Annotated in this window: 50 protein-coding genes (1 of these 50 running past the window's edge); 21 read left to right on the forward strand and 29 right to left on the reverse strand. The window is 36.9% G+C overall.

The features are described 5' to 3' along the window. A partial coding sequence (locus tag AWW78_RS03830; protein WP_047133218.1) for an ROK family protein occupies window positions 1-489 on the forward strand: 489 nt, incomplete at its 5' end. Window positions 490-813: 324 nt separating this feature from the next. Here AWW78_RS03830 and AWW78_RS03835 read toward each other — a convergent pair. The 8 genes from AWW78_RS03835 to AWW78_RS03865 all read right to left on the reverse strand — a co-directional run bounded on the left by AWW78_RS03835 (window position 814) and on the right by AWW78_RS03865 (window position 16,912). Then, window positions 814-1,371, reverse strand: coding sequence for a hypothetical protein (locus AWW78_RS03835; protein WP_047133219.1), 558 nt, complete (start codon window positions 1,369-1,371; stop codon window positions 814-816). A 300-nt stretch (window positions 1,372-1,671) separates the two neighbouring features. Further along, on the reverse strand, window positions 1,672-1,878 hold the full coding sequence (locus tag AWW78_RS10990; protein ID WP_082349272.1) for a two-component regulator propeller domain-containing protein: 207 nt from the start codon (window positions 1,876-1,878) through the stop codon (window positions 1,672-1,674). Between the two features lie 12 nt (window positions 1,879-1,890). Beyond that, entirely contained in the window at window positions 1,891-2,367 is a 477-nt protein-coding gene (locus AWW78_RS03840) for a two-component regulator propeller domain-containing protein (RefSeq protein ID WP_047133220.1), read from the reverse strand. A 143-nt stretch (window positions 2,368-2,510) separates the two neighbouring features. After that, complete coding sequence (locus AWW78_RS03845) at window positions 2,511-4,652, reverse strand: two-component regulator propeller domain-containing protein (protein ID WP_075426085.1); 2,142 nt, start codon at window positions 4,650-4,652, stop codon at window positions 2,511-2,513. An 87-nt stretch (window positions 4,653-4,739) separates the two neighbouring features. Further along, window positions 4,740-6,722, reverse strand: a complete 1,983-nt coding sequence (locus AWW78_RS03850) for a hypothetical protein (protein ID WP_047133221.1) — start codon at window positions 6,720-6,722, stop codon at window positions 4,740-4,742. 17 nt (window positions 6,723-6,739) lie between these two features. After that, a complete protein-coding gene (locus AWW78_RS03855) occupies window positions 6,740-8,839 on the reverse strand; it encodes a fibronectin type III domain-containing protein (protein ID WP_047133222.1) in 2,100 nt (699 codons plus the stop codon). A gap of 4 nt (window positions 8,840-8,843) precedes the next feature. After that, window positions 8,844-15,542, reverse strand: a complete 6,699-nt coding sequence (locus AWW78_RS03860) for a hypothetical protein (RefSeq protein WP_075435503.1) — start codon at window positions 15,540-15,542, stop codon at window positions 8,844-8,846. Between the two features lie 92 nt (window positions 15,543-15,634). Further along, the gene (locus AWW78_RS03865) at window positions 15,635-16,912 is read right to left on the reverse strand and encodes a two-component regulator propeller domain-containing protein (RefSeq protein WP_075426086.1); all 1,278 of its coding nucleotides are present in this window, start codon (window positions 16,910-16,912) and stop codon (window positions 15,635-15,637) included. Window positions 16,913-17,675: 763 nt separating this feature from the next. On the opposite strand from AWW78_RS03865, the gene AWW78_RS03870 reads away from it, so the two are divergent. Further along, complete coding sequence (locus AWW78_RS03870; RefSeq protein WP_075435506.1) at window positions 17,676-17,882, forward strand: ROK family protein; 207 nt, start codon at window positions 17,676-17,678, stop codon at window positions 17,880-17,882. Window positions 17,883-17,921: 39 nt separating this feature from the next. Here the strand turns inward: AWW78_RS03870 and AWW78_RS03875 are convergent, their stop codons facing one another. From AWW78_RS03875 to AWW78_RS03895, 5 genes are all read right to left on the reverse strand, one after another. Beyond that, window positions 17,922-18,167 (reverse strand): thioredoxin family protein, encoded by a 246-nt coding sequence (locus AWW78_RS03875; RefSeq protein WP_047133225.1) that lies wholly within the window; start codon window positions 18,165-18,167, stop codon window positions 17,922-17,924. Between the two features lie 23 nt (window positions 18,168-18,190). Beyond that, a complete protein-coding gene (locus AWW78_RS03880) occupies window positions 18,191-19,237 on the reverse strand; it encodes a permease (protein ID WP_176693880.1) in 1,047 nt (348 codons plus the stop codon). A 20-nt stretch (window positions 19,238-19,257) separates the two neighbouring features. Continuing rightward, on the reverse strand, window positions 19,258-19,665 hold the full coding sequence (locus AWW78_RS03885; RefSeq protein WP_047133226.1) for an ArsR/SmtB family transcription factor: 408 nt from the start codon (window positions 19,663-19,665) through the stop codon (window positions 19,258-19,260). 126 nt (window positions 19,666-19,791) lie between these two features. Continuing rightward, the gene (locus AWW78_RS03890) at window positions 19,792-20,289 is read right to left on the reverse strand and encodes a DUF2934 domain-containing protein (protein WP_047133227.1); all 498 of its coding nucleotides are present in this window, start codon (window positions 20,287-20,289) and stop codon (window positions 19,792-19,794) included. Between the two features lie 9 nt (window positions 20,290-20,298). Next, window positions 20,299-21,345, reverse strand: a complete 1,047-nt coding sequence (locus AWW78_RS03895; RefSeq protein ID WP_075426087.1) for a redoxin domain-containing protein — start codon at window positions 21,343-21,345, stop codon at window positions 20,299-20,301. A 136-nt stretch (window positions 21,346-21,481) separates the two neighbouring features. On the opposite strand from AWW78_RS03895, the gene AWW78_RS03900 reads away from it, so the two are divergent. The 8 genes from AWW78_RS03900 (at window position 21,482) to AWW78_RS03935 (ending at window position 26,390) form a co-directional block, all read left to right on the forward strand. After that, the gene (locus AWW78_RS03900) at window positions 21,482-21,826 is read left to right on the forward strand and encodes a YbaB/EbfC family nucleoid-associated protein (RefSeq protein WP_047133228.1); all 345 of its coding nucleotides are present in this window, start codon (window positions 21,482-21,484) and stop codon (window positions 21,824-21,826) included. A 20-nt stretch (window positions 21,827-21,846) separates the two neighbouring features. Further along, entirely contained in the window at window positions 21,847-22,446 is a 600-nt protein-coding gene (gene recR, locus AWW78_RS03905; protein ID WP_047133229.1) for a recombination mediator RecR, read from the forward strand. Then, window positions 22,447-23,013, forward strand: coding sequence for an NTPase (locus tag AWW78_RS03910; protein ID WP_047133230.1), 567 nt, complete (start codon window positions 22,447-22,449; stop codon window positions 23,011-23,013). A 166-nt stretch (window positions 23,014-23,179) separates the two neighbouring features. After that, the gene (gene rpmH, locus AWW78_RS03915) at window positions 23,180-23,326 is read left to right on the forward strand and encodes a 50S ribosomal protein L34 (RefSeq protein WP_047133231.1); all 147 of its coding nucleotides are present in this window, start codon (window positions 23,180-23,182) and stop codon (window positions 23,324-23,326) included. Beyond that, complete coding sequence (rnpA, locus tag AWW78_RS03920; protein WP_047133232.1) at window positions 23,316-23,717, forward strand: ribonuclease P protein component; 402 nt, start codon at window positions 23,316-23,318, stop codon at window positions 23,715-23,717. The genes rpmH and rnpA overlap by 11 nt, the downstream gene beginning before the upstream one ends. Then, window positions 23,707-23,931: a membrane protein insertion efficiency factor YidD gene (gene yidD, locus AWW78_RS03925; protein ID WP_047133233.1), complete on the forward strand. Its 225-nt coding sequence runs from the start codon at window positions 23,707-23,709 to the stop codon at window positions 23,929-23,931. The genes rnpA and yidD overlap by 11 nt, the downstream gene beginning before the upstream one ends. A gap of 24 nt (window positions 23,932-23,955) precedes the next feature. Continuing rightward, on the forward strand, window positions 23,956-25,758 hold the full coding sequence (gene yidC / locus AWW78_RS03930; protein ID WP_047133234.1) for a membrane protein insertase YidC: 1,803 nt from the start codon (window positions 23,956-23,958) through the stop codon (window positions 25,756-25,758). Further along, window positions 25,755-26,390, forward strand: a complete 636-nt coding sequence (locus AWW78_RS03935; protein ID WP_047133235.1) for a M15 family metallopeptidase — start codon at window positions 25,755-25,757, stop codon at window positions 26,388-26,390. The genes yidC and AWW78_RS03935 overlap by 4 nt, the downstream gene beginning before the upstream one ends. A 29-nt stretch (window positions 26,391-26,419) precedes the next feature. Here AWW78_RS03935 and ahcY read toward each other — a convergent pair whose 3' ends face one another. The 7 genes from ahcY to upp all read right to left on the reverse strand — a co-directional run bounded on the left by ahcY (window position 26,420) and on the right by upp (window position 32,175). Then, window positions 26,420-27,697 carry an adenosylhomocysteinase gene (gene ahcY / locus AWW78_RS03940; RefSeq protein ID WP_047133236.1) on the reverse strand — a complete coding sequence of 426 codons (1,278 nt, stop codon included), beginning with the start codon at window positions 27,695-27,697 and terminating at the stop codon, window positions 26,420-26,422. A gap of 35 nt (window positions 27,698-27,732) precedes the next feature. Beyond that, window positions 27,733-28,902: a methionine adenosyltransferase gene (gene metK, locus AWW78_RS03945; RefSeq protein ID WP_047133237.1), complete on the reverse strand. Its 1,170-nt coding sequence runs from the start codon at window positions 28,900-28,902 to the stop codon at window positions 27,733-27,735. 30 nt (window positions 28,903-28,932) lie between these two features. Then, entirely contained in the window at window positions 28,933-29,616 is a 684-nt protein-coding gene (locus AWW78_RS03950) for a sugar phosphate nucleotidyltransferase (protein WP_320410027.1), read from the reverse strand. After that, window positions 29,597-29,929 carry a nucleotidyltransferase family protein gene (locus AWW78_RS10900; protein ID WP_320410028.1) on the reverse strand — a complete coding sequence of 111 codons (333 nt, stop codon included), beginning with the start codon at window positions 29,927-29,929 and terminating at the stop codon, window positions 29,597-29,599. Before AWW78_RS10900 ends, AWW78_RS03950 begins: the two co-directional genes overlap by 20 nt. Window positions 29,930-29,991: 62 nt before the next feature. Continuing rightward, window positions 29,992-30,525: an LOG family protein gene (locus tag AWW78_RS03955; RefSeq protein WP_047133238.1), complete on the reverse strand. Its 534-nt coding sequence runs from the start codon at window positions 30,523-30,525 to the stop codon at window positions 29,992-29,994. Between the two features lie 3 nt (window positions 30,526-30,528). After that, window positions 30,529-31,530 (reverse strand): FecCD family ABC transporter permease, encoded by a 1,002-nt coding sequence (locus AWW78_RS03960; protein ID WP_047133239.1) that lies wholly within the window; start codon window positions 31,528-31,530, stop codon window positions 30,529-30,531. 15 nt (window positions 31,531-31,545) lie between these two features. Further along, complete coding sequence (gene upp / locus AWW78_RS03965; RefSeq protein WP_047133240.1) at window positions 31,546-32,175, reverse strand: uracil phosphoribosyltransferase; 630 nt, start codon at window positions 32,173-32,175, stop codon at window positions 31,546-31,548. A 174-nt stretch (window positions 32,176-32,349) separates the two neighbouring features. Between upp and AWW78_RS03970 the strand changes: the two genes are divergently transcribed. From AWW78_RS03970 to AWW78_RS04020, 11 genes are all read left to right on the forward strand, one after another. Then, a complete protein-coding gene (locus AWW78_RS03970; protein WP_047133241.1) occupies window positions 32,350-33,528 on the forward strand; it encodes an acetyl-CoA C-acetyltransferase in 1,179 nt (392 codons plus the stop codon). A 40-nt stretch (window positions 33,529-33,568) separates the two neighbouring features. Further along, on the forward strand, window positions 33,569-34,450 hold the full coding sequence (locus tag AWW78_RS03975) for a 3-hydroxybutyryl-CoA dehydrogenase (RefSeq protein WP_047133242.1): 882 nt from the start codon (window positions 33,569-33,571) through the stop codon (window positions 34,448-34,450). After that, window positions 34,447-35,595 carry an acyl-CoA dehydrogenase gene (locus AWW78_RS03980; protein ID WP_047133243.1) on the forward strand — a complete coding sequence of 383 codons (1,149 nt, stop codon included), beginning with the start codon at window positions 34,447-34,449 and terminating at the stop codon, window positions 35,593-35,595. Before AWW78_RS03975 ends, AWW78_RS03980 begins: the two co-directional genes overlap by 4 nt. Before the next feature lie 100 nt (window positions 35,596-35,695). Then, window positions 35,696-37,138, forward strand: a complete 1,443-nt coding sequence (gene gltX / locus AWW78_RS03985) for a glutamate--tRNA ligase (RefSeq protein ID WP_047133244.1) — start codon at window positions 35,696-35,698, stop codon at window positions 37,136-37,138. After that, a complete protein-coding gene (locus AWW78_RS03990; RefSeq protein WP_047133245.1) occupies window positions 37,135-38,277 on the forward strand; it encodes a heparan-alpha-glucosaminide N-acetyltransferase domain-containing protein in 1,143 nt (380 codons plus the stop codon). The genes gltX and AWW78_RS03990 overlap by 4 nt, the downstream gene beginning before the upstream one ends. A 14-nt stretch (window positions 38,278-38,291) precedes the next feature. Continuing rightward, entirely contained in the window at window positions 38,292-39,314 is a 1,023-nt protein-coding gene (locus AWW78_RS03995) for a zinc-binding dehydrogenase (protein ID WP_047133278.1), read from the forward strand. A gap of 188 nt (window positions 39,315-39,502) precedes the next feature. Further along, window positions 39,503-40,081: a TetR/AcrR family transcriptional regulator gene (locus AWW78_RS04000; protein WP_047133246.1), complete on the forward strand. Its 579-nt coding sequence runs from the start codon at window positions 39,503-39,505 to the stop codon at window positions 40,079-40,081. Between the two features lie 13 nt (window positions 40,082-40,094). Continuing rightward, the gene (locus tag AWW78_RS04005) at window positions 40,095-42,371 is read left to right on the forward strand and encodes an efflux RND transporter permease subunit (RefSeq protein ID WP_047133247.1); all 2,277 of its coding nucleotides are present in this window, start codon (window positions 40,095-40,097) and stop codon (window positions 42,369-42,371) included. 13 nt (window positions 42,372-42,384) lie between these two features. Then, window positions 42,385-43,116 (forward strand): outer membrane lipoprotein-sorting protein, encoded by a 732-nt coding sequence (locus tag AWW78_RS04010; RefSeq protein WP_159421245.1) that lies wholly within the window; start codon window positions 42,385-42,387, stop codon window positions 43,114-43,116. A gap of 3 nt (window positions 43,117-43,119) precedes the next feature. Further along, window positions 43,120-43,923, forward strand: coding sequence for a DUF3108 domain-containing protein (locus AWW78_RS04015; protein WP_047133249.1), 804 nt, complete (start codon window positions 43,120-43,122; stop codon window positions 43,921-43,923). Between the two features lie 13 nt (window positions 43,924-43,936). Beyond that, window positions 43,937-45,259, forward strand: a complete 1,323-nt coding sequence (locus tag AWW78_RS04020; RefSeq protein ID WP_047133250.1) for a DUF1302 family protein — start codon at window positions 43,937-43,939, stop codon at window positions 45,257-45,259. A gap of 36 nt (window positions 45,260-45,295) precedes the next feature. Here AWW78_RS04020 and AWW78_RS04025 read toward each other — a convergent pair whose 3' ends face one another. The 9 genes from AWW78_RS04025 to AWW78_RS04065 all read right to left on the reverse strand — a co-directional run. Further along, window positions 45,296-47,692 carry a S9 family peptidase gene (locus AWW78_RS04025; RefSeq protein WP_047133251.1) on the reverse strand — a complete coding sequence of 799 codons (2,397 nt, stop codon included), beginning with the start codon at window positions 47,690-47,692 and terminating at the stop codon, window positions 45,296-45,298. 17 nt (window positions 47,693-47,709) lie between these two features. Further along, entirely contained in the window at window positions 47,710-50,196 is a 2,487-nt protein-coding gene (locus AWW78_RS04030) for a DUF5916 domain-containing protein (protein WP_047133252.1), read from the reverse strand. Beyond that, entirely contained in the window at window positions 50,168-51,625 is a 1,458-nt protein-coding gene (locus AWW78_RS04035) for a CCA tRNA nucleotidyltransferase (protein ID WP_047133253.1), read from the reverse strand. The genes AWW78_RS04030 and AWW78_RS04035 overlap by 29 nt, the downstream gene beginning before the upstream one ends. 36 nt (window positions 51,626-51,661) lie before the next feature. Next, the gene (locus AWW78_RS04040) at window positions 51,662-52,687 is read right to left on the reverse strand and encodes a Gfo/Idh/MocA family protein (protein ID WP_047133254.1); all 1,026 of its coding nucleotides are present in this window, start codon (window positions 52,685-52,687) and stop codon (window positions 51,662-51,664) included. A 4-nt stretch (window positions 52,688-52,691) separates the two neighbouring features. After that, entirely contained in the window at window positions 52,692-53,951 is a 1,260-nt protein-coding gene (locus tag AWW78_RS04045; protein ID WP_047133255.1) for a type IX secretion system plug protein, read from the reverse strand. A gap of 17 nt (window positions 53,952-53,968) precedes the next feature. Further along, window positions 53,969-54,670, reverse strand: a complete 702-nt coding sequence (locus tag AWW78_RS04050; protein WP_047133256.1) for an HAD family hydrolase — start codon at window positions 54,668-54,670, stop codon at window positions 53,969-53,971. Between the two features lie 20 nt (window positions 54,671-54,690). Next, window positions 54,691-55,827 (reverse strand): baeRF10 domain-containing protein, encoded by a 1,137-nt coding sequence (locus tag AWW78_RS04055; RefSeq protein WP_047133257.1) that lies wholly within the window; start codon window positions 55,825-55,827, stop codon window positions 54,691-54,693. A gap of 17 nt (window positions 55,828-55,844) precedes the next feature. Then, complete coding sequence (locus AWW78_RS04060; protein ID WP_047133258.1) at window positions 55,845-56,525, reverse strand: rhomboid family intramembrane serine protease; 681 nt, start codon at window positions 56,523-56,525, stop codon at window positions 55,845-55,847. Between the two features lie 65 nt (window positions 56,526-56,590). Beyond that, a protein-coding gene (locus AWW78_RS04065; RefSeq protein WP_075458793.1) for a (Fe-S)-binding protein crosses the window boundary here: on the reverse strand, window positions 56,591-57,671 show its 3' portion. Its footprint extends 230 nt past the window's final position; 1,081 of the gene's 1,311 nt are visible here — the last part of the coding sequence; its start codon lies off the right edge, out of view; the stop codon is at window positions 56,591-56,593.

A 57,671-nucleotide genomic window follows, 5' to 3' on the forward strand; every position in this document is an offset into this window, starting at 1 on the left:
ATAGGACACGTCACGATTAACTTTAATGGTCCAAAATGTAACTGTGGAAATTATGGCTGTGCTGAAGCTTATGTTGGCCAAAAATACCTATCATCATGGGTTGCCGAAGAACTCAAGGCGAATTCAAACTCAAAAATAATCGAGCTTATAAGTGGTGACCTTTCAAAAATTGAACCCTATATAATTTCACTTGCAGCAGAACAAGGCGATGAATTTGCAATTAATGTTTGGAAAAAGACTGGATTTTATGTCGGAGTAATGCTTGCTTCCGTTATGAATCTATTTGATATAACTGTTGCAATCATAGGAGGTGGAGTCGCAAAAGCCGGAAAAATTTTATTTGACTCAATCAATGAAACTGTTAAATCAAGAGCATTGAAACCAATTGCAGAAAAAGCCATTGTAATCCCCGCTATGCTTGGAAACAAAGCTGGAATTCTTGGCGCAGGTGCGCTCGCGTTTGAAGAGTTAACTTACACTAGCGTGTAAAGCATATATGCGCTTTCAAAAAGGAATTAGAAAGGGAATTGAATTTGAGATTGAGGAGGTTGGGTTATTTTTCCCGCATTCTTAATAAAGTCTGTGCTAAACACATCCTAAAAAGATTTTGTTATTTGGGACAACCACAGAGGTTACTATTGTATTTTCAGTTTGTAATTTAGCAAGTAAGATAGACGAATTATGGCGAGCCCGCAAGGATGCGGACTCACCACTTATCTATTCAAATATGTGTAATAGATATTGTGTACTCACTTTGCCTATTGGTTGCAGGCTAAAAGGAGGTCAACAATTAGTCTTAAGATAAAATTATTTTTACCATGCATAACCGATGCTTAATGGTGTGCTATATCCTATGCCCGTATAAGGCATTTTCACACCTAAAATCTCTATACTTCCAAAGTAATACATTACTTCTATACCTACACTAATTGAAAAATTCTTTTTACTTCCTAAAAGCCATCTGTAACCTACCCCACCCCTAGGACCAAAAGTGAAAGAAGAGGCCCTTTCCGATGCATATGTAGCTGATAAAAATAACGCATCTACTCCAACGCTCCAATAACCACCTTCTGGTGCCGTGGGGTTTTCTCCTTTGAAACTGAAGAACCACTTTCTATAACTTCCTCCTGCACCAACAGCGCTCCAGCTCCAATCTACAATCTTGTGACCCCAATATAGAGCTTCCACAGCCCATGCAGAACTTTTATCAATATTCTGTTGGTATTCTACATCAGCAATTCCAAAAATAAGACCCACAGGATTAACAGATACAACCCTTTGTGGGTTTTGGCCAGATGCTGGAGTTACCACAGTTAAAATACCTGCCATTAAAACTACTACCACTACTAAAAATGAAAATTGATTCCTCATTTTATCCTCTTCGTTTAGTTTTTGGTTAATAATGTTTTGATGAATTTCGCTAAACTAAAGACGCACATCTTCAGTAAAATGTGGATCTTCCTTGAATCATCCACTCGATTTTATGTTTTCTGACGTGATGCATTGCAACTAATTTGTTCATATTTGAACTCTTGTTTTTATCAATTTTTTACACAAAAATATGAGCCGATGTCAGGAATAAGGAAGGTTCCTCAATTATTTAACCAATATCATCTGAAACCTTAGGTATATCAAACTTAATAACAATACCTAAATTAAATTGATTCGGTATTATCTTCCCTTCTTTCTATAAACATCAAGTATCACTCCGCCCTCCCTATACACTGCAAGACCTCCATCTGTCCCAATCCATTTGTTTCCTTGTGAATCTATTGCGATTGCATAAACATTATTATTTGGTAAACCTGAATTTGAAGTATTAACAACACTCCACTTTACTCCGTCAAACTTTGATAATCCTCCTCTCCATGTTCCAATCCATTTGTTGCCTTACCCATCCATTGCAATTGCATAAACATAATTACTTGGCAGACCTGAATTCGAAGTGTTATAAACTGTCCAATTTACCCTATCAAACTTTGCAAGTCCTCTACTTGTCCCAATCCATCTGCTTCCCTTGGAATCTATTGCTATTGCAAAAATAGTGTCACTTGGCAGACTTGAATTTGAAGTATTGTAAACAGTCCAATTTAGGCCATCAAACTTCACTAACCCTCCCCAATCTGTCCCAATCCATTTATTACCTTGACCATCTATCGCAATCGCAAGAACCCAATTACTTGGCAGACCTGAATTTGCCTTATTATAGTGAACCTTTTCACCAGTAACCATGTTTAACTTAACTAAACCACCACCTTCTGTCCCAACCCAAATGTAATCACCCTCAAACGCAAGCGCTTGAATATAATTTCCAGCAGTGAAATTAACCCACTCGGGACTTTGAGCAAATGAAAAATTGAAAACCAAAAAATGAAAAAAAGCGAAGATAAAATTCCTTTCTTCATGGTTTCCCTCTATTTAGTTTAACTTGCTAAAATTTTAAAAATAACTCCACTTTTTGTTAAGACCACCAAACCCTACTATCATAAGCTAATTCACATACAAGTGAGTCACTTCACCAACACCATCTTCTTTACACTTGAAAATTTATCCGTGATCAACCTGTAAAAATACACCCCACTCACCAAATCCCCACCATCAAACCTGACACGATACCTCCCAACCTCCAACCTCTCATCAAGAATTGTCTTAACCTTCCTACCCAAAACATCATATACCTCAAGCCTAACATCCGTAACCTCGGCTATATCAAACTCAATCACAGTCGCAGGATTAAATGGATTCGGATAATTTTGATAAAGCGAAAACTCCCTCGGTATTATCTCTCCTTTCTCATAAACATCAAGTATTACCCCACCCTCTTTATACACTGATAATCCTCCAGCTGTCCCAATCCATTTGTTCCCTTGTCTATCTATTGCTATCGCACAAACATAATTATATGGTAGGCCTGAATTTGATGAACTATAAACAGTCCAATTTACACTATCAAACTTCACTAACCCTCCTCCAGCTGTCCCAACCCATTTGTTCCCTTGTCCATCTATCACTACTGCATGAACATAATCATTTGGCAGACCTGAATTTGATCTGTTATAAACTGTCCAATTTACTCCATCAAACTTCACTAACCCTCCCCACCATGTCCCAATCCATTTATTCCCTTGTCCATCTATCACTATTGCATTAATCCAATTATCTGGAAGACCTGAGTTTAAAGTATTATAAACAGCCCAATTTACTCCATCAAACTTTGCTAAACCTCCTCCTTCTGACCCAATCCATTTGTTCCCTTGTGAATCTATTGCTATTGCAGTAACATAATTAAATGGTGTATTATAAACAGTCCAATTTACACCATCAAACTTCGCTAACCCCCCTCCAGCTGTTCCAACCCATTTGTTGCCTTGGGAATCTATTGCTATTGCACGAACATAATCACCCGGCAGACCTGAATTTGAAAAATTATAAACAGTCCAATTTGTTCCATCAAACTTCGCTAATCCACCCCACCATGTCCCAATCCATTTATTTCCTTGGGAATCTATAGCTATTGCATTAATCCAATCATCTGGAAGACCTGAATTTGATGTGTTATAAACAGTCCACTTTGCCCCATCAAACCTCGCTAATCCTTCCCCATACGTCCCAATCCATTTGTTTCCCTGTCCATCTATCGCTACCGCAGAAACCCAATCACCCGGAAGACCTGAGTTCGAAATTTTATAAACAGTCCAATTTACTCCATCAAACTTAGCTAATCCTCTTCCATCTGTCCCAATCCACTTGTTTCCTTGTGAATCTATGGCTATAGCAGTAACATGATCATCCGGCAGACCTGAGTTTGATGTGTCATAGACAACCCAATTTGTTCCATCAAACTTCGCTAACCCCCCTCCATATGTCCCAATCCATTTATTACCCTGCCCATCTATCGCTATAGCCCAAACATCATTACTTGGCAGACCTGAATTTGAAGTATTATAAACAGTCCAACTTAATCCATCAAACTTCACTAACCCTCTACCTGTTCCAACCCATTTGTTTCCTTGGTCATCTATCACTATTGTATGAATCAAATTATCTGGCAGTTTTGAATTTGATGAGTTATAAATATTCCAACTTAATCCATCAAACTTCACTAATCCCCCTCCCCAAGTCCCAATCCATTTGTTTCCTTGAGCATCTATCACTATCGTAAAAATCCAATTAACCGGCAGATTTGAATTTGAAGTGTTATAAACAGTCCAATTTACTCCATCAAACTTCGCTAATCCTCCAGCTGTCCCAATCCATTTGTTTCCTTGACCATCTATCACTATTGCATGAACATAATTATCTGGCAAACCTGAATTTAATGTGTCATAAACAGTCCAATTTACCCCATCAAACTTTGCTAATCCACCTCTATCTGTCCCAATCCATTTGTTACCCTCCCCATCTATCGCTATCGCATGAACATAATTATCTGGCAAACCTGAATTTGCACTGTTATAGTTAACTTTCTCACCCGTGAGCATATTTAACCTAACTAACCCTCCTTTAGTCCCAACCCAAATGTAATTTCCCTCAACGGTAAGCGAAAGAATATTTTTATTTGCAGTAAAATTAACCCACTCTGGACTTTGTGAAAATAAAAAATTGAAAGCCCAAAAAATGAAGAAAAGTGACGATAGAATTTTTCTAATCATAGTTTCTTTCTCCTTATTTTAATTTTACTCAATTTAACTCACACCTATTACTTCAACTCCTCCTCTCTCACCCTCCACCCTTAAACTTCAAAATCGATGATTATAAGTTAAATAAGTTAACAACTCATTAAAACTTCCACCTCTGAAAGTCTTACCATCAAACCTCAAAAATGAAATAGATAATGTAATATTATCCGAATCAGCTATGTTATAACCACTGCTGACGCTTGCACGATATGACTTGTTTGCATTGTTAAATGCTGAAGATAAACTCAACGATGAATTGAGCTTGTTTGAAAATGCTTTATGCTGAAAACTCAATGTATAGTTATGTGTGAATGATTTTACTGTATCAAAAATACTCGAACTCACAAAACCAGCACTGAAACTGGAACTTAACTCATTGCTTATTACAAAACTCAACCCTAAATTGACAGAGTGCACCAAAGTGGTGTTATTCTTTAGTAAGTAAGATCTATTATCTGAACTCTGTAGTGAATAATTCAAATTTATAGATCTAATAAGTCCTTTAGTAAATCCTTTAGGGTCAAAAACAAAATTGTTATTAAGATTCAGAACATAACTCCTAAAATTAATCCTCGTTGAATCCTTTTTTGAATTATTGGTCATCAAAAGAACATTCCCTGAAATAGTTGTTGTCCAGCCTTTTAAAATTCTGGCATTGATCCCTGCTGTGATAATGTTTCGAGCAGTGGTAAATGATTTTTGTTTAAGCAAATTATCAGTTTGTCTAATATAGGACAAATTCAAATTAACATTTAATATTGTGATATTGTTCATTACAGAAATTTCCTGTATGTCATTATGAAGATAAGACGTCCCTAAAGAATTATATCCTGGTTGAATTCTTCGATAACCAACTTTTGTACTGAATGAACTAAATCTGAGACCCAGTGCAGTATTAAATGCAAAATCATAATTAGTGCTTATGCGCGGTTTATAAATCTTTAAAACGAATGAAGGAATTTTTGATGAATCAATATTAATTTCTTGAGCTCTTAAATCTCTTGTGTAAACACTTCCAGCTGCATCAAAATCAAAACTAATTGCACTCCTCAGAAAAGATATTCTCCCCTTTGCTCCCAAAACTAAATTTTCCTGAGGTACAACTGCATTCTGATTTACGATATTATTTGTGTTGGGAACAATTGTGGTCTGTACCCCAGAACCAATTGAAAAGAAGTTATCGCTTAAATCAAATACCGTTGAATCCTCAACACTTGATATCTTGATCAACGCTTCAAAAGTTGCAGGCCCTGTTACAGTCCAATTATAAAAACCAACATTTGGCTGTTTATCTGCTATTAGCTCAAACGTTGCTCCCCCATCCCTAGATATTTCAATTTTAACTGCACCACCAACATTATATGAATTCCAAGTGATTGTTACAACCGAACCGATATTAAGTACATCCCTCCCATTTGGTGATAGAACTGTTATACTTTTATGGCTTTGATCTAATGAAGATATCTCATCCTTCGCCCTTACAAAGATTAAATCAAGATAACTTACAGACTCATTCCCATACCCTATTTTTGACGCAAAAAGAAATCTCTTAAAACTACCATCCTGAGCACCTCCGGGAACTGCCCGTTTTGTGAAACCAGCAGCAGTTGAAAAGCGAAAATTTCCCGGATTTATATCAATGCCACCTCCACGAATTAGAATACCACTCAATGTATATTTTGAGTATTCAGTGCTGAAATCTCCCAGATGTAATGAACCCCACGACCACCTCGGATTTATTCCAAATTGATTAATATCCTGCCTTGCGGAACTTCCTTCAGTGGAAATTAAAAATTCAAATGGAATTTGAATCAAATTAAATAAACTAATTGTCGGTCTGAAAAATAGTCTTCCTGTATTGTTAGGTCTTCTGGCATATTCACTGGTCGTTGTATAATATTCTCCGTACCCTCCTATCTCACCACTAATTTTGAAATTCCTTTTAATGAAATTATAACCCTCACCCCAAATGCCTTGTTGTGCAAACAGAGAAATACTAAACATCAAAATAAAAACTGAAATAAATATGATATATAACCTCATAGATCCCTCTGATTTTTTTAATATTTGACTAAAACAATTGGACTGAAAGATATCGGAGACTCATTATTCTTGAATACCGCCTTAATTCCATATTGATACTCACCCTGATATATTAACTCAGTATCTGTGAAATTGACTTTATCTGGACCGACTGAAGCAAAATTCTCAAATTTCCCACCGTTAACCCTTTTGTAAATTACATAATATTCCACCTCACTCTTCGGCTTCATCCAGGTAAGTATGATAGCCTTTTTCTGACTATCGTAACTGGCATTTAATCCTTCAATTTGAAAAACTTTAATACTTTGATTTACCTTAACACCGACTGATGGAGATAATTCTGACTTATTTCCTGAACTATCTACTGCTTGAAGTGCATATGAATAAAAATTAGGACCAGTTACAGTGTTATCGATAATTTTCTTTTTATTTAGTGATTCTCTGCTTAGAACAAGAATTTGAGTCCAATCTTTTTCTTTACCTCCTTTTCTGAATATAATATATTTAGCTACATCATCACTTAAACTCGGAATAATATCTAAAACAACAGACGAATCCGTTACAAGATAATCTGAAATGAGTGGTGGTACAGGGGGAACTATATCAGGCTTTACTAATTTTAAAATGTCCGAGCGAGCACTGTGGTTAAAGTTTCTGTCAACCGCAACGATCTGATAATATATTTCCTTCGTAAGGGTATTAAGATTTAGCGTATCAACAAACACAGTATCTTGAATGGGATATGGAGTTAAATTGCTAAATTCGTGATCAATAGCATTAGCAAAATATACTCTGTAGCCTGTGATATCAGGATCTTTTCCTAAGGGCCAGTGAAGCCTAACTATACCAAGAGTATCAATACTTCCAGTTAATCCAACCGGTTTAGCTGGTGGGATGGAATCAATAAGAAATCCATACGCTGGCATTGAAACACTTGCATTATTTGCTGTGTCCAAAGCAAAAACTACATAATAATTTTCATTTATAGGATCAGGACTATTATCTGTAAATTTTCTAACAGAAGGTTCAAGTATTTGTGTCGTAAGTGGTTTATACTCTCCTCCAATTGAATTGCTTCTACCAATTATAAAACCTTTCAAATCAGAAGGTGGGTTTTCTATTTTCCACTCAAGCTCTATTTTACCTTTAACATCTTTTATAGAAGTAATTACAGGTGGCTGTGGAGCTGTTCTGTCTCTTCCCATTGCCTCAATTACTTCTGACGGTTCGCTTAACTCAGCAAAAGGAGTGATACCTATCAAACGATATTTGTATGGCAAATAATTTCTTGAGATGGTAGTATCTGTGTAATAAATATATTTATCCTGCTGATTTGGATTCTGAGTCGCCTGAATGTAAGGAGTTTTATTTAGCCGTACCCAGTTTTTGCCATCTTCACTTCTCTCAATCCAGAAAGCAGTAAAAACATTCTGCATATTTTCAACGCTCCATCGCAATTCAATCTGATTTTCCATTTCGTTCTTTTCAAGATTTGGAGCTTTTGGAACTGGAGTTAAAAGCCTCGTATCGACAAAAACGTAACCTGTATCCATTTGGCTTACATCGTAAGGTATAATTACATATAAATATTGCTCATCCTTTTCAAAATTTTTATCAACCACTCTTAAACCTAAACCTTCAGCCACCTGTGCATCCATATCTGCTGTAAATAAAGCAAATGAATAACGAAGTTCCTGTTCCTGTGATAAGGTTCTAATATTTGCAATGTCAAAATTCTGTTCACTAATCCTGAACTGCTTCCCATAAAGCGCCTGCACCGCGATTGGTGCATAAGGATGATCCTGTGGAAATTTTGATTTCCATTCCTCTAATGAGAATGGTTTAATTGTGTCATTGCCGATCTGTTTTGCTTCAACTGGTTTTCTCCCTTCAAGATTCACCCTGTATCTTATAACTTTATAACCCGAAACATTCCCTCTTGTCCATGCTATATGATTTGGCGGAGCCCAACGAATTATAATTTGATCACTTTTAACATTTGCAATTGCATATATATTCCTGACTGAATCAATTGACCGATTACCTTGTTGGGCGACTACATTAAATGTCACTGAAAGAATGAGTGAAAAGATGAATTTTAAAGTATTTTTCACCATTTTATCACCTATAAATATTTATAGTTGGATAATCATAGTTGTAGTCTTTATAATAAGTTGGCACACGATCAGAATTTATGCAGTTTATCGCATTAAATTTAAAACCTACCCTATATGAACCTCTATCTAAATGTCGCCAACTCGATCTCAAAAATCCTATCATCCGTGACCGCAATCGCTCAGGGTAAGCGCTTTGATTGCGTCGTTGACTATTTGGATGACCATTTTGAAGAATGTAATTTGATGTCATAGCCCATAATCTTCTATAATCTGCACTCGCAATTGCGTCGGTTATCATTTCTAATTCCACTTGTTGACTGGTAGATCTTACAGCAGTACCAGCAGTACCATCACCAATTCTACCACCGACAATGAGGTCCCGACTTCCACCAATCCTACCACCGGAACCACTACTTCTTCTACCACCACTGAAAGAACTACTCCAGAGATTAACTCCAATTGAACTCATTATCGATGCATATTGAGCTGAAGAAGATTGACTCTGTGGTAAATACTCACTTTCATCCAAAGGAGGGTCCGCAAAAGTTATTGTAACAGTATAAAATGGTGGAATTCCATATGGTTCTTGAGCTCTTAAGCTTTGTGTTGTACGATATCTAAATTCATTATAGTATTCGTAAATAACTGGATACGCAAAAGTATTGTACCAATTATTTTGGTGACCATCAAGTGTTCTCACTAAAGGTGGAATTCTGTAAGTAGTTAAACCCAACCGATAAGTATGTCCTTCCACATCAAAAATATCAAACAATTCTTGTGTATTAAATGTTGGGTAAAGTACTAATGCTGAGTTGCCTTGGTAAGAATCACCACCCCTAGATTCCCATCTAGTTGAAACAAATGTTAACTGATTAATTTTGCTCTGAAGATTTCTATATCGACTGGTTCTGAAGAAGAATACATAATAAATTTTTTCATTGGGATCAGTTGTGATTCTTCCATCTATTCTCGTTTGTCGAACCTCTACTCCTGGGGCAACTGAAGTACGCGTTCTTAATAATATATTACTGAGTCTCTGAGCATAATAATTTTCAGAGACGGCAGATGCCACTGTTCCAGGTCTTGGTGTTTTCCTTCTGATTAATTGAGCAGCATAAGTTGTTGATGTTTGGAGTCCTGCGGGGATCTGGAATGAGATAGTTTGGGTAGAATTATTATATCTTGCTTCAGTAGTAAGAATTGGTCCCCCATCAACTGGAACAAATTTAACATGATAGCTTATATCGTAGTCTGGAATACTCACATTAAACAAATCAGGCCTTCCTTGCTTTAATTGAATAACCCCTGATCTACACTCATCAATCAGAAAATATCTTTGAGTATGAAATGGATAAGAATAAGCAACGGCGTCCGGTGGAATATGATCAGGGGCATTCCCGGTTGTGAAATTATGACTTAATTCAGCAATTATTTCTGAGCCATCAGCTTTGCGCGCATTTCTCCACTGGCCATCAATAAATTCCTGACCACGAATCCTGATCGTTACATTATAATCTGTTCTAGGTTCTAACATATCAATTGGTACGAGAGCAGCACCAAGTCCATTATCAGCAATCTGTTGTGTACAGGGTACGGTTGATGAGCCTCTCCTGAGTTCAAATCTTTCAATAATAAATCTAAATCTCCGGGTTACTTTACTCCCATCATCACGAACCTGCTCAATTTCAAATGGCGTGTAAACTTCAGCGTTAAAAGCTGCTACGGGGTTAATATATGGATCAACATTTGTTGCTCCGTCTCCAGGAACTAAACTTTCCAGAATTCGAATAGCAGCTAAAGGTGATTCAGTTGGAATACGGCATCTCTCTCCGAGAGTAAACTCAAAACTACAATTTCCTCTGACAAGTCCACCAAGGATATTGTAATAACCACCCACATTACCACTTAACCAGGTAGGATTAGGCAAACCTCCCCGAAGTGCTGCAGCTACTCCAACATCAATTATTTTAAATACTCCGCTGGCAAACCATGCATCAACATTAATACCTATTTCACCTTGTAAATATGCCCACAATTGTCCAGATGCATACCAACCGTTAATACCAATAGGTGTACCTGGTGGAAAACCTTCGCATGTTAAACCCGGATAATTTTTAAACGCCATATCAAATCCAGTTTTTACTAAATCCAATCTTGCAATAAAAGGTCCCAATGATAACCTTCCTATATTTGTTCTACTTCTAAGCCTTGCCCCAAAAGCAAAGCCATTTCCTCTTTCTTGTGCAGTAACATCTCGATCTGGATATCTTATTCCAGTTATACTTCTTACATCATCAGGTAAATCGGGAGCAGGAGGTAAATTCATGCCTACCATAAAATAAGCACTGAATTCAGTGCTATCTAAGCCAGGGATATTAATATTAACATTAATAGGTTCCGTTGGAGTACCAATGTGTATATGCCAGGTGGATGGCGATATATAGAGATTAACTGTGCCTCCTCCCGTGAGAATGCGAAGGTAATTTATGTTAACATCAAATATTCCGCTAAAAATAGTATCCCGAAAATTATAGTTAATCCTTGCTGAACCCCTAATTGGAACATTAGTTCTGTTATTAATGTGAGTTAGGAAGTAAACATCTCCCCTAAGATACATTTGACTGACGCCACCTCCAGAATTAAATTCCGCACCTAATGTTGCATCTGCATTATAAGTTTGACCACCGCCGGTATTTCCGAAAATAACAGTGGCCTCAAATCCAAAAGCAATTGAGTCATTTGGAACGTATGTAACACCACTTAGCGTCCCACCCGGTCTCCCTCTCCCTGTAGTGTCAGCTGTTCCAGCAGTTCTAAGTGACCCAGCATCAGGAAGAGGTGAAGCCCTTCGCATGTGATACCAAGCACCTCCTCCGAAACCATAAATGTCAAGCCCTGGAACTATAGTTATCCCTGGACTAAAGACCGCCTGAGCATCTACAAACCAATATCTATATCCATCTTTGGTGCCGAACTGTGCAGCAACCTGTGCACTAATTGTCGGACGAAATGTTGCACGAACGAACCCTTTAAAACCATTTCCGTAAGTAGGATCTTGATTGTAAAACCTCAGCCCACCATTTAATCGTACAATACCCACATCCCCAGAAATACTTACTGAATCAAATTCAACTCTGTCAAATTCCCAAAATTGCCTTCCGGTTCTTGGGAGATTTAATCTACCAAGAATCGCAAGGGTTGTCGCTGCTGAAAATGTATTTGATTCCCCTGTAAGATTCAAACTTAAATCAAATTCTATTCCAGCTAAATGTACGCTGCTATCCCTTGTAGTAACTCTAACATTCTGTATGGATACTGGAAATCCACCCGTCCGACCTCTATCTGGTGGATTAGGAACATTGGGTGAAAAATCACTTTGTTCCATTGCCAAAAACTTTTGCGGACTTGCGCTTCCAAATCTTACGCAACTATCAGGACAAGCTATATAAGGAGGCCTTGTTTGGAAAGTTAACCCTTGAAATCTTAATCCCGTAAAATTAGTCCGACCCACCGGCGGCAAATCTGCATTTATGTTTAATCTTCCATTCAACACCGCTCTCGCTTGAAATCCTGATCTGTCAATATCTACACGAATATTAGTAGTTGGTTCAAGTTCAAGCGTTGCCTGCCACAAGTTGAAATTTATTCCTGATCGTGGTGGCTCTATTGTGAAATTATAGCTCAAATTCCTACTTGTCGTATCCATACTAAGAACAGACCTGTAAAGTAAAGTAGAATCTGTGAATGAAGTCCCTATCTGACCCGTAAATCCGGCTCGTGAGAATGAAGTTTGAACCATGTCAAAATAAATTGTATCAATCGAAAAGCTCCAGCCATCCAGATTTCCATTTCTCAAAACATTTTCAGCTCTAATATTTGCAGTGAAACCAGTTCTATCAATAATCATATTATTTGCCCTAAAACTTACTCTCTGAGTTGGAGAATCGTAAGTTCTAAACTGCCCAGGAAGTTTTATTTCTACCGTCTTTAAATAAAATCCTTTCCACAAAAGTTGATCGCCTGTGTATCTATAGTTTGAGGGAAAGTTAAAAGAAGTTGGATTCTCACGGTCTGAAAAATCCAACCATGCTTCCTCTATTCTAAACCCAAATCCTTCAACACCACGAATCTGAAATGGTTTATTGAAAGTAAGTGAGACAATCCAGTTGTCATGTCTTCTTACTGTTGTTCTAAATTCAGCTTTAATCTGATCTGACCCAATGTTACCATCATCTAAATCTTCAACAAGAAGATTACGACCAAAGATAATCTCGCCTGCTATAGTTAAACTAACAAATCCATTACAATCCCACCTGACAAAAGTACCTGAATCAGCATCAGAACTGATTTGAGTTCTCTTCAATCTAATTGTTATATCATCTGACCATACTAAATCTCTATCAATTGGTAAATAAAGCATTCCTCTCCCCATATTAAGACCATTTGGATGAAAACATATATCTTTTGCACCTAAACCCAACCAACCATGCAGTTCAGGAAACTCCAATGCAATAATTGCATTTAATTCAGCCCGTCGAGGAGTGAAATTCATTCCGACAATTGCAATTGTATATCTTCTTCCCTCTACCATTCTATCTAAACCTATCGGCAATCCAATTGGAGTGCTATCTACAAGAGCACTTACAAGTCTGGAAGTCTGATTTACAAAAGTATTTAAGTTTTGAAGTTCATCATCGCTCATGCCAGCTAATTCACCAGCCAAACGAAAAGCAGAAGGAATTACACTCTCGCTGTCATATTCAGCATGAACATCACCTTCATAAATTTTATTATCTCCATTAACCCTTATGTTATTAAAAACAACTCTTATTGGCGCTCTGAGAAAAGGAACATTTATGGTGCCTTTCCCGCTCGCTGTTTCATCCGTCCATCGTATCTCGGTTACAGTTAATGTAAATAAACCAATCCGAAGCCTACTTCCAACTCTTGCAGTTGTAACAGGACGTCTATCTGAAATTTCCGGAGCTTCGCAATCAGCTAAGCAGTCCCCAGGTGTCGAAACAATCTCCCTGCCTCTACGGGTGCCGATATAAAATCTGTAAACATCGCTCGTGCGATAAGCAGTGCTATTAAGATTGTTTGGATCGGATAACCACTTAACTCTCCAGTAATACCAGCCAGTATCGTTAGCTGTGTAAGGCACATTTACATCTTTGTAAAGTTGAGAAAGAACACTTGAAGGGTTATCAATGGCACCGTTCAAATCAATTCCAGATCCTAATCTCTCATTGGCTAAAATTGTGTCAACGGTTTGGAAATTATCCCTTGAGATTTCAAGTACCCATCTTTCATCAATTCCACCATTAAAAAATGTGGCTGGCGTTTTTCCTCTTCCTGACTGAAGAATTGAAAAAGGAGGTGCAATTCTGGTAGGGGCATCTGAAGTCTTAAACAATAAATTTATCCTCCCAGGAGGTAGAGTATCATTATTTGCAGGTTGTCTTAAAATTGGTTTCCCCATCCCAATACTGAAATTGCCTCTTAAGCTTCCACTGATTTCGGTCCTTGCATCGCTCCTGATTTCTATATCAGCCGTCCAGTTATAATTTCTTCCACGCACAAACATTGGCGGTGCCGGAGATTCATTAAGACGCTTATTGAGCGATAAATGCTGGGATTCTTCTTGAGTGATATCTACACCTAATACCCGTTCCTGGGAGCGCTCTGGACCATCTGGCCAACTTAATTCTCTGTTCCAGGAATATAGTGATGATCCATTTTCAAATAACTGGAATTGAAAACGACATCTACGGTATGAATCTGAATAAGGATCAAATCTGAATATTATTGGAAAGTAATTCCAGGGAATAGTATCATTGTTCAAAGGATAAACAACGGTAAGATTACCTGTGCCCGATACAGCACTTTTAGTAAATGTGAAAATCTCGGATTTACCATCATTCTGAGTTGGTGGGAGACCAAACCGATCAAGCGCCTGAATTTGCCAAGCATAAGTTTTACCTGCTACTAATTCTCGTGCATCAATAGGATAAACAAAAGTATTAGTTGTGATTTGATTATTTTCATAAACGGGTATATTTGCACTTATTGCCTGCGCTGGGGTTTGCCCTCTCATTACTTCGACAATTTTTAAAGTGTACTTTACCTCATAAGTAGATGGCACAACAACAGGGGTCCATTGAAATGTAGGATAAGCAGTTGTTGGATCTAAATTTGCATTATCCACAGGTGCGATTAATCTCGGCGGATCTGGATAAAGAATTGTAAAATTAGCACAGATATTGCTTGCTAAAACATTGCCTGTCATATCTTCTATGTTTACACAAACTGTGTATTCCCCTTCAAGCAATCTTCCAGTCTTCATAACTTTGTCTCTATAACCCGTATCTCTGAATGAAACATCTGAAAGACGCACGATGTTTGTATTATCAATTACCTGAACAGGCGCTCCAGTTAATGAAATTGGATTGGTTAAAATTCTAAAAATCTCACTTCTACCTCGTTCAACGATAACTCTGAGTTTTATCTGAATTGTGGAGGAAGAAGGATTTGAAATTTTTAGCACTCCTAATGCAGATGGATTACTTTGCCAGTCATTAATATAAGGCGACGGGAACGGATTGAGCATTAATTCTCCGCTAATAGATTGACATTGCAGAGAAGAATTGACAGTTAAGAATATCGTTAAAAACAACGCGACAGTAAATAATTTTACCTTCATATTTATTCCTCCATACAAATTTTATTTTTTAAATAATGGGCAAAGGCAAAACGATGCCTTCACCCTTAAGTAAGGGCATTTCACGAAATGCCCTACTTCACCAAAACCATCTTCTTAACACTTGAAAACTTATTCGTGATCAAACTGTAGAAATATACCCCGCTCGGTAAATCCCCACCATCAAACCTAACACGATACCTACCAACCTCTAACCTATCATCAAGAATTGTCTTAACCTTCCTCCCTAAAACATCATAAACCTCAAGCTTAACATTTGAAACCTCAGGTATATCAAACTCAATCACAGTCTCAGGATTAAACGGATTTGGATAATTCTGATAAAGCGAAAATTTCCTCGGTATTATCTTTTCTTCTTTCTCATAAACATCAAGTACTCCACCCTCACGATATACTGCAACTCCCCCCACATCTGTCCCAATCCATTTGTTACCATAGGAATCTATTGCAATTGCACGAACATAATCATCTGGCAAACCTGAATTTGATCTGTTGTAAACAGTCCAATTTAAGCCATCAAACTTTGCCAATCCTACCACAGTCCCAATCCATTTGTTACCATAGGAATCTATCGCTATCGCACGAACATAATTACTTGGCAGACCTGAATTTGAAGTGTTATAAACAGTCCAATTTGTTCCATCAAACTTTGCTAATCCTCTTCCCTCTGTCCCAATCCATGTGTTTCCCAATCCATCTATTGCAATTATCTCAATTGAATCACTTGGCAGACCTGAATTTGATCTGTTATAAACAGTCCAATTCGCTCCATCAAACTTCGCTAAGCCTCCCTCTAATGTCCCAATCCATTTGTTACCATAGGAATCTATTGCTAGTGCAGTAACATAATTATGTGGCAAACCTGAATTTGAAGTATTGTAAACTGTCCAATTCGCTCCATCAAACTTTGCTAAACCTCCTCCATATGTAGCAATCCATTTATTACCCTCTCCATCTATTGCTATTGCAGTGACAACATCACTTGGCAGACCTGAATTTAATATGTTGTAAACAGTCCACTTTACACCATCAAACCTCGCTAATCCTCCCCAATCTGTCGCAATCCACTTGTTACCTTGGGAATCTATCACTATTGCAGTGACAACACCACTTGGCAGACCTGAATTTGATCTGTTATAAACAGTCCAATTTACTCCATCAAACTTCGCTAATCCTCCCCCATATGTCCCAATCCATTTGTTACCTTGGGGATCTACCGCTATTGAGCGAACAAAATTATCTGGTAGACCTGAATTTGATGTGTTATAAACAACCCATTCTGGATTTTGAGCAAATAAAAAATTGAGAACTAAAAAGATAAAGAAAAGCCAAGATGAAATTTTGCCCGCCATAGCTTCTCTCCTTTATTTAGTTTAACATTTAGTTTAACTTAGTTAAAAAAATAACTCCACTTTTTGTTTTAAAACCTCCAAATCCTACCATCACAAGCTAAATTCATATTCAACTACACTTCAACTTCTCTCCTCTCTATTCTATCTATAGAGAGGTCCAGGGGGTGAGTTCACTTCAACCCATCCCTTTAACCCCCACCTCTATTTATAGAGAGGGCTGGGGGGTGAATCCACATCGATCTTTTTAACTCCCTATCTCTATTTATAGAGATTATGGGTAAGTCCCCTCACAAAAAAACATCTTCTTAACACTAAACATATTTACTGTTAAAACTAACTCCGTAAAAGTAAACACCACAAGCATCAACGTTAGTAATTTCTTCATCAGCATCGCTTTGATATAAATGGTAAGAGATTTGCCTCGAGATTATAACGGTATTGGTTATGTTAATCTGTTTTAAAGTACCAGAGGAAGTTAGAGGAAGGCACCTAAAACAATTAACCAAACCCCTTTACCGTCGATGATTCCAAAGACAGAGGAATGTATATAAAGGCGAGCTAAAAACATTAGCAAAAAATATATTTTAAATAACCCCTTTCAAAAAACAACAGCATCCTCTTTGGAATCTTTCTCGCCGGCAATCTTACCACGGTAATATCAAAGAACAGATGCTGTAGCTTTGGCTCAATATATAAAAATAATTTATATTTGTCAAGGGGTAGATGCATTTTTGTAAAATTTCGTGATACGTATCACATGGTTATGAATCTATTTAATATAACTGTTGCAATCATAGGAGGTGGGGTCGCGAAAGCTGGAAAAATTTTATTTGACTTAATCAATGAAACTGTGAAATCAAGAGCATTAAAACCAATTGCAGAAAAAGCTATTGTAATTCCAGCTACGCTTGGAAACAAAGCTGGAATTCTTAGCGCAGATGCACTTGCACTTGAAAAATCGATACACTAAAAAATTAAACCCGGGGATTTGTCCCGGGATCAGCCTTTCTTAGATATTTTTAATCTTCATTAGTATGTTTTTAATTTCATCCACTGTTGGAATTCTACCTGCTGCTACAACTTTACCATCAATTAAAACAGCGGGAGTGAGCATAACCCCAAGCTTCGAGTATTCACGAATATCATAGACATGCTTAACCTCTGCATTAATGTTTAGTTCTTTAACTGCGGTAATAACATTTTTTTCGGTAGTCATACATCTTGGACATCCCGGACCGACAACCAAAATTTCCATTTTTCAACCTTTTAGCTTTTGTTTTAAAAAATAAAATTTCCGAAGAACCAACCCGTAAATGTACCAAGTAAAATTATCAATGGCACATAAACAAGCGCCTTTTTAATTCCAAAAACCCTGGCAACAACAATCCAATTCGGCAAACTAATTCCTGGACCAGTTAACAACAAAGCCAAAGCTGGACCTTTACCCATTCCCATTTTCATCAAAGTATCAACAAAAGGTGCCTCTGTTAATGTTGCAAAATAACTTACAGCCCCAAGCATAGTCGCAAAGAAAGAAGAACTTAAGCTGTTGCCACCAAGCCACCTTTCAACCCATATTTTCGGTATCAATGAACCTATAACTCCAACAATAAACACACCAACGAGGAGGAATGGGAAAATCAAGCGAACAAAAAACCACGTTTCAAATAACCATGCCTTAGTTTTTTCTTTTGATATCTTAAATACCGCATAAAGAACCATTATAAGCGTGAGGATTAACCAGATTAACACTTTTTGCAAATATGTTCTCCCTGCACCTAAATAATTAGGGGCAAGCAAAGAGAGAAGAATTAAAAAAATTAAAATTAATTCATCGCGCTGAATTATTTTTTCGCCTGGACTCTCCATAGCCTCACTAAATTCAAATTTATCTTTAACCCTGAAAAAAGAATTCATAACATAACCAACAGCCCAAGCCATTATAAAAGCTGAAACAATTCTTGATATCAATAATTGCGAACCAAGAATGTTGCCTGTGTAAATTAAAGATAATATATTTGCCGCCGGTGCAACCCACAAAACTATAAAAGCAGCTCCAACCGATGCACCACCATAATAAAGTCCACTCGCCACTGGAATTATTGTACATGAACAAGCAGCTAAAAATATCGCTGATATCGAACTTAGGAAAAACGCTTTATGTTTTGAAGCACTTGAACCAAGATATTTTATTATCAAGCTTCGATTAATAAAAGAAACTATCGCCCCTGCAAGAAGAAAAGCAGGTACAAGACAAGTTAAAATGTGCTTGCCTACATAGTCTTCAAGTGCTAATAAACCGGCTTTTAAAATTTCAAGTATCATGTGCTTACCTGTAAATTTGTTTATAAGATTTGTTTGTAAATTTTCTTAACTGCCTCATTCCACGCTCTACTATTTACCCCATAAACACATCTACCCGCTTGTCTTAAATTCAAACGTAACTTCATTCTCAAATCATCCTCTCTAAAGAATTCATTTGGTATTGAATCAATTGCCTTTATAACATATTTCAAAAATTCATCGCGACTTTGAACCGCTGAATAAACAACCCATTTGCCTTCCCTTCGCCCCTCAACGAGTCCAAGAAATTGCAAAATTTTTAAATTCCTCGAGATATTATATGGTTGCTCCCCTAAGGTATCCATTAACTCACAAACACACATACCCGTCTTGGATTTGATCAAAGTTCTAAGTATTCTCAATCTTTTTTCATCCGAAATTGCTTTTAAAATCTCTGTGTATTTTCTCATGTCATCACATGTTGTTAATTTTTTGTTTTGTCATTTGCGCAATTATGCAAATGTAAAATAACATATAAAAATAAAAAAAGCAAATCTCAAAACAGCACCTAAAAAATTTTTACCCTTCCACCCCACTTAAACTTTTATAAACTCATCGCTAAAAACCCTCACCCAATCTTGAACAATCCTTTCCGCCTCTGCCCAATTTTCAAGTTCTTGACTTCCTATCCCTCCCTTTCTCTCCCAAATGAAGTAAGCAACCTTTGCAATTGTCTCCCGCCTCATCTCGTTATTCGGACGCCCGAAAACCTTAACAATATATTTTGCTTTATCAAACTTCAAAATAACACTTTCTATTTCCGACTCCTTCCCATATGAAACCTCCTTCAAACCACTAATCTCAAAAACAATTTCTCCGATAAATTGATAATTCTTTGTTGCTTTAAACAAATAAATTTTATCCCCACTCCCAATTTCCATTTTGCAATGAAATCCAAGAAAATAAGCATTCTCAAGAAATCTTTCTTTCTTTCGACCGCTTGCAAGCTCAACAACCATAGGTTTGAATTGATTCCTGCGGGAAAAATCAGTTAAAAAACCAGGCACATCCAATTTTTTTATCTTTTGCTCCATTAGTGAAAATTATATTTCTTTTACCGGTTCCCGTCTTGCTCTGCAGGCAGAAACTGAAAATTCATAAATAGCAAAACCCTCAGAATTCACACACAGCTTCAAAATATGTTCTCCAAAGTTAGAATTTTCAACCAACTCATAATATCTCGGCTCATAAACCAAAACATAACTTTTCCCATCTTCGAACAAAATATCATCACCACAATTTTTCTCGGTGAGAAACTCATCATCCTGAAGAACAAAGATTTTCAAATTCCCCCTCAAAGATTCCATAACTGCGCCAACTCTTGCACCAGCGTAAGGCAATATAACAGAACCAACCTCACCAAAAACAGGATTATACTTAAGATAATATCTACCATTATACCATTCCCCATCCAGATAAAATTTCCCGTGTATATAAATTCTCGGATCCTCATATCTTACAACTGACTCAGGAGCAAAGCCCTCAACATTTCCAAGTGAACCGCCCATGTAACCCGTGTAAATTTCCGGAGTAACCCTGTAAAAAATAGATTCGTCAACTTCATAGCGTGATCCAACTGGCAAAGGAAAATCACCGTGGTATCCAGCTTTTATCAAAAGTGCCTGAATGTAAAACTCAACCTCCCACAAATTTCTTATATCAAAATTAGAATAGGAAATCAACCCATCTCGATTTATAAGAAAAATTGCAGGAACATCAAAGTAATAATTTCGCACAATAGAGGCATATCTTTTCAAATTGATCAATTCATTGTCAATTGCAATTGGAAATTCTATTCCAAGCCGTTTCATCTCCCTGTCAACATTTTCGACCTTTCTCTCAAATGGAAATTTTGGGATATGAACGCCAAGAATGAAAAGCCCTTTATCTTTATATCTCTTAATCCACTCCTCAACATACAAGTAAAGTTCATTCCACTTCCCACTCGCATAATTGAAAAACAAAAGAAGCACAACATACCCTCTAAGCTCCTGAAAAGATACCGGCTCCGAATTAAGCCAGTAATTAGCAACTATATCTATCGCCCTGTTGTTTTCTTCAACGATTTGTTTTTTATAATCTCCTCGCATGGATTTTGTCACGCAATTTTTATTTTCATTGTCAATCTAATGAACCAAATCTTAACTTGCAAATTTAAAACTTTCACTCTTTTGTTTTAAGCGAAATCCTGTTTAATTTATATAAAAAATAAAATTCAAGATATCAATGAAACCAGATTTAAAGGCAATATTCAAACAGATTGAGAAAGTTCAAGAGGAACTTGAAAAAGTTCAAGCAGAGCTTGAAAAGAAAACAGTCACGGAAGAAGCTGGCGGTGGAATGGTAAAGGTAACAGCAAATGGAAAAAGAGAAATCATTAAGATTGAAATTGATAAAGAGGTTGTAAACCCAGACGATGTTGAGATGCTTGAGGATTTGCTCGTTGCAGCTGTAAATAAAGCACTTCAAAGTGCTGATAAAATGATAAATGAAGAGATCGCTAAAGCAACCTCTGGATTACTTCCGGGATTAGGTGGGCTTCCCTTCGGTTTTCCAGGCTTTAAAGCGTGAAACAAATAATTAAAGTAACTATGCTTTACACATCTGAAAGCCTCGAAACTCTCATAGAAGAATTAACCAAATTCCCTGGCATCGGAAGGAAGACAGCGCAACGACTTGCACTTTACATTTTAAAACAACCCAAAGAAGAAGTTGAAAAACTTGTTCAAGCGATAATAAATGTCAAAGAAAAAATAAAATACTGTTCAATTTGTTACAATATAACCGAAACTGATCCATGTCCAATTTGTTCAAGCCCCAAACGGGACAAAACTACTATTTGCGTCGTCGAAGAACCAATGGATGTTCTTGCGATAGAAAAGACCAATGAATATAATGGTCTTTATCATGTCATCGGCGGAGTTTTGAATCCACTTGAAGGCATTGGACCAGATGCTCTAAAAATCAAAGAACTTATCCATAGAGTTTCATCCGGTGGAATTAAAGAGGTTATAATCGCCTTAAACCCAAGCGTTGAGGGGGAAACAACTTCAATTTACATAGCAAACCTCATCAAACCATTTGGCATAAAAGTTACACGCATCGCTAGAGGCTTACCAATTGGAACAGCGCTTGAATATGCGGACATAGCAACAATAGTTAGAGCAATTGAAAATAGAACGACAATGTAAGTGAAGAAAAATTTTTTGATAACATCACCCCCAGGAACTGGTAAAACAACAGCGATAAAAAAATTTATTGACCTTACAGGCGGAAAATTTAAAGTTTCGGGCTTCATAACCGAAGAAATAAGAGATCAAAAAGGGAAGAGGGTTGGTTTTAAAATTACTACACTTGATGGAAAAACGGGAATACTTGCCGATATAAATTTAAAAAATTCACCAAAGGTTGGGAAATACGGCGTTAATTTAAAAGACATCGATAATATCGCTGTCCCATCGATTAATTTAAATTCAGACATAATTGTGATTGACGAAATTGGCAAAATGGAATGCTTCTCAAAATCCTTTGTTCAAAGAGTTTTCGAAGTTCTTGATTCGGAGAAAATTCTGGTCGGAACAATCAAGGAAAAAGGGGATGAAATAATAAACAAGATAAAATCCCGAAACGATGTTGAGTTAATAAAACTCACACTCGAAAATCGAGATGAAATACCATTTTTAATTTTTCAAAAAGTCGCCTCTCTTTTAGACAAAGTTTACCCTCCGCACGGTGAAAAGACAAAAAGCTCAAACTGATATTCCTAGCTGAAAGAGCCTGGGTTTTGTTTTTGCTTGTTTTTTTCGTATTTTTATTCAGATTTTGAGGTAAATTTTTTCTAGTTCACCTTTCATAAACTTCTCCCCAACTCAGTTGGGGAGATTTTTAAAGCTAAAAATTTAAAAATAAACAAGAGAAAGAAAGGTGAAAAGGACATATCAACCACATAATACAAAACGGCGCAGGACGCACGGATTCAGAGCAAGGATGAAGACAAAAAGCGGTCGAAAAATCCTCGCCAGAAGAAGAGCGAAGGGAAGATGGAAATTAACTGTAAGCGATGAACGCTAAAAGATTTACTTTACCTAAAAAAGAAATCATCAAAAAGTCAAAAGAGATAACAGAGATAATTAAAAATTCAAACTCTGTTGCTGGCGATTTAATTAAAATCTATTTCCGCCTTTTGTCAAACCGTGATATTATTTCGAGAGTAGCTTTTGCAGTTTCAAAAAAGGTAAAACCAGTCGTTTTAAAAAACAGAGCAAAAAGGTTATTAAGGGAGGTCTATCGGCTAAATAAACATAAGCTGATAGACCTTCTCTCTTTAAAGAACAAGTCGATTGATATGGTTATGATCTTCATTGCGGATAAAGAGCTTATAAAAAAATTAAAGTATATTGATGTCGAGAGAGACTTTTTGCAATTAATGGAAAAAATCTTAAAGGTGGTAAATGAAACTTGATGCTTTCACATGGCTTGCGGTCGTACTTGTCAAATTATATAAAACCCTTATCTCACCGATTTTTCCACCAAGCTGTAGATTTTATCCCTCGTGTTCTGAGTATGCAATTCAAGCTTTTTCAAAGTATGGTTTTTTAAAAGGTTTATGGCTTTCAACAAAAAGAATCATAAGATGCAACCCCTTTAACCCTGGTGGAATTGATGAGGTTCCTTAAAAAATTAAACAAAGGTGTAAAGCAATGGATAGAAATTCGCTCCTTGGAATAATTTTAATCACGCTTGTTTTACTGATTTGGATGTGGTATAATGCCCCAAGAGCACCAGAGAGAAACCTTAAAATGCAGGACACACTTGAAATAAAAAAACAATTGCAGGAACCTGGTGTAGTACAAGCGAAGGGGGACACATTTGGAGTTTACTTTTCCCATCTCTCAAGGGGTGAAGAGAAAAAAATACTCATCGAGACGGATTTATATACATGTGTCATTTCATCAAAGGGTGCACTCATTGAAAAATTTGAACTAAAAAAATTTAAAACATGGAATGGCTATCCAGTTCAACTTGTTGATATGAATAAGGGCGGTGATTTTTCGCTCCTTTTTATGACAACTGATGGTAAAATAATTAACACGAGAAATTTATACTTTAATACGAAAGCAAGGCATTGGGAAAACTTCATTTTAAAAAAGAAGGGTGAAAAAGTAGAAATCGAATTTACCCTTGACATAAATGATTCGAGCAAGCTGATAAAAAGATTTATTTTTGAAAACGGGAAATACTCATTTGATACGGAAGTTGAATTTGTAAACATGGAAAAGATAGTAGCAAACTTTGAATATCAACTTGTTTGGGAAAACGGGATAAATCTTACAGAGGAAAACAGCGTTGAGGAATCATATTTTGGAAGTGCATATGCAAAAGTCGGGGATGTATATGAAACGATCGATGCAAGCAAGTTCGGCGTCAAAGCTTCGCGCTCGTATTCTGGAAACACGAGATGGGTTGGGACACACAATAAATATTTTGCGGTTGCGCTCATATCAAATGACTATTCTGATGGTGCATATCTTGAAGGCGAACGAATCCCCCTACCTAACAACGGCGTTAAAGAAAACTATCTCATAGCACTAAAAATCCCATTTCGTGGAAGTAATTACCAAAAAAATTACTTTACAGTTTACCTTGGTCCACTTGATTATAAAATCTTGAAATCCTACGGTGTCGGGCTCGAAGAGATGATAAGTTTAGGTTTGCGCTGGCTCATAAGACCTATATCAGAATATGTTCTTCTTCCATTCTTTACATTTCTGCACTCGATCATACCAAACTATGGAATTGTAATTATAATTTTCTCGTTCGTGATTAAAATTTTGCTCACTCCGTTGACGCTAACCCAGATGAAGTCAATCAAGAAAATGCAGGCGATTGCCCCAATTTTGAAAGAGTTGCAAGAGAAATACAAAGATAACCCGCAGAAGCTGAATCAGGAAGTTATGCGCGTATATCGAGAATACGGTGTTAATCCATTCAGCGGATGCTGGCCATTGCTTTTACAATTACCGATACTTTATGCGTTGTTCTCACTCTTCCGCGTCACAATTGAGTTAAGACAGGCAGGATTTATTCTCTGGATTAAAGATCTCTCGGTTCCCGACACGATTGTAAAACTACCATTTTACATTCCAATTTTTGGAGTTCATCAAATAAGTGGGCTTGCGCTTCTGATGGCTATCACTATGTTCATCCAACAATGGATGACATCCGCTACCGCAGATAAAAGACAAAGGACAACCGCAACAATTATGACTATTCTTTTCTTCTTGATATTTAACAATTTACCATCAGGACTCAACTTGTATTACTTTACTTTCAATGTCCTTTCGATATTACATCAATGGTATATAAACAAATACACAAAGGTCGAATTAAAGCCGTCAACTGACAAAAAGAGCCCATTTAAAGGTGGAATCTTCAAGAAGTTTGACATTCCCACAATGAGCGAATTAACTGGCGCTAAAAAGAAGAGAAAATCGAAAAAATGAAAACGAAGTTATTGAAGTTAGCTTTAGCTTTTTTCATTCTAAACGCTGAGAGTTTGCTTGCTCAGTTTTCTCCAGAAGACACAGTGCTTGTTGACATTCAAAAAATTAATCCAAGAATAATAGTTGAAATAAAATACGCGACCGAAGATAATTTCACTGGTAAAAAACTTTACGATGTTCCAAAATGTTTTTTGAGAAAGTTTGTTGCGCTTAAACTTGACTCAGTTCAAAGGGAGCTTGAAAAAGTCGGGCTTGGCTTAAAAGTGTGGGATTGCTATCGCCCTCTTTCTGTTCAAAAAATTTTATGGTCAATCGTTCCAGATGAAAGATATGTGGCAAATCCAGCGAAAGGCTCAAGACATAATCGTGGTTGTGCAGTCGACTTGACACTTGTTGACTCACTTGGAAATGAGCTTCCAATGCCGACGAAATACGATGATTTCACCGAAAAAGCACACAGAGATTATTACAATTTACCTGATACAGTTATAAAAAATCGCAAGATCCTTGAAGATGTAATGAAAAAATACGGTTTCATACCGCTCCCTACTGAGTGGTGGCATTTCGACGCTCAAGGGTGGGAAAATTTTTCAATCCTTGACATACCTTTGAAAGAACTCAACAAAAAATAAAAAAGGGCGTAAAAGCACGCCCTTTTTGTTTATGTTCCAGCGCTATAATCTTTGATGTAAGCCTTTTGCTCCTTGGTTAACTTGTCAATTTTAATTCCCATAGTTTTTAATTTAAGCTCAGCGATTTCCTCATCTTGTTCTGGCGGAATTTCATATACTTTGGGTTCAAGCTTTTTCCCTTTCTTAAATAATTCAACGAGTCTAAGTTGAGCCATGAATTGATTCGCAAATGACATATCCATAACTTCAGACGGATGTCCCTCTGCAGCAACAAGATTTACAAGTCTTCCCTTTGCAAGGACAAAAATTCTCCTTCCATCTTTCAAAAGATATTCTTCAACATTATTTCTTATCTCTTTTATGCTTTTTGCCATCTTTTTCAACTGAACAAGATTTATCTCAACATCGTAATGTCCCGTATTACAAACTATAGCGCCATCTTTCATAACTTTGAAATGTTCTTCGGTTATGACATCCTTAACACCTGTAGCCGTGATAAAAATATCTCCAACTTTCGCTGCTTCTTTCATCGGCATAACCGTAAAGCCATCAAGTACAGCTTTTAACGCAGCAATTGGTCTAACTTCAGTCACAATCACATTCGCTCCAAGCCCTCTTGCTCTCATTGCAACACCCTTTCCACAATGCCCATATCCAGCGACGACTACATTCTTACCAGCAATTAAAATACTTGTCGCCCTTAAAATCCCATCCAGAGTCGATTGCCCTGTCCCATACACATTATCAAAGTCCCATTTCGTTTCAGCATCGTTAACAGCTATGATGGGATATTTTAAAGCCCCAGCCTCAGCCATCGCCCTTAACCTTTTTACTCCTGTTGTCGTCTCCTCTGTCCCTCCAATTATATCGGGGATGAGTTCGGGATGCTTACTATGTATTGTGAAAATTAAATCAGCTCCATCGTCAAGCGTTAAGTTAGGTTTTATATGCAATGTCTGTTCAATTGCCCAATAAAATTCATCAACGCTCATTCCATTCCAAGCAAAGATTGAAATTCCTTGCTTCGCAAGAGCTGCCGCTATCGTATCCTGAGTTGAAAGCGGATTACATCCACTCCAGCTAACTTCCGCTCCGCATTCGACAAATGTCTTTATTAGCACAGCGGTTTCCTTAGTCACATGAAGACATCCAGCAATTTTAAAGCCTTTGAACGGTTTTGTTTTGCTATATTTTTCTCTTAAAGCCATTAAAACGGGCATCCTGCTTTCAGCCCAGCGTATTTGCTTAAGTCCTTCATCAGCAAGTGACAAGTCTTTAACTTTGTACACGCCTTTTACTTCATCCATTTAAAAATGTTCTCCTTTAGTTTGTTTTTGATTTTTCATTTTAAAAGTTCTTTAAACATGGGAACATAATCAAGCTTTTCCCATGTGAATTCGGGTTCGTTTCTCCCGAAATGACCATAAACAGCTGTTTTGCGATAGATAGGTCTTTGAAGTTTGAGTCTATCAATTATTCCTCGTGGCGAGAGATCGAGATTTTCTCTTATGAAATCAGCAATCAAGTCATCAGGGACTTTTCCAGTTCCTTTCGTATCTATATAAATTGCAACTGGATCTGCTACACCTATTGCATAGGCAACTTGTATCAAACACTCATCGGCAAGTCCAGCTGCAACAATATTTTTCGCAATATGTCTCATTTCATAAGCTGCGCTTCTATCAACTTTGGTTGGGTCCTTTCCAGAGAAACAACCACCGCCGTGCGGTGCCCTACCACCGTATGTATCAACTATTATCTTTCTCCCCGTAAGTCCAGTGTCACCATGTGGTCCACCAATTACGAATGAGCCAGTTGGATTGATGTGATACTTTGTCTTTTTATCAAGATATCCTTCCGGTATAACCTCCTTTATAACAAACTCTTTTAAATCTTCAGCGATATCTTTCGATGTTAACTTTTTCCCTTTATACCTTTCATCGTGTTGAACTGAAAAAACAATCGTATCAACTCTAACTGGTTTACCTGTGTTATCATATTCAATCGTCACTTGACATTTTCCATCGGGTCTTAAGTATGGCATTAAATCAGTTTTTTTCCTGACATAAGCAAGACGCTTCATCAGTTTATGAGCAAACATAATTGGCATCGGCATAAGTTCGGGCGTTTCCCTACATGCATAGCCAAACATCATACCTTGATCTCCAGCGCCTCCTTTGTCAACCCCCTTTGCTATATCCGGTGATTGAGATTTAACTGTAACTATAACACCGCAAGATCGATAATCAAATTGATATTCCGACCTATCATAGCCGATATCCTTGATGACATCCCTTGCAAGTTGATCAAAATCAATCTTTGCCCTAACATCTTCGGGCGCCTTTATCTCACCACCAATTACAACAAGTCCAGTCGTCACAAATACCTCACAAGCCACCCTAGATTCCGGATAATGTGTCAGGAAGGCATCGAGAACAGCATCGGAAATTTGATCGCAGATTTTATCAGGATGTCCTTCGGCAACCGATTCAGAAGTGAATAGCTTTCCCATTTATTCTCCTTTTTTAGTTTAAGTTTTAATTTAGTAAAATTCAATTTCGGATGAATCACCAATGTTAACCCTTTTGTAGTCCCCTCTTAACACTACCCCACTCCCGACAATAGATGAATCAAGAAGCGCATTCTGAATTTTAGCTCCATCACCTATAATTGAGTTACGAATTATTGAAGATGAAATCTCAACATCATCAGAAACTGTTGTGTATGGACCAATTATTGAGTTCTCAATTTTACTCGTCGGAGATATATAAACAGGTGGAATGAGCAAAACATTTTCAAACTTTCCAAATTTAATTAAACCGGCATTATTTTTCTGAAGCAAAAATTTATTGGTCTCTAAAAGTGTCTCCGGCTTACCACAATCATACCACCCATCAATTTCAAAAACAGTTATCTTTTCACCTTTATTTACCATCAATTGAAGAGCGTCTGTAAGTTGATATTCGCCCTTTGTTTTAATCTCTCCTTTTACAACCTCATCCAAGGCCTCCTTTAAAAGTTTTGGATTCTTTATTAAATAAATTCCAACGATCGCAAGATTGCTCTCTGGTTCTGATGGTTTCTCGATAAGCCTACTTGCAAATTTATCCCCATTGAGAATTACGACCCCAAATCTTCGTGGGTCTTCAACAGCTTTAACCCCAATTGTTGTGAACTTACTCTTCAAAAACTTCGAAATGTCGAAATCAAAAAATTGTATCGCCAAGAATTATCAAAATCTCATCTTCATCTTTAAAAGCTTCGCCCGCCAAATAAATTGCATGTCCGAGCCCAAGTGGTTCTTTCTGTTCAATAAACTCAAACCTTACATCTGGATAGCTGGATTCAACATAATTTTTTATCATCTCACCAAGATGACCAACTATAAGCAAAATATCCTTTATTGAGTTCTCGACAAGTTTATCTATTATATGCCCAAGTATCGGTTTGCCAGCAACATTTAGCAACACCTTAGGTTGAGTATAAGTATGTGGTCGCAATCTTGTCCCTACACCTGCAACTGGTATCACAGCCTTCATTTTAAGAAACCTCTTTTTTATTAGGTTCGATTTAATATAAAAAATCAAATCATTTTTTTCAATTATAAAAGCTTTGATTCTATGTATTCAACAATTTTGTCTATATCACCTATAATTTTTATATACTCAACTGCGTTTGCTCTCGATTCATATCTAAGTTGTTCCGAGATCGTCTCAACAATAGGAGCCCAAAAATTAACAGCCACAAACGGCTTTGGTTCAATTAATCCTTTGTTAATCAACTCCCACACAAGTGATAACTCAACTAAAGTTCCAGTGCCCCCCTTTAAAACTATGTAAGCATCGCCTTTTTCAATCAAAATTTTTAACCTCTCGAATAAGTCCCTCGCCTTTATCTCCTTATCGACCCATTTGTTAGCACTTGCTCTAAAAGTAGAAACCGTAACCCCAATTGTCCTAGCCCCTGCCTCTTTTGCACCTCTTGATGTTGCCTCCATTGTCCCACCATAACCACCATTACAAATCGTAAATCCAATCTTTCCAAGTTCATATCCAAGCTTTCTTGCAAATTCATATTCATCTTCTCCTTCAATCGGTTTTGAACTCCCGAAAATCGTCACGACTTTTTCACTCATACCTCAACTTAAAGTTTGTTTTCTTAAAAGATAAATAAAAAATGGAGCGCCGAAAAGCGCAGTTATCGCACCGACGGGAAGCTCATTCGGATATAAGATGATTCGAGCAAGCGTATCAGCAAAAAGCAATGTTATCGCTCCAACGAAAAAAGATGTCGGCACTAAAATCCTGTAATCAACAGCAAAAACACGACGACATATATGTGGAACCACAAGCCCAACAAAACCTATTATCCCAGTGTTTGAAACTATAACAGCTGTTAAAATTGAAGCAACAAAATAAGCTGATCTTTTTGTAACCTCCGCATCAACCCCAAGTTGCGTTGCGATTTCATCACCCATTGCGATCAAATTGAGACGATTTGAATAGATGAAAGTTAACAGCGAAAAAATTAACACAACAACCATGATTAAAATAGATTGCCACAAATTAACATTCGCAAGATTTCCAAGAAGCCAAAAAATGACATTTTTTACCGATTCATTTGATAAAGTTACTATGATTAAAATTGAAGCGGAAAAGAAAGCACCTATCATTATCCCACTTAACAACATTGTATTTATATCAATTAAACCCCTTCTCCTGCCAAGCAAGTAAACCAGCGCAGTTACAAACAAAGAACCAACAAGTGCTGAAATTGGAGTTAATGCAAAAGAAAAAGAACCAAGCAATAATATCGACACAACCGCACCAAAAGCTGAACCACTTGAAATACCAAGGATATAAGGCTCGGCAAGTGGATTTCTTATGATCGCCTGCAATATAGCCCCTGCAACAGCCAGTCCCCCACCTGAAAATATAGAAGTTAAAATTCTTGGGAAACGCAGATGTAAAATTACAACCCTATCAATTTCATCGGATTGCCCTTTTAGAAAATTTAAAATTCGCCCAATCTCCATTTTCACTCCAGTTTCAGAACCCCCAATTGAAATCGAAATTAAAAACAAAGAAAAAAGACTAAGGAGAAGGATAAAATTGTAAAGAATTAACTTCTTCAGCTTCAATCCACAAAATCAATTTTAGTTTTCGGTTCCAAATACCCTATCACCAGCATCACCAAGCCCTGGAAGAATAAAACCTCTTTGATTCAACTGTCTATCAAGAACAGCAATATAAATTTGAACATCTGGATGCTCGGTGGTTAATTTATTAATTCCTTCTGGTGCTGCAATAAGGCTAACTACTTTAATTCTGCTTGCTCCCTTTGCTTTAAGATATGAGATCGCTGTACAAATGCTCCCACCCGTTGCGAGCATCGGATCAAGAACTATGACAATGCTTTTATCAAGATTTTTGGGAAGTTTAAAATAGTAATCAACTGGCTTTAAAGTTTCCTCATCACGATAAAGCCCAATGTGCCCAACCCTCGCTTCAGGTATTAATTCAAGAAACGGATCAACCATACCAAGCCCAGCCCTTAAAATAGGAACGAGAACGACCTCACTTTTCAAAACATAACCCTGCGTCACTTCCAGCGGAGTTTCAACTTCCTTAACCAAAAGCTCCAAATCCTTAGTTATCTCGAAAGCCATCAAAGATGTCAACCTTCTTAAAATAACCCTAAAAGTTGAGCTCGGCGTATTCTTGTCCCTAAGGTAAGTAAGATCTCTTTTAATGAGCGGATGGTCGATGATAAAAAGATTTTCCATAATCACTTTTGAGTTTTTGCATTAAGTTAAAAACTCAAATTTGAAAATGCAATTTTTTGCAAAGTTGAATGTTAAATCTGAATTAAGTATATTTTTGAAAAACAAAAAAGCAAGTAAAAGAGCACATTTCAAGTTTGAAACTTTCAAACCAAAAATTAACCTTCGGGAGGTAACATGAGAGAGGTAGTAATAGCCAGCGCATGCAGAACCCCAATTGGTTCATTTAACGGGGCTTTAAGTCCTTTACCAGCTCCTAAACTTGGTGCGATCGTAATTGAGGAGGCATTAAAGAGAGCAAATGTTCCAAAGGAAATGGTCGATGAAGTTATAATGGGTTGCGTTTTAACAGCTGGGGTTGGTCAAGCACCAGCAAGACAGGCAGCAATTTTTGCGGGACTTCCAACAAAAGTCGAGTGTATGACAATTAACAAAGTTTGTGGTTCTGGACTTAAATCCGTCATGCTCGCAACACAGGCTATAAAACTTGGCGATGCCGATATAATTGTTGCTGGTGGAATGGAAAGTATGTCGAACGCTCCTTACCTTCTCGATAAGGCAAGATTTGGTTATAGGATGGGACATGCACAAATAATTGACTCAATGATAAAAGATGGACTTTGGGATGTTTATAATGACTTTCACATGGGCAATGCTGGTGAACTATGCGCAAGGGAATGCAACATTTCAAGAGAAGAACAAGATGAGTTTGCAGTGTTAAGCTATAAACGAGCTCTTGAAGCAATTGAAAAAGGTTATTTCAAAAACGAAATCGTCCCTGTTTCAGTCCCACAGCCAAAAGGAGAGCCGATAATTGTCTCAGAAGATGAGGAACCGAAAAAAGTAGTCTTTGATAAAATACCTAAGCTAAAACCAGCCTTTGATCCAAACGGTACGATAACAGCAGCGAACGCATCAAAAATAAACGACGGCGCAGCAGCTCTCGTCCTGATGTCAAAAGAAAAAGCAGATGAACTTGGCATTAAACCCCTCGCAAGAATAGTTGCCTACACCTCCGCCGCAAAAGATCCAGCTTGGTTCACAACCGCACCTGTAGATGCGATTGAAAAGGTTTTAAGGAAAGCAAACATGAAAAAAGAAGACATCGATCTATTCGAGGTAAATGAAGCATTTGCCGTCGTCGCCTTAGCGACATCAAAACTTGCAGGAATTCCAATTGAAAAAATGAATATTCACGGTGGAGCTGTAGCTCTTGGGCATCCAATTGGCGCAAGTGGTGCAAGGATCTTAACAACGCTTCTTTACGCAATGGAAAGAAAAGGAGCAAAATTTGGAATTGCTGCAATTTGTATTGGCGGAGGGGAAGCAAGCGCAGTCATAGTTGAAAGAGTTTAAAGGTATCCTACAACAAAAACAAAAATTTGGAGCACATACCATGGAAATCAAGAAAGTTACAGTTGTCGGAGCTGGAACAATGGGAAGTGGAATTGCTCACGTTCTTTCACAAAATGGTTATCTTGTAAATTTAATTGATATCAACAAAAGCGTTCTTGAAAAGGCTATAAATGTGATAAGACAAAATATGGACAGGCAAATTAAGAAAGGCTTGATGACAGAAGAAGAGAAAGAGCAAGCAATAGCCAGGATAAATACACTAACTTCGCTTGAAAGCGGAGCTAAAGATGCGGACTTTGTAATCGAAGCAGCTACTGAAAATGTCAAAATTAAAAAAGATATTTTCAAATCCCTCGATCTCGTTTGCAAACCAGAAGTTATCCTCGCTACAAATACTTCATCAATTTCAATCACTGAAATCGCCTCCGCTACAAACCGTCCAGATAAAGTGATAGGAATGCATTTCTTTAACCCTGTTCCAGTGATGAAGCTTGTCGAAATTATCCGAGGACATGAGACATCAGATGAAACGTTCAAAATCACAAAAGAATTAGCAGAAAAACTTGGAAAAACGCCTGTCGAGGTAAAGGATTACCCAGGATTTGTCTCAAATCGCATCTTAATGCCAATGATAAACGAAGCAATTTACTGTCTTATGGAAGGTGTCGCTTCAGCAGAAGATATCGACACTGTAATGCGTCTTGGAATGAACCACCCAATGGGACCACTTGCGCTTGCAGACTTAATCGGACTTGATGTGTGCCTTTCAATTATGAATGTCCTTTATGAAGGCTTTGGAGATCCAAAATATAGACCTTGCCCCTTGCTAAAAAAGATGGTTGCTGCCGGATACCTCGGCAGGAAAACCGGAAAAGGATTCTATGACTATACTCAACAACAAAATAACAAAACACAACAATGAACTTTCAACTTACAGAAGAACAACTAATGATTAAAGAAACCGCGAGAAAATTCGCGGTTGAAGAATTAGCGCCAAAAGCAGCTGAAAGAGACGAAAAAGAAGAATTCCCTCACGAGGAAATCAAAAAACTCGCCGAACTCGGCTTCATGGGAATGATGACACCAGAAAAATATGGTGGCGCTGGGCTTGACACAATTAGCTATGTTCTTGCTATGGAGGAAATCTCAAAAGTTGATGCATCTGTCGGAGTTATAATGTCTGTTAATAATTCCTTGGTTTGCTGGCCTATTGAAATTTATGGGACCGAGGAACAAAAACTAAAGTATTTACCAAGGCTTGCCCGTGGTGAACTACTTGGTGCCTTTTGCCTTTCAGAACCAGAAGCTGGAAGCGACGCATCGAATCAAAGAACTACCGCTGTCAGAGATGGTGATTTTTATATCTTGAACGGAACAAAAAACTTCATAACAAACGGCGTCTACGCTAATATTTTAATCGTCTTCGCTCAAACAGATAAAGAGAAAGGCCCAAAAGGGATTTCTGCCTTTATCGTTGAAAAAGATTTTCCCGGCGTCATCGTGGCGAAAAAAGAGAAAAAACTTGGAATTAGAAGTTCAGACACTGCTCAAATTGTCTTTGAAGATTGCAAAGTTCCAGTTGCCAATCGGCTTGGTGAAGAAGGGATGGGGTTTAAAATCGCAATGACCACCTTAAACGGCGGAAGAATTGGGATAGCTGCTCAAGCACTTGGAATTGCACAGGCATCACTTGAGGCGTCGATAAAATATGCAAAGGAAAGAAAAACATTTGGAAAATTCCTTGCAGAGCATCAAGCGATTCAATTTAAGATTGCGGACATGGCAACGAAAATTGAGGCAGCAAGGTTATTAACATTTCTCGCTGCATGGAAAAAAGATCGAGGCGAAAAATATGTCAAAGAAGCGTCAATGGCTAAGCTGATGGCATCTCAAGTTGCAGTTGAAGCAGCATTAGAAGCAGTCCAAATTCACGGAGGTTATGGTTACATCAAAGATTTTCCTGTCGAAAGATATCTTCGCGATTCGAAAATCACAGAAATTTACGAGGGAACATCTGAAATTCAGCGAATAATTATCGCAAGAGAATTACTTGAAATGAAAGTTTAACGCATAAGCCCCGGCATTGACCCGGGGCTTGTCAAGTTTTGATTTAAAACTTCATCTGTTTATATTTAAAACCAAACAAAATTAAATTCGTTTATTCGTAATTGTGTCTATAAGGACTCGTTTTGCACCAAGCCCAACTGGATTTCTACATGTAGGTGGCCTTAGAACCGCACTTTATAATTACCTTTTTGCCAAAAAACATAACGGCCAATTCATCCTCCGCATAGAAGATACAGACCAAACTCGCATTGTCCCAGGGGCTATAGAAAATTTAATCGAAACATTGCATTGGGCTGGAATTGAATTTGACGAGGGACCAAACAAAGGTGGACCTTATGGACCCTACATTCAATCCCAAAGATTAGAACTTTACCGCAAACATGCCCAAGAACTTATCGAAAAAGGATATGCCTATTATTGCTTTTGTTCCCCGGAGCGACTTGAAAAAATGAGAGAAGAACAAATAAAGCTAAAACAACAACCACGATACGACGGCACATGTAGAAGGCTATCCCAAGAAGAAGTTAAAAAGAAACTCGATGAGGGGATACCTAAAACAATAAGAATGAAAATTCCCGAATGGGGTGAGCTAACATTTCACGATTTGATTCGAGGCGATGTGACCATAAATTTTAAAACTTTAGATGACCAGATAATTCTAAAATCTGACGGATTTCCAACATACCATCTCGCCGTCGTCGTCGACGACCACTATATGAAAATCTCCCATGTAATTCGTGGTGAAGAATGGTTACCGAGCACGCCTAAACATATTTTGCTTTACGAATATTTAAACTGGAAAAAACCACAATTTGCACATTTGCCCCTGCTTCTTAATCCCGACAGAACAAAATTAAGCAAGCGCCAAGGCGATGTCGCAGTTGAAGATTATAGAGCTAAGGGTTATTTACCCGAGGCGATTGTTAACTTTATTGCTTTACTTGGATGGAACCCCGGCGATGAAAGAGAATTCTTCAAGCTTGATGAGTTGATAAATGAATTTTCCCTTGAAAGAGTTAATAAAGCTGGCGCAATTTTCGACATAAAGAAACTCAACTGGATGAATTCGCATTATATTAAAAATTCTGACCTCGATAGGATAACTCAACTTGCTATCCCCTTCCTAAAAGAGAAAGGATATGATGTTTCAAACTTTCAAAAAGTAAAAATAATAGTTGAAGCTGTCAGAACTCACCTTGAATACCTTGCCCAAATTGTTGACTATGTTGATATTTTCTTTACAGAAATAGTTGAAATTGAAAATGGGGAAGCGCGAGAGATTTTAAAACTTGACACAAGTAAAACCGTACTTGAAAAATTCATACAAAAGTTACAAAACCTCGATGGTGAAATAGATAGAGAAAAATTCAAGCAGTTGATGAAAGAAATTCAAAATGAAACGAGCATAAAAGGCAAAAATCTTTTCATGCCGATAAGAATAGCCCTTACGGGCAAAACTCACGGTCCAGAGCTTCCCCTTCTCGTTGAATACTTCGGCAAAGAAAAGATAAAACAAAGATTGGAGAAATTTATTAGCTTATGAAATTTCGTTTGAGATTTATTGATGTATTTCGAGGTCTCGCAATAGTTTTAATGTTACACGGACATACAGCCGATGCCCTACTAAGTCCTGACGAAAAAACAAGCCTCGCTTTTCAACTCTACACAATCTTCCGCGGATTCACCGCTCCGATGTTTCTTTTCATATCCGGATTCGCTTTTGCTATAACAACAATAAAATATGTCGAAGACTATTTAAAATTTTCACAAAAGTTTCTAAAACGGATAAGAAAATTTCTCTTCATAACACTGCTTGGCTACTTCCTCCATCTCCCCTATTTATCCCTCAAAAAAACAATAACCGAGTCAAATTTTGAAACACTTTCAGTTCTGTTTTCATCAGATGTTTTGCAAGTTATCGGAATTTCCCTACTGATTCTTCAAATAAGCTTATTTTTGCTGAAAGACGCGTTTAAATTTTCACAATTATCACTCTACATGGGTATTTTTGCTTTTCTAATTTCGCCATTTTTGTTTATGATTGACTTCGCAAAATTTCTTCCCTTACCTATATCTCAATATTTAAATACTTTCAACGGCTCTAAATTTCCCCTTTTCCCATGGATAGGCTACATCTTGTTCGGGAATTATATCGGCTACAAATTTATAAGCGCGTCAAGTTCCGAAAATTCAGAGCTCTTCCTAAATAAAATCTATAAAATTTCACTGCTTGCGCTTCCACTTGCTTTCACTTTAGAGCTTGTATATGAAAAATTGTTTAATCCAAATCAATTCCTTATCTATTCAAGTCCATTTCTTTCTGTTTCACGTCTCTCGTTTGTAATTGTTCTGTTTTATCTGGTGATGAAAGTTGAAAAAAATGTAAATTTAAAAGTCCACCCATTACAAATCCTTGGAATGGAATCGCTCTTCGCTTATGTTTTTCATCTTATGATCATTTATGGAAGCCCCATAAACCCAGGCTTATCACTTTCAGCAGTTTGGGGCAATATGTTAAGTTATCACATTGTCTTTGCTTTCTTTCTAATCTTGGCAACTACCACATTTTTAATTTCCTACTTTTTACATATAACGAAGCAAAGTAAACATCATTTGGTTGACTATATCAAGTATGCATTTGTCAGTGTGATCTTACTTGTATTTTTCATAAATCCATACTAAAAATGGGAGCAAAAATGAGAGCTATCGCTATCAACGAGTTTGGCGGGAACGATAAACTTAAATTAATGAATCTACCTGAACCAAAACCAAAAGCTGGGGAAGTTTTAATTCAACTTAAAGCAGCAAGTTTAAATCATCTTGACATTTGGGTTAGAAAAGGTCTTTTCAAGATTCCATTTCCACATATTCTTGGCGCTGATGGAGCTGGAATAATAGTAGAGGTTGGAGAGGGAGTTAACCATTTAAAAGTTGGAGAGAAAGTTCTAATTTCGCCCGGAATTGGTTGCGGTATTTGTCAGGAATGCGCGTCTGGAAGGGAAAACTTTTGTAAACTCTATCATATACTTGGAGTTCAAAAAGATGGAACTTATGCTGAATATGTTGTTTTACCTGCTCAAAATGTTCTGCCGATCCCACCTAACCTTGATTTTGAATCAGCCGCATCTGTTCCACTCGTGTTTTTAACTGCATGGCACGCACTTGTAACGCGGGGAAATATAAAACCGGGAATGAAAGTTTTGATTCATGCAGCGGGAAGTGGCGTTGGGATTGCAGCAATTCAAATTGCAAAACTTTTTAATGCAATTGTTTTCACAACAGCTGGAAGCGATACAAAACTCGAAAAGGCAAAAGAACTTGGCGCAGATGTGTTAATAAACTATAAACAGGAAGATTTTCAAGAGAGATTAAAAATTGAAACACAGGGCGAGGGGATAGATCTCATCCTTGATCATGTTGGATTTGACACAGTTATGAAAGGTTTGAAGTCACTGAAAAAGGGAGGCAAATTGATAACATTAGGTGCGACAAGCGGAAGCGAGGTTCCAATCGAACTTAGGTTTGTGTATGGTAAAAATTTATCAATCGAGGGAATTTACATGGGGAGCAAGGCGGAGTTAATGGAAGTTTTGAAATTTTTCCAAAATGGTAAATTGAAACCAGTGATCCACACAGTTCTACCGCTTGAAGAAGCGCAAGAAGCCCATAGAATACTTGAAAATAGAGAAGCCTTTGGGAAAGTTGTATTAAAAATTTGATCATATAATCTTTTAATCCAACGCTTCTGTTCGCCTGCTTTTTGCACTCTCCGAGGGAAGATTCACAGCCCCAATATACTTTATTCACCAAAATCTTTCAAAAGTTGAAAAACATTTTAGCTTGACTTTTCAACTTTTTATCTTTATATTATTTTTGACTAAAAGAACAAATTGGTCAAAAATTCAATATGATCGACATTGAAAAAACGAGAAATGAAATCGTTGAAATAGCGAAAGATATCTTCGCAAGGTTTGGATTCAAAAAAACGACCGTGGAAGAAATTGCCAAAGCAGCAAGAAAAACCAAAAGCTCACTTTATTATTACTTCAAAAATAAAGAAGAGATATTTCAAGCAGTCATCGAACAGGAAGCGGAAGTTCTTCGAGAGCGAATTAAAAAGGCGATATCCCAAGAAAACACTCCACAAGATAAACTTAGAGCTTACATAATAACAAGAATGAAAGCGCTCAAACAACTTGCAAATTTCTACAGCGCCATCAAAGATGAATATCTTGAAAATTATAAATTTATCGAGAAATTCAGAGGTAAATACGATGAAGAAGAGAAAAACACGATAAGCCAAATTTTAAAGGAGGGCATCGCCAAGGGAATTTTTAAAGTAAAAGATGTTGAAATTACAACTACTGCAATTTTAATCGCCCTCAAAGGATTTGAAGCATGGATTTTTCGGGGCAACACGAGGTGGACGGAAAAAGACATCGACAATCTCCTTGAAATTTTGTTTTACGGGATAACGAGAAAATAAAATTAAATAAACGATGAAAAAATATTCACATTTCATCATAAAATACAGATGGATATTTATTTCTCTAACCTTTGCCTTAACTCTATTCTTTGCATATTCAATTAAGAAAATAAAAATCAACTCAGACTTTACTTCCTATCTCCCTCAAACTGACGAAGCCGTTAAGCTCGCCCGATACATTGGGGACAAATACGGCGGGAATCTAACTGCCATAGTGGCAATTGAATCTGCGGACATCTTTGATTATGAAGTGCTTAAAGATATCTACAACTTGACGGAAAAATTAAAATATGTTGAAGGTATCTCCTATGTCACCAGCTTAACAAACACAATTGATATAAAGGGAACAGAAGAAGGAATTGAGATAGGGAAGCTAATCAACGAGATACCCGAAGATCCCCAAGAATTAAATAGAATAAAAAATTATGTCCTCTCAAAAGATCTGTACAAAAATCTCATATCAAGCGATGCAAAAATCACGCTGATATTATGTAGGTTAAAAGAAGGTGTAGATAAAGAAAGTGTAGCAAGGGAAATCAAAAAAGTAGTTGAGGCAGAGAGAATCAAGGGAAAAGTTTACTACGGGGGGCTGCCATTTCAGATGATTGATATGAATAAATTGATAATTGATGACTTGAAGATATTAACCCCAATGGTCGGGTTTGTAATGCTTGTGATTTTATTTTTGAGCTTTAGGAACCTAAAGGGTGTTATAATACCATTTCTCAGTGCGGGTTTCAGTATAATCTGGACGCTTGGGCTGATGGCAATCTTAAACATACCATTGACCATAATTTCAAATACAATACCTGTAATTTTAACAGCAATTGGAACTGCTTATGGAATACACATCGTAAATAAATACAACGAAATTTTATTTATAACCGACCCCAGAGAAAGAGCCGAAATCACTCTTTCAGAAATTTCACTACCAGTGTTCCTTGCTGGGATTACAACAATTGCAGGATTTCTATCGTTTATCTATGGCTCATACTTAACAATGATAAAGGAATTTGGAATTTTTACAAGCGTCGGTGTTCTATTTTCCCTCATTATATCACTTACATTGATACCCTCAATTTTATCCCTTTTAAAACAAGGTAAAAAAACAAACAAAGTTTCAAAGCCTCAGCTTGATAAAAAGCCAGCGGTAAAAATCACAAAGTTAATTTCAAAATTAAAATATCCGATTTTGCTTTTTTCGATTTTAATAGTTTTGGCATCTGCCATTGGAATTTTTAAAATTAACAGAGAAGTTAGCATACTTGAATATTTCAAGCCTGAGACAAATGTAAGGGCTACGGAAGAGATGTTAAAGCGAAATTTTGGGGGATCGTTGCCTTTGTATGTTTTAGTAAAGGGGGATGTGCAAGACCCGCAAGTTCTACAGGAAATTAAAAAGGTTGAGGATTTTCTGAAATCGCTTGAAGATGTTCATAACCCACAATCAATTGTTGATATAATTGAAGAGATGAATCATGTAATGGGTGAAGGTAGAAAGATACCTGAAACAAGAGAAAAAATTGCAAATCTAATTTTTCTGATAGAGGGCGAGGAAATTTTTAATCAACTTGTCTCGCCAGATAAAGATGAGGCGATAATTCAAGCGATGGTGACATATGCAAGCTCAAATAAAATTTCGGAACTCGTCAATAAAATTCAATCCTACTTTAATTCGGTTTCCGACAAGGGGAACAATGTAAAATTTGAACAAACGGGGATGCCCTTAATTTATAAACATCTCGACGATGCGATAATCAAAAGTCAAATTCAAAGTTTAATCTTCGCTCTAATCTTTGTCTTCTTAATAATGATATTCCAAACTGGCTCAATTTCAGGTGGGATTCTTGGGATAATTCCTGTTTCTCTAACAATTGCTGTTATTTATGGATTCATGGGCTATTACGGAATTCCACTTGACATCGCCACTGTTTTAATTGCTGGGGTTTCTCTTGGAATGGGAATAGATTATTCAATTCATTTTATGAATAGGTTAAAGGTTGAGCTTGGACAAAGTTATTCTTTTGAAGAAGCAATAAGTAAGGTTATTGGCACAACGGGTGTTGCGATTCTAATAAACGCCTTGTCAGTTGCCCTTGGCTTTGCAGTGCTTATTTTTGCAAGCGTGATACCATTGCAAAGATTTGGGATCTTAATTTTACTTACGATGTTTCTATCCAGTGGGGCAACATTGATTTTATTGCCAGCGATAATTCTGACGACGAAACCAAAGTTTTTGAAGAAGATGCTTTGTGAAACTGAGGTTGAAAAAGTTAAAACAAATGCATGAAGGAGGAATAAAAATGCGCTACTTAGCCCTTGCATTATCATTAGTCTTCACAACAAATATCTTATTTGCACAGCTCACTGCTGTGGAAATTTTAAAAAAGGTTGACGATGTTTCATACGCCCCCAAAGATCAATTCTACAAATCAAAGGTTATATTAATAGACAAGAACGGCAAAGAGATGCATCGGGAGGCACTTATGTATCAAAAAGGAACGAACAAGAGACTAGTAAAATTTACGGAACCCGCAGATATAAAGGGGATTGGATTTTTATCCCTACCGGAAGATGTAAATTATGTCTATCTTCCAGCTTTCAAGAAAAGTAGACGCATAGCGTCGCACATCAAAAATCAAAATTTTGCAGGTACAGACTTTACCTATGAAGATATGGAAGCGTTAACTTATTCAGAGAAATGGGAACCAGAGCTTTTAAGAAAAGATGAATTTCACTATGTTTTGAAACTAACACCAAGAAAAGGAAGGACAAGTGATTATTCAAAGCTTATCATGTATGCAAGAACAGATAATTTTTACCCTGAAAAAATCGAATACTATGATAAGGCTGGTAACCTATGCAAAATTTTAACCCGGAGAAGAATTGAAAAAGTTGGTAATTATTGGATAGCTATTGAAACCGAAATGAAAGATCTCAGAAAAAACCATACAACTAAACTTATGCTCGAAGACATCAAATTTGACACAAATTTAAGCGATGACATTTTCACATTAAGAAATCTTGAGAGATAAAAAATGAAACAAGCCATTTTATTATTTATCCTTTCACTCTTATGTTTTTTTAACAACTTAACAGCTGATGATTTTAAATTCAGCTCTGAGTATCTTGAGTACGATGTTTACTGGAAATTTCTAAATCTCGGGAAGATAAGGGTATGGACAAAGGTTGAAGGTGATAGCATCTATTCAAGAATTCATGTTGAGTCAAACCCGTATATCTTTTTCGTAAATGTAAACTACACCTTTGAAAGCAAATTTCATAAGGAAAATCCTTTCAACAGCTACCTCAACGTTTATGAGACGAAAAATGGGCTTCCACTAAAAACAACCTTTTTAAGAAAAGAAAATGAAATAGTCGCAAAACAATTTGATATAAGAAATGGCACAGTTATTGGGCAGAAGTCAATTCCCTATCCGGATATATATTATCATGGGATAACTGCATTTTTTGTTGCGAGAAAATTGTGTGGTGCTGGGGTTGTGGTTTATCTTCCCCTGTTATTTGCCACAGAGGAAAAACTTGAGAGACCACCATTTATTATAAAGGTTGAAAAAGTAAGATTTGATTTTTTGGAACAGAAAGAAGATGTAAAAATTTCAGCATTTGATTCAGAGGTTCAAACGATCAAATTTAATGGATACGCATCATTTGTAAGTAAGGAATTGGCTGGGATAACAGGTGAATTTAGTGGATGGCTTTCAGACGACTGGGCAAGAGTTCCAATCAAAGCAACTTTTAACACTTTTCTCGGTATTGTTCGCCTTGAACTTTCAAAATGGGAAAAAGATAAATGGAAACCACCTTTAAAAACAAATTGATGCCTGCAAAGGTATGAAAGCGCTCAAAATTATAACTTTGATTTTTATTCAAAGCGCTCTTTTAATTTCTCAAAATCTTCAAATCGGCGGATACATTCAAGCGGACGACAGAGTGAAACTAAAAGACAAAACCATATCGTGGGAAGAATACCGACTTAACTTAACAGGGCAAGTTGAACTTGAAAATGTAAAATTTTACTCTGAAATCTGGGTTAGAAATTTCGGCTCAAGTGATGTTAAAAAAATATCAGACCTTTTAGACAGAAATTATGTCGAACCAGTTGACATTAAAATTCGTGAAGCGTATGTTGATGTGAAAGATTTTCTCATTGACAACCTTGATCTTAAGGTTGGAAGGCAAAGAATTGCGTGGGGAACTGCAGATAAATTAAACCCAACAGATAACTTGAACCCAGATGACCTTGAAGATATATGGGATTACGGAAGACATCTTGGATCAAACGCAATTAAACTTTCATATTACATTGGTGATTTCACCTTCACAAGTGTTTTTATTCCAACATTTACACCTGCTGTTTTGCCTCGTGGTGATTGGGTGAAAATCTTTACAGATGAATTTTTCCCGGGAGCAATTCAAACCCAGATTCAAACTCAAATTCAAAATCCTGATCCTTCACTTAAAGAAGCATCAAAGTTTGGTCTGAAAATATCAAAAAGAGATATCCTTGGGTTTGCCTTTTCTTTAAGTTATGTGTACGGAAGAGATGATATCCCAATACCATACAAAGTTTCTGGTAAGTTCAAGGACGGTAAGTTTGTCCCTGATTCTGTGCTTTTATTCTTTCCAAAGATGAAAATTGTTGGTTTTGATCTCACTGGTGATATAAAAGGAATTGGCGTCTGGGGAGAAGCTGGAATATTCTATCCCGAAGAAGTTATCCTTGAAACTGTAATTTCAAACATCCCAATTCAAAAGAGTGAAACAATCCTTAAAAAAGAAAATTACACAAGGTTTGTCCTTGGTTTCGATTATACATTTAAAAACGGAATTTATGCTAATGTTCAATATCTTCACGGCTTTCTTCATGAACGGGGGCGTGAAAATTTAAGAAATTACATTGTGTTTAATTTTGAACGAAAATTTATGAATGACAAAGTCAAATTTAACTTTCTTAGTGGTGGGTTCGAGTTCAAACGAGCGAAAGATGTAAAAAATAATTATGCACTGATTTACAATCCGCAGATATCTTATAACCCAATCGATAACTTAGAATTCACCATTGGCGTAAGACTAATTGAAGGTAAGGGCAGGACAACTTTTGGTAGATTGAGCGATAGGGATGAGATTTATTTAAAGGTCAAATATAGCTTTTAATAAATAAGGCACGCCTTTCGGCGTGCCCTTTTGAAATTAATCAATCAAAAATTCGAATTGTGGAAATTTCGAAATTCTAAGCCTCATCTCACCTTTTAAACCTGTAACATCGAAGGCAACCCTAAGTGGATAATACTGCTTTTCATCCTTCGCATTAATGCTTGCTTTAACATTGCCCACCAGTAATCCTTTAACCCCGCTAACTTCAACGGGAACACCAGCAGGACTTGCAGAAGCGTCGGAAGAGATAAGCGTAAAATCACTCAACAAATTTATCTCCAATGGTTTTGCATTCTCTTTTGCCCTGAAAAGGATTTCAACCTCAATAAACTTTTTCGATGTATCGAAGCCAGAATAATTGACATTTTTATTCGCATTTACCACTTTTATCGCCCATTCATCCGTCTCAACCCATTCATCAACTCGAACAAGTGGTTTTTTCTCTGGTTCAATTCCAAGAAGATATTTATTAAACCACGCAAGACAACGATAGAATTCGTCTATTCTATGATTTGGCTCTCTAAATCCATGACCCTCACGGGGATAGCGAACAAATTCAACTGTTTTACCAAGATGTTTCAAAGCTTGATACATTTCCTTTGAATTGCTTATGAAAGTATTTGGATCTTCATCTCCATGCATTATCAAGACAGGTGTTTTTATGTTTTTGACATAATAAAATGGCGAACGCTCAAGGTAAATTTTAAGATTATTCCAATAATAATCGCCAAGATAATCAGGCTCCCAGCTCGGAAGATAAGAGTTGCTGTAATCCGTGATAAGATTGAATATTCCAAACATTGAAACAGCTGCTTTAAATCTATCGGTTTGAGTGATAGCCCAATTCGTCATATAACCGCCATAACTTCCCCCAAATATGCCGATTTTATTTTCATCTGCGATTTTAAGTTCTTTTACAATGTAATCAATTCCAGCCATTATGTCTTTAAAATCACCACCACCAAGATCTTTGAAATTAGCTATACCGAACTTGTTTGAATATCCAGAGCTTCCTCTAAAGTTCGGGGCAAAGACAAGATAACCTTCATTTGCCCATACTTGAAGATTGTAATACTGACGAAGTATATCTTGAATCCTTCCGTAAGGTCCACCATGAACAGCGACAAGCATCGGATACCTTTTGCCTTGCTCAAAATTAACAGGTTTTACAAGCACTCCTTCTATCACCCATCCGTCAAAACTCTTCCATCTTATAACGGTTTGCTCGCCGAATGTAAAGTTTTTAAGTTGTGGATTTAAATCTGTTAATTTCTTTAACTCACCATTTTTCAACACATATACATCTGGAGCACTTGTCTTATCCTCAACAAGGAACGCAAGAACTTTATCAGAGACTGCGATATCACCAAAAACTCTTTCGCCACCCAAAAATTCCTTTATCGTCCCATCGTTAATTGAAATTGTGTAAATATGAGTATAAACTCCGCTCGCAGTTCTTGCATAAATTTTTCCTGGTTCCGACTTTGAGAATTCATAACTTACAATCCCAACATCAAACTTCTCGGTCAAATTTTTAATTTCCCCCGTTTGCGGATCAGCAATAAAAAGTTCCTCTTGCGAATATGTAAACTTTGGGTCAAGATCAGCAACGAAAGCTATATATTTACCATCGGGAGACCATTTCGGTTGCCTTTCCCCACCTGGTCTTTTCGTGAGTTGCTTTGATTTCCCTGTTTCAACTTCTAAGAGCCAAAGATCAAATTTTTTGCTATCATCAATATCACCCGTATAGTTTGTGTTATAAACGACAAATTTCCCGTCGGGAGAAACATCAAATTGTTCAATCCCATAATCCCCAGTAAAAATTTTTCTTTCCTTTTTTGTCTTTACATCAACAATATAAAATTCCTTCCGATACTTTTCTTTATCAACAACAGTTGGGTCAAATTTTAACTTTTTATCTCGTTCCTTCTTCTCTTTTTCGGGCTTGGGGAGCGTCTCCTGTGTCAGATAAAGTATATTTTTACCATCAGGCATCCATTGAAATGAAATTACACCCTCAGGGGCATTTGTCAATTTGAAAGCCTCACCACCATCAACTGGAAGAAGCCATATTTGATTTTTCGTCTCCTTTTCCTGTGGATCTGATTTACGGTTTGATATGAAAGCTATAAATTTGCCATCAGGAGAAAACTTTGGATTTCTTTCATCTTCGTTTGAAAATGTTAACTGTCTTACCTCACCAGTTTCCACCGAAGCAAGGTAAAGATCTGTTCTGTATTTGCTTTCTTCGAAATCAGCTTTTGAAAGCACAAAGACAACACTTTTTCCATCCAGAGAAATATCCATTTGGGAAACTACATTAATTGAAAGCATATCACGGATTGTAAACTTTTTCTGCTGAGTTTGTGCAAATGTGAAACAAAGCAATGAAAAAACTATGACAAGAAAAAATAAGATTCCTTTTCTCATGTTCTTCCTCCGTTTGTTTAAATTATTAAACCATGATTCAACTTAAGGTAAATTCCGCTTAAAGCTGGTGCTTTAAATACCCCCGCGATATTTCTGGACAAACTTTTGAAATAATCGCTATCCCTATTATTTCGGGACTGAGTAATTACAAAATATAACACGCTTCCGGATTTATACTCCCAGCGAACGATAAGATTTAGGTTAAAAGTTTGAGAATTAAAATCCGGATTTTTGGTATAATCATATGGCACGAGCAGTTCAGGGGTTTTCAAAATTTTAAAATTTTGATAATGCCCTTTCGCGATAAATGTTTGGGCGTAAATTTGAAAACTTAGGTCGCGTGTGAAATTTACAGTTCCACGCAAGGTGAGATCAAATTCATCTGTTGATCTATCTCCAAAAATGCTGAAGTAGCCACCATTAATTCCGATATTTTCAACCCACGCCTCCTCATTTCTAACAAATCTCAGCTGATTTTCTATCTCAAACTCCATCCAATCGGCTGGTTTAAACATAATACTCATCTCATACCTATTCTGCCATCTCTTCACGCTTTCATTTTCCTCAAAGCCCCATTCTCCGAATCCATATTCAAGATTGATCACAACATTTTTTCTCGAATCACTGCGCAATGAAAAATTAACATTATACCTGCTTTTTCCAAGATAAAGCCCATTACCTCTTGTTTCCCTATCATCATAAACTTTCCAAGGGCTATAAAAACCAAAAACTGAAAACGACCAATAATTTAAAAATTCAATCATTTGATCAAAACCAATCCCACGCATGATCGTCACGCCATCGAAATTCCATCTGTAATTATATCTGAGCCCAGCATAATATCTCCTGATTATCCAAAATGGTTTTATATCCTGTTTAAACCTCAGCTCGGTCGTCCCGCCGTGATCATCATCTCTGCGGAAAAAACCAACATCATTTATATAAAATCCTCTCGCGGTATAATCATAACTAGTCGAGTAAAGAAAATTTTTACCAGCAATTTTTCCGATTGAAAACCTACCAGCGGATGCAGGTCTTCCATTGTTGCGGGATGTTTTTGAAAAAGCAACAAATCCAACAAAAGAATAAGTATTGCTTTTGAATCTCAAATCCCAATCGAGACCACTTACAGTTGACGGAATTGCGCCGCTTTTAGAAGTATTCGTCAGTATAAATCCGACCGCAGAGTTGTTCATTATATCCTTTTGAAGTCGTAGAACAGAATAGTTAGCAAGCGGTTCAACCAACACTTTATATTTATTCCCAAGTGAATCGCTTACTGTTGCTTTCTCCGGACTCGTCAGGGCGTTTATAAATCCAAGCGATATCCCATTTTGAGTTTTCCCTGTCAATTTAATAGCATTGAGAATTTTAGTTCTTTCAGGGAAATAAATAACTTTCCCACCCTCTGGAACCGCGGGAAATCCAGAAGGTCTTTTACCTATCCTTCGTGAATAAAAAATTTGCATTCCCGCAAATCTTCCTCCACCACCTCTACCACCAGGGGCACCAAAAGTAAAAAATTGGGAACCATCGGTGAAAAATTGTCTCTTTTCAGGATAAAATGTCTCGTAAGTTGTTAAATTCAAAACAACTTGGTCTGCTTCAACCTGACTGAAATCAGGATTAAAAGTTGCGTTTAAAACAAAATCATTCGTTATTTTATATTTCAAGTCAACTCCAAAGTCAAATCTGAAATCTTTAGTTCCAACATTTAATTCCGACTCGGGTGAAAAAATAAGTTTTGGAGCAACATAAGGATAGATTTCCACGCCTTTAGCAGAATTAATTTCATTGAGTCCTTCCAAATGACCAATTTTCGATACCCGACCTGTCTCCTTTTTTGAAATTAAAGCCCACTGAACAAGCTCTTTCTTTCTACTTATATATCTTTCAAAATTGACCCCCCACTCCTTGCCAGTGGCAAATCTTAATGTCGCAAACGGTATCTCAACTTCACATACCCAACCTATATCAGTTATCTTCGTGCTTGCTTCCCATATCCCATCCCATTCGGTATCAAACCTTGAACCGTCTCCTGTGATGATCCCATCGACTTTAACTCCTGCGGAATTTACAGAGAAAAAATAAGCAGTTTTGTGATCATGGAATGTATCAAATATTATGTTGATTTTATCTGATTCAACATCTCTATCTCGCCTTGTCAGTCGTGAAACTATTTTAACTGGCTCCGAATCATAAAGGATGAACCCCAAATAAATTGCCTTGTCATTGTACAAAATTTTAACCTCTGTTTTCTCGCTCGGATTTTCACCTTCATAGGGATCAAGTTGAACAAAATCAGAAATAGGTATAGCTTTCTTCCATGCTTGCTCCGAGAGATCACCATCAATTTTTATTTCTTCATTGATTTTTATGGCTACAGCAGTTTTGCCCTGCGAATTGTGAGAGAAGAGCAAGTCGGCAAATAAGACAGAAAAAGACAATAATAATCCCAATATCATCTGGAGTTCCTTATTCTTTTTGATTATGTTCAGCTTCATATTCTGAAATTATTTTATCTTTTATTTTCATCAGGTAATCAAACGCAGCGTCATGTTCGTTTGGAATTATTCCTTCAAGTATGGCTTCTTCTATCGCTTTCTTTAGACGACCAACAAGCGGTCCTGGTTTTAAACCAAGCACCTGCATTATCTCATTTCCATCCACAGGTGATTTAAACGCCCTTAATCTATCCTTTTCTTCAACTTCTTTAATTTTTTGAACAACTATATCATAGTTCCTTGAATATTCTGCAACAAGTTTGGGGTTTCTCGTTGTGATATCTGCTCTACAAAGCTTTATAAGATCATCAAGATCCTCGCCAGCTTGAACTATTAACCTGCGAATTGCTGAATCAGTTACGCTTTCATCAACCAAAAACATTGGACGGAGATGAAGCAGGACAAGTTTCTCAACATATTTTGATTTATCCATCGGGAGCTTCATTCTTCTGAAAATCGAGCGAACCATTTTCGCACCGAGAACATCATGTCCATAGAATGTCCACCCAACGCCCTCCTTGAATGCCTTCGTTCTTGGCTTAGCTATATCATGAAATAAACCCGCAAGACGTAGCCAAACATTATCGGTTACCGCCGCAAGGTTATCAACAACTTGGCACGTGTGTTGAAAGACATCCTTATGATGATAACGAGCAACGTTTTCATTTTCCGATTCCGCTCTTTGTTCTGTTCCAGCAAGTTCAGAAACCTCAGGCAAAATAATGCTCATAACACTCGTTTCTTGCATCAATTTTAATCCAATTGACGGTTTTGGCGATTGCATTATCTTCAAAAATTCATCGGTGATTCTTTCTTGCGAGACAATGTTCAAGCGTTCCTTCATCTTTTTTATAGCCAAAAGAGTTTTCTCCTCTATCTCAAATCCAAGCTGGGATGCAAACCTTATCGCTCTCATCATTCTCAAGGGATCATCATCAAAAGTTCTTTCGGGATCAAGGGGCGTTCTTATTATTTTGTCGTGAAGATCTTTTCTCCCATTAAACGGATCTATAACTTTACCGAAAGTTTTTTCATTTATTGAAACTGCAATTGCATTTATCGTGAAATCCCTTCTTGCAAGATCATCATCAAGTGTTCCATCCTCAACTATCGGTTTTCTTGAATCCCTGCGGTAACTTTCCTTTCTTGCACCCACAAATTCAATTTTTCTATCCTCAAGTGAGATCATCGCTGTTCTAAACTGCTCATAAACTGTGACTTTCTTTTTAAAATGTCTCGCAACAACTTTCGCAAACTTTATCCCCTCACCTATCACAAGGATGTCAACATCTTTAACCTCTTTACCAAGTAGAAGATCACGCACATAACCACCGACGACATAAGCCTCAAAATTGGTTTCAACAGCTAGCTTTCCAATTGGTTTCCCTATTTTATCTTGTATCTCAATTAAATCCGCAAATATGTTCATAACATCAAGTATCAAATTTGTTTTCAATTTAAAGTTTCAAATATCAAGTGACATCTTTTCCTTTACAATTTTCTGTTGTCTTTCGATCTCTTCAACAATTTTAAAAGCAACCTCAAGCGAAAGCTTGCCATCCTCTGGGCTCACAACAGTTGGCTTGTCGTAGATAATCGAATCAATAAATGCCACAAGCTCCGCCTCAATTGGATTGACATCTTTTACCTTTGGCTGCTCGTAAATTATTTTTCTTTTCTTTGTTCCCTCTTCAATCTTACCTAGTAAAACCGTTGAAGTTGAACTCTCATCACTACTTTTATCTTCATCAACGAGTCTAAATATCTCCGTTATACCTTGAAGAAAGTCAATCGAAATATAAGCATCCTTTTGAAAGATTCGCATTTTTCTTTCGTTCTTCCTTGAGATCCTGCTTGCTGTAATATTTGCGGTGCAACCATTTTTAAACTGTATCCTTGCGTTTGCGATATCAATTGAATCGGAAATTACCTCAACTCCGCTCGCTCTTATTTCCTCAATTTCACTTTTAACGAGATTCAAAATTATATCAATATCGTGAATCATCAAGTCAAGCACCACCGCAACATCTGTTCCCCTCGGTTTAAACTGAGCAAGCCTATGTGTCTCAATAAAAACGGGGTTAATTTCATAATTTGAAATCGAAAGCAAAGCGGGATTAAATCTCTCGACATGTCCAACTTGCACTTTAAGATTCTTCTCTTTCGCAACTTTTATAATTTCATCTGCACCAGCCACATTATCTGTTATTGGTTTCTCAATAAAAGTATGGATTCCACGCATCAAGCAATGGAGAGCGATTTCTTTGTGCGTCGTCGTAGGTGTTGCTATAACAACAGCCTCAACATTATCAAGCAATTCATCAAGGGTAGAAAAATTCCTCACACCAATTTCATTTGAAATTTGCTTCGCCCTTTGCTCGTTTATATCATAGACACCAACAAAATTTGCCGTTGGAATTTTAGCGAGAATTTTTGCATGAATGCTACCAAGATAACCAACTCCTATAATCCCAATATTAACCTTTTCCATATCCTTATCCCTTAATTTTTGTAAATCCAATTATTCTATCAAATCCACCAAACTGTGGATCTTTGTAGTAAACGACGATGTAATAAGAATTACTTGTTCGCCAATCGTTCCCTTCAAGCTCAAGCCAATCAATCACAATAACCTCATCCTTTCCGTAATCATAATAACCGACAACATACTGATAATCATAAATTCCACGCTTAAGCCATTTCTTAACATAATAACAATTTCTCACAGGATCATATTTCAAAATATCCTCAGGTTTAGGCTTCCAATTATTAAAAGCACCAACAATAAAAATATCACCCTTGATTTTTTGCTCCGTTTCCCTATCAACCTCAAGTTGAAAGTTCACCTCAAGATACTCCGAGTACATCCCCTCCTCAACTATCCTACAACCACCATCCATATCTGGTTCACCCTGCCAAAATTTTCTAACTTTATCAACTCCGCCAATCGGCGTCACAGGATAACCGTTCGGATAAATTTTTTCGCTTCTCAAATCAATTTGCCTGTATTCATTTAAAGGATAAATATTCCAGATCTTAAAAATCCTTGAACTCGATGGAAAACCACTTACATAACTATATTTCTTTCTCTCAGCGAAATCAATCCGATATGGATAAAAAATTTTCCAATTTTCATAAATATCGACAGTTGTAACATAATACCAGCTCAGAGAATCAGGGATCTCGACTTCAACATCAATTTCATTTACATAATTTCGCAGATCCGCTTTGTCTCCAAGCAAAACCTTTCTTAAACTCGCATTTACATCTGTTAATTTGTCAACCAATATAAATCTCCCGCTCGCGTAGACAATTGTATCCGCTTTTACATTGTAAATCTCAAAGACATAATTTCCAGAATACGGAAACCTGACGACACCATTGGGATCGGGAAAAATGTTCTTAAAGTGAAAATTATAACCCTTTATCCCTTTCTCAGCTGTCGTATAATTTAGAGAAAGGGATTTGCTATGGAAAAAATCTTGAACAAATATATTTTCGGTTTTCCTCCAATTTCTATCACAGTGGTAAAAACGAATTCCTATATCTGGCAAAGTTGTGCTTTTCACATCAAACTCAATCACAATATAATCATTCGCTGTGTTTGGCTCACCATTCCAAAGTGTATCATATCGAACTATTATAGGCGGATAAATTTCGCTTTCGTAACTATAAACCCTCAAACCCTTAATTTCAATGTGATCTTGCGCAAATAAAAAATTGGCAAAAAATAAAAGCAAATAATACTTAAGCATATTTCCCATTCCATACTTTAATCATCCTTAACTTCCATGACTAAGTTGCAAAGCAATTCCCTAAGCTCGTCAACCGAGTAAACCACAAAGTCAGGATTTAGATTTATGACTTTATCTTTACCATAGGGATCCCACAAAGCGGAAATAATTTTAACGCCAGCTTCCCTCCCAGCACTAACATCGCTCACAGCATCACCAACGAGTATAGCCTCATCAGGTTTCAACCCAAGCGTATCAAGAATTTTCTTTATCCCCTCACCAAACGGTTTATGATATTTCACATCATCGCCAGTGATTACAATATCAAAAAAATGCTCAAGACCCAGTTTTCTTAAAGTGATTGAAGTCGTGATTTTACCCTTTCCTGTAAAGAGAGCAAGCTTTAAACCTTTGTGCTTCAAGAAGGAAAGTGTCTCTTTTATGCCAGGATATACTTTGGCTTTGTCATGATTTTTTTCGTAATACGAATAAAATTCATTAACCGCACTTTCAACATAAAAATCAATATTTTGAAGAACTTTGTTATCGCTCGAAAAAAGTTGAAGTAGTTTCCTAATTCCACCTTCCTCAGGTGGACCAAAGAATAATGAAGGTATCTCTTCGTTTGAAAATCTTCGACCAGTGTATTTTTCAGCTATGTAGTTAAAGCTTTCAAAAATCAATTCATTTGTTTGTGCAATTGTTCCATCAAGATCAAAAATTACACATTTTATCCCCAAAACAGTTTCACAATTTATTTTTAAACTGTTGTTTTCATAATTCCCTTGTGTCTTAACATTGCTCCGACTCCCTGATTTAAAGTGTTCGAATAAAAAATCGGATAGATATCCGCACCTTTTTCAATAGCGACATCGATGAGTTTAAAAATTATATTCGATTCACGGATGAGATTTGTTCCGCACTTTGGGCATTTATCTTCCTTCAACGCAAGGTAATTGCATGAAGGACAATATTTCCCTGCATAAGTAAAATCAAGATTAAAAACAAGCTTATTTACATTTGCCTCATTCAAAGCTCTTATCGTATCTTTAATTCCAAGAACAGCCATACCCGATGTTTCAGAATGCGCATGTGTCTCAAGTTGCTCAATCACTTTTTTCTCCTTTTCAATTTCAAGTTTCATCTGAAGCTCAAGTGATTTTCTCAAAACATCAGCCTCTTTTGCATCAACTGGCAAATTAAATGAGCCACCGTAAACCTTTTCAAGATATGGATGCAATTGTTCAACAAACAAGTTAACATCTTGTGGCTTCGCTCCGACCAGAAGAATATCGAATTTATCGCTTTGATAAATTTCAAGCAATCTATTCACAATTTTTTTGTAATGTTCGATTATTTTATTCGTCTGATACTCAACTGCCCTTGACTCATCAAATCCATGATATCCAGCAACCTTTATTCTTTTGGGTGTTTCATCGTAAATCTCATCTCTCAATGCTATCTCATTGCCGAAAACTTCAAAAATTCTTGCCTTGCGGTGGTCAAATATAACAGTGCAAATTTTATAAAGCTTCGAAAAAATTACAAATAAAGGACGAACATAGGGATTCTTATCGATGACAAATAAATTTGGTGGTGAAATGTTTAGCTCATAAACCTGCCAAAAGTTTTCCTTACTGCACGAAAATATAACAATCCCTTTTGTTTTCACTATGTCAAGATTTTGCGATATATATTGCTCCATTCTCTTTATATCTTGAAGGACATCATCCGTTGCTTCAGCCTTCTTTTCTTTAACAAGATCCTTAAATATAACTTCAATTTCCTTTTTTGAGAATTTGCTTCCATCGGTGTTAAGATAAAGCGATGATACAAGGCAGGATTTTGGTTGATAATTTTTTAACTCCTTTAACTGTTTTTCTGACCTGATCAGCATAAAGCCCCCTTTTAGTTTTAGTAGTATTTCCTTTTAACGAAGACAAACGATAGCAAAACACCTGAAACAAATCCACCAATATGAGCCCACCATGCGACGCCACCTGTAGTTGCGTAAGAAGCCACACCTAACGAAGCGACACCGTTAAAAAACTGAAGCAGAAACCATATCCCCAAAAAAACAAACGCCGAAACCTCAATAAAATCGAAGAAAAAGAAAATCGGAACCAAAGTTATAACTCTTGAATAAGGGAAAAGAACAAAATATGCACCTAAAACCCCTGATATTGCACCGCTTGCCCCAACCGCTGGGACTTCAGAATGTGGATTCGTGTAAACATGAGCGAGCCCTGCAAAGAAACCACAAAGCAGATAAAATAAGAGAAATCGAAAATGCCCCATTCTATCTTCAACATTATCGCCAAAAATCCAAAGGTATATCATATTTCCGATCAAGTGCATCCAACCACCATGCAAGAACATAGAAGTTAAAAATGAATAATACACCAGCAAAAAAGGTGCTCCAGCTTCTTTTAATTCAAAATATGTTGCAGGCACAACGCCGAAAAGATCAAAAAATTCAGATAAATTCTCGCCAAGCGTAAGCTCAAAAAGAAAGACCAAAACATTCAATATAATTAAAGTAACAGTGATAAATGGATAGGTTCGAGACGGTATTGTATCTTTAAGCGGTATCAATTTCCCTCCTCGTTTATTTTTAACTTTTCAGCTCTATCCTTTTATACAGAGATTTGATAATTGGCTCAAACCTTTTGGAAAAATTTTTGATGGGTATTATTTGCGCGTTCCTTTGATAATTTATAGGCAAGATTTAACAAGGTTATGGGATGCATAACTTTAATATTTGCACCAGCCTTTTTGAGCCCATATTCAATTTGAGCGTGACAACCCGGATTCGCCGTTAAAACAACCCCAGCGTTTGTTTCAAGAATATTTTTTATCTTTCTCTCAAGAATTTTCATCGAATCATCATACCTAAGTATGTTATAAATTCCTGCGCTTCCACAGCACCATGTTGATTCGTTCAACTCAACAAAGTTAATTCCAGGAATTGACTTTATTATCGCTCTTGGTTGCATCGTTATTTTTTGTGTATGCACAAGATGACAGGCATCGTGATAGGTTACATTTAAATTTATCTCCGCATCCGGTTTTTTAAAATCAATTTCGTATAGAAATTCATTGATGTCCTTTGCTATCCTGCTTATATGTTCAGCTTTGTCCCTTAGAGATTCATCTTCCTTAAACAGTTCTCCATATTCCTTCATAAAAGCCCCGCAACCAGCAGAATTTATAACTATCGCATCAAGATTATATTTTGAAAATTCAATTATATTTTTTCTCGCAAATTTTTTCGCCGTCTCAATATCCCCATAATGAGCCATAACAGAACCACAACAAACCTGCTTTTTGGGAATGTAAACCTCACACCCATTTTCAAGCAAAACTTCAACAGAATCGATGTTGATATCTGAATACATAACATTCATAAAGCAACCTGTTAAAAATCCAACTTTATACTTCGCATCACCGGTAGGTTTTAAAACTTCAGGCAAAATTTCACTTGAAAACTTATCTGAGATTTTCGGTGAAAGTTCCTCAATCTGCCTCAATCTTTCAGGGACTATTTTATCTAGCCTAACCTTTTTAAACACGCCATTTAAACTATTTTGATAAAGTCGCACTAAACTTGCAAAAAACTTAAAAATAGCAGGTAAGAAAACGAGCTTGAAAATAATTTTTTTAACTAACTTTTGTTTATCCTTACCGAGTTTAAAAATTTTCACCCTCGCTGATTCAACAAGTTTTCCGTATTGAACCCCA

The organism is Candidatus Kryptonium thompsonii, assembly GCF_001535985.1.
Lineage (GTDB): Bacteria > Bacteroidota > Ignavibacteria > Kryptoniales > Kryptoniaceae > Kryptonium > Kryptonium thompsonii.

Coding starts and splice junctions, on each gene's coding strand:
- AWW78_RS03835 (WP_047133219.1), bottom strand. CDS start 1,371: ATGAGGAATCAATTTTCATTTTTAGTAGTGGTAGTAGTTTTAATGGCA.
- AWW78_RS03845 (WP_075426085.1), bottom strand. CDS start 4,652: ATGATTAGAAAAATTCTATCGTCACTTTTCTTCATTTTTTGGGCTTTC.
- AWW78_RS03850 (WP_047133221.1), bottom strand. CDS start 6,722: ATGAGGTTATATATCATATTTATTTCAGTTTTTATTTTGATGTTTAGT.
- AWW78_RS03855 (WP_047133222.1), bottom strand. CDS start 8,839: ATGGTGAAAAATACTTTAAAATTCATCTTTTCACTCATTCTTTCAGTG.
- AWW78_RS03860 (WP_075435503.1), bottom strand. CDS start 15,542: ATGAAGGTAAAATTATTTACTGTCGCGTTGTTTTTAACGATATTCTTA.
- AWW78_RS03865 (WP_075426086.1), bottom strand. CDS start 16,912: ATGGCGGGCAAAATTTCATCTTGGCTTTTCTTTATCTTTTTAGTTCTC.
- AWW78_RS03870 (WP_075435506.1), top strand. CDS start 17,676: ATGAATCTATTTAATATAACTGTTGCAATCATAGGAGGTGGGGTCGCG.
- AWW78_RS03875 (WP_047133225.1), bottom strand. CDS start 18,167: ATGGAAATTTTGGTTGTCGGTCCGGGATGTCCAAGATGTATGACTACC.
- AWW78_RS03880 (WP_176693880.1), bottom strand. CDS start 19,237: ATGATACTTGAAATTTTAAAAGCCGGTTTATTAGCACTTGAAGACTAT.
- AWW78_RS03885 (WP_047133226.1), bottom strand. CDS start 19,665: ATGAGAAAATACACAGAGATTTTAAAAGCAATTTCGGATGAAAAAAGA.
- AWW78_RS03890 (WP_047133227.1), bottom strand. CDS start 20,289: ATGGAGCAAAAGATAAAAAAATTGGATGTGCCTGGTTTTTTAACTGAT.
- AWW78_RS03895 (WP_075426087.1), bottom strand. CDS start 21,345: ATGCGAGGAGATTATAAAAAACAAATCGTTGAAGAAAACAACAGGGCG.
- AWW78_RS03900 (WP_047133228.1), top strand. CDS start 21,482: ATGAAACCAGATTTAAAGGCAATATTCAAACAGATTGAGAAAGTTCAA.
- recR (WP_047133229.1), top strand. CDS start 21,847: ATGCTTTACACATCTGAAAGCCTCGAAACTCTCATAGAAGAATTAACC.
- rnpA (WP_047133232.1), top strand. CDS start 23,316: ATGAACGCTAAAAGATTTACTTTACCTAAAAAAGAAATCATCAAAAAG.
- yidD (WP_047133233.1), top strand. CDS start 23,707: ATGAAACTTGATGCTTTCACATGGCTTGCGGTCGTACTTGTCAAATTA.
- yidC (WP_047133234.1), top strand. CDS start 23,956: ATGGATAGAAATTCGCTCCTTGGAATAATTTTAATCACGCTTGTTTTA.
- AWW78_RS03935 (WP_047133235.1), top strand. CDS start 25,755: ATGAAAACGAAGTTATTGAAGTTAGCTTTAGCTTTTTTCATTCTAAAC.
- ahcY (WP_047133236.1), bottom strand. CDS start 27,697: ATGGATGAAGTAAAAGGCGTGTACAAAGTTAAAGACTTGTCACTTGCT.
- metK (WP_047133237.1), bottom strand. CDS start 28,902: ATGGGAAAGCTATTCACTTCTGAATCGGTTGCCGAAGGACATCCTGAT.
- AWW78_RS10900 (WP_320410028.1), bottom strand. CDS start 29,929: ATGAAGGCTGTGATACCAGTTGCAGGTGTAGGGACAAGATTGCGACCA.
- AWW78_RS03955 (WP_047133238.1), bottom strand. CDS start 30,525: ATGAGTGAAAAAGTCGTGACGATTTTCGGGAGTTCAAAACCGATTGAA.
- upp (WP_047133240.1), bottom strand. CDS start 32,175: ATGGAAAATCTTTTTATCATCGACCATCCGCTCATTAAAAGAGATCTT.
- AWW78_RS03970 (WP_047133241.1), top strand. CDS start 32,350: ATGAGAGAGGTAGTAATAGCCAGCGCATGCAGAACCCCAATTGGTTCA.
- AWW78_RS03975 (WP_047133242.1), top strand. CDS start 33,569: ATGGAAATCAAGAAAGTTACAGTTGTCGGAGCTGGAACAATGGGAAGT.
- AWW78_RS03980 (WP_047133243.1), top strand. CDS start 34,447: ATGAACTTTCAACTTACAGAAGAACAACTAATGATTAAAGAAACCGCG.
- AWW78_RS03990 (WP_047133245.1), top strand. CDS start 37,135: ATGAAATTTCGTTTGAGATTTATTGATGTATTTCGAGGTCTCGCAATA.
- AWW78_RS03995 (WP_047133278.1), top strand. CDS start 38,292: ATGAGAGCTATCGCTATCAACGAGTTTGGCGGGAACGATAAACTTAAA.
- AWW78_RS04000 (WP_047133246.1), top strand. CDS start 39,503: ATGATCGACATTGAAAAAACGAGAAATGAAATCGTTGAAATAGCGAAA.
- AWW78_RS04005 (WP_047133247.1), top strand. CDS start 40,095: ATGAAAAAATATTCACATTTCATCATAAAATACAGATGGATATTTATT.
- AWW78_RS04010 (WP_159421245.1), top strand. CDS start 42,385: ATGCGCTACTTAGCCCTTGCATTATCATTAGTCTTCACAACAAATATC.
- AWW78_RS04015 (WP_047133249.1), top strand. CDS start 43,120: ATGAAACAAGCCATTTTATTATTTATCCTTTCACTCTTATGTTTTTTT.
- AWW78_RS04020 (WP_047133250.1), top strand. CDS start 43,937: ATGAAAGCGCTCAAAATTATAACTTTGATTTTTATTCAAAGCGCTCTT.
- AWW78_RS04025 (WP_047133251.1), bottom strand. CDS start 47,692: ATGAGAAAAGGAATCTTATTTTTTCTTGTCATAGTTTTTTCATTGCTT.
- AWW78_RS04030 (WP_047133252.1), bottom strand. CDS start 50,196: ATGAAGCTGAACATAATCAAAAAGAATAAGGAACTCCAGATGATATTG.
- AWW78_RS04035 (WP_047133253.1), bottom strand. CDS start 51,625: ATGAACATATTTGCGGATTTAATTGAGATACAAGATAAAATAGGGAAA.
- AWW78_RS04040 (WP_047133254.1), bottom strand. CDS start 52,687: ATGGAAAAGGTTAATATTGGGATTATAGGAGTTGGTTATCTTGGTAGC.
- AWW78_RS04045 (WP_047133255.1), bottom strand. CDS start 53,951: ATGCTTAAGTATTATTTGCTTTTATTTTTTGCCAATTTTTTATTTGCG.
- AWW78_RS04055 (WP_047133257.1), bottom strand. CDS start 55,827: ATGCTGATCAGGTCAGAAAAACAGTTAAAGGAGTTAAAAAATTATCAA.